Origin of the sequence: Burkholderia cepacia, assembly GCF_029962485.1 — a bacterium.
Classification (GTDB): domain Bacteria; phylum Pseudomonadota; class Gammaproteobacteria; order Burkholderiales; family Burkholderiaceae; genus Burkholderia.
Map to the genome: position 1 here is coordinate 342922 of NZ_CP073637.1, position 56708 is coordinate 399629.

General features: G+C 67.2%; 52 protein-coding genes, 1 pseudogene and 1 riboswitch (2 of these 54 only partly in view). Of the genes and pseudogenes, 46 read left to right on the top strand and 7 right to left on the bottom strand.

Annotation, left to right across the window (positions count from 1 at the left end):
- The 5 genes from KEC55_RS01575 to msrQ all read left to right on the top strand — a co-directional run.
- Positions 1–245, top strand: partial view of a c-type cytochrome gene (locus tag KEC55_RS01575; protein ID WP_176051134.1) — the 3' end only. The gene continues 409 nt to the left of window position 1, outside the view; the window shows 245 of its 654 coding nt (coding positions 410–654); its start codon lies beyond the left edge, outside the window; it ends in the stop codon at positions 243–245.
- A gap of 216 nt (positions 246–461) precedes the next feature.
- A complete protein-coding gene (locus tag KEC55_RS01580; RefSeq protein WP_282506438.1) occupies positions 462–2678 on the top strand; it encodes a cytochrome c biogenesis protein ResB in 2217 nt (738 codons plus the stop codon).
- 4 nt (positions 2679–2682) lie between these two features.
- A complete protein-coding gene (gene ccsB / locus KEC55_RS01585; RefSeq protein ID WP_282506439.1) occupies positions 2683–3873 on the top strand; it encodes a c-type cytochrome biogenesis protein CcsB in 1191 nt (396 codons plus the stop codon).
- A 159-nt stretch (positions 3874–4032) separates the two neighbouring features.
- On the top strand, positions 4033–5028 hold the full coding sequence (gene msrP, locus KEC55_RS01590; RefSeq protein ID WP_282506440.1) for a protein-methionine-sulfoxide reductase catalytic subunit MsrP: 996 nt from the start codon (positions 4033–4035) through the stop codon (positions 5026–5028).
- Positions 5029–5048: 20 nt separating this feature from the next.
- The gene (gene msrQ, locus KEC55_RS01595) at positions 5049–5735 is read left to right on the top strand and encodes a protein-methionine-sulfoxide reductase heme-binding subunit MsrQ (RefSeq protein ID WP_282506441.1); all 687 of its coding nucleotides are present in this window, start codon (positions 5049–5051) and stop codon (positions 5733–5735) included.
- Between the two features lie 81 nt (positions 5736–5816).
- On the opposite strand, the gene lptM is transcribed toward msrQ, so the two are convergent.
- Entirely contained in the window at positions 5817–6092 is a 276-nt protein-coding gene (lptM, locus tag KEC55_RS01600) for an LPS translocon maturation chaperone LptM (RefSeq protein WP_176051115.1), read from the bottom strand.
- Positions 6093–6128: 36 nt separating this feature from the next.
- Here lptM and cyaY point away from each other — a divergent pair, with 36 nt between their 5' ends.
- Positions 6129–6455, top strand: coding sequence for an iron donor protein CyaY (cyaY, locus tag KEC55_RS01605; RefSeq protein WP_176051114.1), 327 nt, complete (start codon positions 6129–6131; stop codon positions 6453–6455).
- 82 nt (positions 6456–6537) lie between these two features.
- On the opposite strand, the pseudogene KEC55_RS01610 reads toward cyaY, so the two are convergent.
- Positions 6538–8926: pseudogene (locus KEC55_RS01610) on the bottom strand (penicillin-binding protein 1A).
- A 226-nt stretch (positions 8927–9152) separates the two neighbouring features.
- Here KEC55_RS01610 and KEC55_RS01615 point away from each other — a divergent pair.
- From KEC55_RS01615 to ugpQ, 12 genes are all read left to right on the top strand, one after another.
- On the top strand, positions 9153–10076 hold the full coding sequence (locus KEC55_RS01615) for a competence protein ComA (RefSeq protein WP_282506443.1): 924 nt from the start codon (positions 9153–9155) through the stop codon (positions 10074–10076).
- Entirely contained in the window at positions 10073–10681 is a 609-nt protein-coding gene (locus tag KEC55_RS01620) for a fimbrial protein (protein ID WP_282506444.1), read from the top strand. The genes KEC55_RS01615 and KEC55_RS01620 overlap by 4 nt, the downstream gene beginning before the upstream one ends.
- Entirely contained in the window at positions 10678–11532 is an 855-nt protein-coding gene (locus KEC55_RS01625; RefSeq protein WP_282506446.1) for a pilus assembly protein, read from the top strand. Before KEC55_RS01620 ends, KEC55_RS01625 begins: the two co-directional genes overlap by 4 nt.
- A complete protein-coding gene (gene pilQ / locus KEC55_RS01630) occupies positions 11529–13160 on the top strand; it encodes a type IV pilus secretin PilQ (RefSeq protein WP_282506447.1) in 1632 nt (543 codons plus the stop codon). The genes KEC55_RS01625 and pilQ overlap by 4 nt, the downstream gene beginning before the upstream one ends.
- Positions 13161–13201: 41 nt before the next feature.
- Complete coding sequence (locus KEC55_RS01635; RefSeq protein ID WP_175847214.1) at positions 13202–13756, top strand: shikimate kinase; 555 nt, start codon at positions 13202–13204, stop codon at positions 13754–13756.
- Positions 13753–14832 (top strand): 3-dehydroquinate synthase, encoded by a 1080-nt coding sequence (aroB, locus tag KEC55_RS01640; protein ID WP_282506449.1) that lies wholly within the window; start codon positions 13753–13755, stop codon positions 14830–14832. Before KEC55_RS01635 ends, aroB begins: the two co-directional genes overlap by 4 nt.
- Before the next feature lie 41 nt (positions 14833–14873).
- Positions 14874–16082, top strand: coding sequence for a deoxyguanosinetriphosphate triphosphohydrolase (locus KEC55_RS01645; protein ID WP_432625962.1), 1209 nt, complete (start codon positions 14874–14876; stop codon positions 16080–16082).
- Between the two features lie 90 nt (positions 16083–16172).
- Positions 16173–17507, top strand: coding sequence for a sn-glycerol-3-phosphate ABC transporter substrate-binding protein UgpB (gene ugpB, locus KEC55_RS01650; protein ID WP_282506451.1), 1335 nt, complete (start codon positions 16173–16175; stop codon positions 17505–17507).
- 96 nt (positions 17508–17603) lie between these two features.
- Positions 17604–18488 (top strand): sn-glycerol-3-phosphate ABC transporter permease UgpA, encoded by an 885-nt coding sequence (ugpA, locus tag KEC55_RS01655; RefSeq protein ID WP_282506453.1) that lies wholly within the window; start codon positions 17604–17606, stop codon positions 18486–18488.
- The gene (gene ugpE / locus KEC55_RS01660) at positions 18485–19330 is read left to right on the top strand and encodes a sn-glycerol-3-phosphate ABC transporter permease UgpE (RefSeq protein WP_282506454.1); all 846 of its coding nucleotides are present in this window, start codon (positions 18485–18487) and stop codon (positions 19328–19330) included. Before ugpA ends, ugpE begins: the two co-directional genes overlap by 4 nt.
- A gap of 32 nt (positions 19331–19362) precedes the next feature.
- Positions 19363–20448 carry a sn-glycerol-3-phosphate import ATP-binding protein UgpC gene (locus KEC55_RS01665; RefSeq protein ID WP_282506455.1) on the top strand — a complete coding sequence of 362 codons (1086 nt, stop codon included), beginning with the start codon at positions 19363–19365 and terminating at the stop codon, positions 20446–20448.
- Positions 20449–20476: 28 nt separating this feature from the next.
- Positions 20477–21247: a glycerophosphodiester phosphodiesterase gene (gene ugpQ / locus KEC55_RS01670; RefSeq protein ID WP_282506456.1), complete on the top strand. Its 771-nt coding sequence runs from the start codon at positions 20477–20479 to the stop codon at positions 21245–21247.
- 169 nt (positions 21248–21416) lie between these two features.
- Here the strand turns inward: ugpQ and KEC55_RS01675 are convergent, their stop codons facing one another.
- Entirely contained in the window at positions 21417–22148 is a 732-nt protein-coding gene (locus tag KEC55_RS01675) for an OmpW/AlkL family protein (protein WP_282506457.1), read from the bottom strand.
- A gap of 193 nt (positions 22149–22341) precedes the next feature.
- On the opposite strand from KEC55_RS01675, the gene KEC55_RS01680 reads away from it, so the two are divergent.
- The 5 genes from KEC55_RS01680 (at position 22342) to thpR (ending at position 31983) form a co-directional block, all read left to right on the top strand.
- Positions 22342–23055 (top strand): transposase, encoded by a 714-nt coding sequence (locus KEC55_RS01680; RefSeq protein ID WP_282506459.1) that lies wholly within the window; start codon positions 22342–22344, stop codon positions 23053–23055.
- 288 nt (positions 23056–23343) lie between these two features.
- Positions 23344–28047: a glutamate synthase-related protein gene (locus KEC55_RS01685; protein WP_282506460.1), complete on the top strand. Its 4704-nt coding sequence runs from the start codon at positions 23344–23346 to the stop codon at positions 28045–28047.
- 85 nt (positions 28048–28132) lie between these two features.
- Complete coding sequence (locus KEC55_RS01690; RefSeq protein WP_282506462.1) at positions 28133–29599, top strand: glutamate synthase subunit beta; 1467 nt, start codon at positions 28133–28135, stop codon at positions 29597–29599.
- A 327-nt stretch (positions 29600–29926) separates the two neighbouring features.
- The gene (locus KEC55_RS01695; RefSeq protein ID WP_282506463.1) at positions 29927–31420 is read left to right on the top strand and encodes an alanine/glycine:cation symporter family protein; all 1494 of its coding nucleotides are present in this window, start codon (positions 29927–29929) and stop codon (positions 31418–31420) included.
- Positions 31417–31983 carry an RNA 2',3'-cyclic phosphodiesterase gene (gene thpR, locus KEC55_RS01700; RefSeq protein WP_282506464.1) on the top strand — a complete coding sequence of 189 codons (567 nt, stop codon included), beginning with the start codon at positions 31417–31419 and terminating at the stop codon, positions 31981–31983. The genes KEC55_RS01695 and thpR overlap by 4 nt, the downstream gene beginning before the upstream one ends.
- Before the next feature lie 132 nt (positions 31984–32115).
- Here the strand turns inward: thpR and KEC55_RS01705 are convergent, their stop codons facing one another.
- The 4 genes from KEC55_RS01705 to KEC55_RS01720 form a co-directional block, all read right to left on the bottom strand.
- Positions 32116–33486: a D-amino acid dehydrogenase gene (locus tag KEC55_RS01705; protein ID WP_282506465.1), complete on the bottom strand. Its 1371-nt coding sequence runs from the start codon at positions 33484–33486 to the stop codon at positions 32116–32118.
- A 25-nt stretch (positions 33487–33511) separates the two neighbouring features.
- A complete protein-coding gene (locus tag KEC55_RS01710; RefSeq protein WP_176051095.1) occupies positions 33512–34774 on the bottom strand; it encodes an MFS transporter in 1263 nt (420 codons plus the stop codon).
- A 129-nt stretch (positions 34775–34903) separates the two neighbouring features.
- Entirely contained in the window at positions 34904–35680 is a 777-nt protein-coding gene (locus KEC55_RS01715; RefSeq protein WP_282506466.1) for an SDR family NAD(P)-dependent oxidoreductase, read from the bottom strand.
- Positions 35677–37446 (bottom strand): ABC transporter ATP-binding protein/permease, encoded by a 1770-nt coding sequence (locus KEC55_RS01720; RefSeq protein ID WP_282506468.1) that lies wholly within the window; start codon positions 37444–37446, stop codon positions 35677–35679. The genes KEC55_RS01715 and KEC55_RS01720 overlap by 4 nt, the downstream gene beginning before the upstream one ends.
- A gap of 223 nt (positions 37447–37669) precedes the next feature.
- A riboswitch (TPP riboswitch) is annotated at positions 37670–37793 on the top strand.
- Positions 37794–38018: 225 nt separating this feature from the next.
- On the opposite strand from KEC55_RS01720, the gene KEC55_RS01725 reads away from it, so the two are divergent.
- The 23 genes from KEC55_RS01725 to hisI all read left to right on the top strand — a co-directional run.
- On the top strand, positions 38019–39155 hold the full coding sequence (locus KEC55_RS01725; RefSeq protein WP_282506470.1) for an FAD-dependent oxidoreductase: 1137 nt from the start codon (positions 38019–38021) through the stop codon (positions 39153–39155).
- A 32-nt stretch (positions 39156–39187) separates the two neighbouring features.
- Positions 39188–39385: a sulfur carrier protein ThiS gene (gene thiS, locus KEC55_RS01730; protein ID WP_014898319.1), complete on the top strand. Its 198-nt coding sequence runs from the start codon at positions 39188–39190 to the stop codon at positions 39383–39385.
- 37 nt (positions 39386–39422) lie between these two features.
- Entirely contained in the window at positions 39423–40238 is an 816-nt protein-coding gene (locus tag KEC55_RS01735; RefSeq protein ID WP_034183640.1) for a thiazole synthase, read from the top strand.
- Positions 40235–41359, top strand: a complete 1125-nt coding sequence (thiE, locus tag KEC55_RS01740; protein WP_282506473.1) for a thiamine phosphate synthase — start codon at positions 40235–40237, stop codon at positions 41357–41359. Before KEC55_RS01735 ends, thiE begins: the two co-directional genes overlap by 4 nt.
- An 84-nt stretch (positions 41360–41443) precedes the next feature.
- The gene (locus tag KEC55_RS01745; RefSeq protein WP_124453428.1) at positions 41444–42265 is read left to right on the top strand and encodes an ABC transporter ATP-binding protein; all 822 of its coding nucleotides are present in this window, start codon (positions 41444–41446) and stop codon (positions 42263–42265) included.
- Entirely contained in the window at positions 42262–43029 is a 768-nt protein-coding gene (gene mlaE / locus KEC55_RS01750; protein WP_176051090.1) for a lipid asymmetry maintenance ABC transporter permease subunit MlaE, read from the top strand. Before KEC55_RS01745 ends, mlaE begins: the two co-directional genes overlap by 4 nt.
- Positions 43030–43053: 24 nt before the next feature.
- Positions 43054–43605 (top strand): outer membrane lipid asymmetry maintenance protein MlaD, encoded by a 552-nt coding sequence (gene mlaD, locus KEC55_RS01755; protein WP_176051089.1) that lies wholly within the window; start codon positions 43054–43056, stop codon positions 43603–43605.
- Between the two features lie 31 nt (positions 43606–43636).
- The gene (locus KEC55_RS01760; RefSeq protein ID WP_282507470.1) at positions 43637–44596 is read left to right on the top strand and encodes an MlaA family lipoprotein; all 960 of its coding nucleotides are present in this window, start codon (positions 43637–43639) and stop codon (positions 44594–44596) included.
- 111 nt (positions 44597–44707) lie between these two features.
- The gene (locus tag KEC55_RS01765; RefSeq protein WP_096473120.1) at positions 44708–45337 is read left to right on the top strand and encodes an MlaC/ttg2D family ABC transporter substrate-binding protein; all 630 of its coding nucleotides are present in this window, start codon (positions 44708–44710) and stop codon (positions 45335–45337) included.
- Positions 45334–45609, top strand: a complete 276-nt coding sequence (locus KEC55_RS01770; protein ID WP_282506477.1) for an STAS domain-containing protein — start codon at positions 45334–45336, stop codon at positions 45607–45609. Before KEC55_RS01765 ends, KEC55_RS01770 begins: the two co-directional genes overlap by 4 nt.
- A gap of 192 nt (positions 45610–45801) precedes the next feature.
- Entirely contained in the window at positions 45802–46728 is a 927-nt protein-coding gene (locus KEC55_RS01775; RefSeq protein WP_282506479.1) for an ABC transporter ATP-binding protein, read from the top strand.
- Positions 46725–47480 (top strand): ABC transporter permease, encoded by a 756-nt coding sequence (locus tag KEC55_RS01780; RefSeq protein WP_011350723.1) that lies wholly within the window; start codon positions 46725–46727, stop codon positions 47478–47480. The genes KEC55_RS01775 and KEC55_RS01780 overlap by 4 nt, the downstream gene beginning before the upstream one ends.
- Before the next feature lie 57 nt (positions 47481–47537).
- Positions 47538–47777, top strand: a complete 240-nt coding sequence (locus KEC55_RS01785; RefSeq protein WP_006477131.1) for a BolA family protein — start codon at positions 47538–47540, stop codon at positions 47775–47777.
- A 14-nt stretch (positions 47778–47791) separates the two neighbouring features.
- The gene (gene murA, locus KEC55_RS01790; RefSeq protein ID WP_176051086.1) at positions 47792–49141 is read left to right on the top strand and encodes a UDP-N-acetylglucosamine 1-carboxyvinyltransferase; all 1350 of its coding nucleotides are present in this window, start codon (positions 47792–47794) and stop codon (positions 49139–49141) included.
- A complete protein-coding gene (gene hisG / locus KEC55_RS01795) occupies positions 49138–49791 on the top strand; it encodes an ATP phosphoribosyltransferase (protein WP_012327780.1) in 654 nt (217 codons plus the stop codon). The genes murA and hisG overlap by 4 nt, the downstream gene beginning before the upstream one ends.
- A gap of 24 nt (positions 49792–49815) precedes the next feature.
- Complete coding sequence (gene hisD, locus KEC55_RS01800) at positions 49816–51132, top strand: histidinol dehydrogenase (RefSeq protein WP_282506481.1); 1317 nt, start codon at positions 49816–49818, stop codon at positions 51130–51132.
- A gap of 100 nt (positions 51133–51232) precedes the next feature.
- Positions 51233–52309, top strand: a complete 1077-nt coding sequence (hisC, locus tag KEC55_RS01805; RefSeq protein WP_282506482.1) for a histidinol-phosphate transaminase — start codon at positions 51233–51235, stop codon at positions 52307–52309.
- Positions 52310–52374: 65 nt separating this feature from the next.
- Entirely contained in the window at positions 52375–52962 is a 588-nt protein-coding gene (hisB, locus tag KEC55_RS01810) for an imidazoleglycerol-phosphate dehydratase HisB (protein ID WP_059232569.1), read from the top strand.
- A 62-nt stretch (positions 52963–53024) separates the two neighbouring features.
- Positions 53025–53645, top strand: a complete 621-nt coding sequence (locus KEC55_RS01815; RefSeq protein WP_282506483.1) for a YchE family NAAT transporter — start codon at positions 53025–53027, stop codon at positions 53643–53645.
- Positions 53642–54283, top strand: coding sequence for an imidazole glycerol phosphate synthase subunit HisH (hisH, locus tag KEC55_RS01820; protein WP_124453409.1), 642 nt, complete (start codon positions 53642–53644; stop codon positions 54281–54283). The genes KEC55_RS01815 and hisH overlap by 4 nt, the downstream gene beginning before the upstream one ends.
- A 449-nt stretch (positions 54284–54732) precedes the next feature.
- Positions 54733–55488: a 1-(5-phosphoribosyl)-5-[(5-phosphoribosylamino)methylideneamino]imidazole-4-carboxamide isomerase gene (hisA, locus tag KEC55_RS01825; protein ID WP_282506485.1), complete on the top strand. Its 756-nt coding sequence runs from the start codon at positions 54733–54735 to the stop codon at positions 55486–55488.
- 105 nt (positions 55489–55593) lie between these two features.
- Positions 55594–56367, top strand: coding sequence for an imidazole glycerol phosphate synthase subunit HisF (gene hisF, locus KEC55_RS01830; protein WP_011350732.1), 774 nt, complete (start codon positions 55594–55596; stop codon positions 56365–56367).
- Positions 56367–56708: the 5' portion of a phosphoribosyl-AMP cyclohydrolase gene (hisI, locus tag KEC55_RS01835; protein ID WP_011350733.1), read on the top strand. It continues 75 nt past the right edge of the window; only the first 342 of its 417 coding nucleotides appear in the window; its start codon is at positions 56367–56369; its stop codon lies beyond the right edge, outside the window. Before hisF ends, hisI begins: the two co-directional genes overlap by 1 nt.

Genomic DNA, 56708 nt, shown 5'->3' on the forward strand with positions numbered 1-56708 from the left:
GCGGCGGTATCGCGGAGAAGGGCGTACCTGCCTGCGCGAGCTGCCACGGGCCGACGGGCCAGGGGATGCCGGTCCAGTATCCGCGTCTGTCGGGGCAGTGGGCCGATTACACGGTCGCGCAGTTGACCGCGTTCCAGCAGGGTGCCGGCGCGCGCAACAACAACGAGGCGATGCATCAGATCGCCACGCGCCTGTCGGACAACGAGATCAAGGCCGTCGCGGATTACATCGCGGGCCTGCGTTGACCGGCCGGTCGCGAAGGGAATGACCGGTCGCCCGAAGGGCGGCCGGAGTCAGAACAAGAAAAGGGTGGGGCGCCGCACCGTTGCGGCCGCCTTGCCCTTTTTTGTTGGCACTCGCCGGGCCAAGTCGGGCTGGAGAGGCTTGCAGGGCGATGGGGGCTGCGTCCCCCAAGCGAACATAGTGAGCGTAGGGGCTGTTTCCCCTTAGTCGGAGTTTGAATGAGCGTTACCACGTCGGGGTTGCAGTCGAAGTCGAGTCAGGGTGCGTCGAAGCGCGCGGTCGAGCTGTTGAGCTCGATGCGCTTCGCCATTGCGCTGCTGGTGGTGCTGTCGATCGCGAGCATCATCGGCACGGTCCTGACCCAGGACGATCCGTATCCGAACTACGTGAACCAGTTCGGGCCGTTCTGGGCGGACATCTTCCGCTCGCTCGGCCTGTACAACGTGTACAGCGCGTGGTGGTTCATGCTGATCCTGATCTTCCTCGTCACGTCGATCTCGCTGTGCGTGATCCGCAACGCGCCGAAGATGCTCGCCGATGCGAAGAGCTGGAAGGACAAGGTCCGCGAGGGCAGCTTGCGCGCGTTCCACCACAAGGCGGAGTACTCGGCTTCCGGCACGCGTGCGACCGTCGCGGCGACGCTCGCCACGTTCGTCACCAAGGCCGGCTACAAGCACGTCGTGCGTGAAAGCGACGGCGCGACGCTGATCTCCGCGAAGCGCGGCGCGATGACCAAGTGGGGCTACATTTCCGCCCACCTCGCGATCGTCGTGATCTGTATCGGCGGCCTGCTCGACAGCAACCTGCCGATCAAATTCCAGATGTGGATGTTCGGCAAGAGCCCGGTCAACACGAGCGCGACGATCAGCGAGATCTCGCCCGACCATCGACTGTCCGCGTCGAACCCGACGTTCCGCGGCTACGCGTGGGTGCCCGAGGGGCAGTTCGTGTCGACCGCGATCCTGAACCAGCCGAGCGGCTCGCTGATCCAGGACCTGCCGTTCTCGATCCAGCTCAACAAGTTCATCGTCGACTACTACACGACGGGCATGCCGAAGCTGTTCGCGAGCGACATCGTCGTGATCGATCGCGAGACCGGCCAGAAGATCCCGGCGCGCGTCGAGGTCAACAAGCCGTTCACGTACAAGGGCGTGTCGATCTACCAGTCGAGCTTCCAGGACGGCGGCTCGCAGATGCAGATGACGGCCTACCCGATGACGGGCGGCAACGCGACGACCGTCCCCGTGAAGGGCACGATCGGCAGTTCTGCGCCGCTGCAGGTGCCGGGCGCCGATGGCGACACGATCGAGTTCTCCGATTTCCGCGCGATCAACGTCGAGAACATGGCCGACGCGAACGGCAAGCCGGACGTGCGCGGCGTCGCGACGACGAGCTCGCTCAAGGAAGTGTTCGACGAGCGGCTCGGCTCGGGCGCGAAGTCGTCGAAGCCGACGCAGCTCCACAACATCGGACCGTCGGTGCAGTACAAGATCCGCGGCAAGGACGGTCAGGCGCGCGAATTCAACAACTACATGCTGCCCGTCGACATGAACGGCGAGCGTGTGTTCCTCGCCGGCGTGCGCGCGAGCCCGAACGATCCGTTCCGCTACATGCGGATCCCGGCCGACAGCCAGGATTCGATCGGCGAATGGATGCGCCTGCGCGCCGCGCTGGAGGATCCGGCCGTGCGCACCGAGGCCGCCGCGCGCTTCGCGCAGCGTTCGCTGCCGGGCACCGACGCGTCGCTGCGCGGCCGCCTGCAGGACAGTGCGTCGAAGGTGCTGACCCTTTTTGCTGCAAGCGACGACAGTGTCGGCCGCGGCGCCGACGGCCAGCCGGTCGGCGGCTTCCAGGCGGTGGCGACGTTCATCGACCGCTCGGTGCCGAAGGCCGAGCAGGAGAAGGCGGCGAGCCTGCTGCTGCGGATGCTCGAAGGCTCGATGTGGGAGGTCTGGCAGATCGCGCGCGAGCGCGCCGGCGAGCCGGCCGCCCAGAACGGCGCCGAGACGGTTCGCTTCGTGCAGAACGCGATCAATGCGCTATCCGACAGCTTTTTGTATGGATCGCCGGTCTATTTGCAGCTTGACTCATTCAAGCAGGTGCAAGCTTCGGTATTTCAGCTGACGCGCGCACCCGGCAAGAATCTGGTGTATCTTGGCAGCCTGCTGCTGGTCGCCGGCATCTTCTCGATGTTCTACGTGCGCGAGCGGCGCCTCTGGTTCTGGCTGAAGGACGCCGGTTCGGGCGTCGATGTGGTGATGGCAATGTCCACGGCCCGCAAGACCTTCGATTTCGAGAAAGAATTCGTGCAGACGCGCGACGCGGCCGGCGTCGCCTTGCGCGCCGCACCTCGCGACGCCGCGCCCACCGGTGCGGCTTCGACGGCCCGCCCGCCTGCCGGCAGCGGTTCCGATTCCGAGAATTCCACCCGGTAACATCATGGATCTCACGCAAGTTTCCTCTTCCCGTGCGGCGTCGGCCCAGGCGCCGGTTTCGTCGCCGCTGTTCGACGACCGTCCTTTCCTCGCGCGCCTGTCGCTGTTCGACTGGCTGTTCGCACTGGCGCTCGTGGTGGGCGCGGGCTATGCGCTCGTGCACTACAACGCGCACATGGATTACTACGACAAGGCGGTGATGATCGGCACCGTGCCGGCGCTCGTCACGCTCGGCTGGCGCTGGAAGCCCGCCCGGCTGATGATGGCGTCGATCGCCGTGCTGTCGCTGCTGTCGATCCAGATCTACCAGGGCGATCTCGCGCGCGCCGATTCGGCGTTCTTCCTCAAGTACTTCCTGTCGAGCCAGTCGGCGATCCTGTGGATGAGCGCGCTGTTCGTGCTCGCGACGATCTTCTACTGGATCGGCCTGCTCGCGCGCTCGGAAACGGGGGCGGCGATCGGCCAGAAGCTCACGTGGGTCGCCGTGCTGATGGGCTTCACGGGGCTGATGGTGCGCTGGTACGAGTCCTACCTGATCGGTGCGGACGTTGGCCACATCCCCGTGTCGAACCTCTATGAAGTGTTCGTCCTGTTCAGCCTGATCACCGCCCTGCTGTATCTGTATTACGAAGGCCACTACGGCACGCGTTCGCTCGGCGCGTTCGTGCTGCTGGTCATCAGCGCAGCCGTCGGCTTCCTGATGTGGTACTCGGTCGCGCGCGATGCGCAGCAGATCCAGCCGCTCGTGCCGGCGCTGCAAAGCTGGTGGATGAAGATCCACGTGCCGGCGAACTTCATCGGCTACGGAAGCTTCGCGCTGTCGGCGATGGTGTCGGTCGCGTACCTGATGAAGGAACGCGGCGTGCTTGCCGATCGCCTGCCGACGCTCGAAGTGCTCGATGACGTGATGTACAAGTCGATCGCGGTCGGTTTCGCGTTCTTCACGATTGCGACGATCCTCGGCGCATTGTGGGCAGCCGAGGCGTGGGGCGGCTACTGGAGCTGGGATCCGAAGGAAACCTGGGCGCTGATCGTGTGGCTGAACTACGCGGCGTGGCTGCACATGCGATTGATGAAGGGCCTGCGCGGCGCGGTCGCCGCCTGGTGGGCGCTCACGGGCCTGCTGGTCACGACGTTCGCGTTCCTCGGCGTCAACATGTTCCTGTCGGGGCTGCACAGCTACGGCAAGCTGTAAGATTTCCGCCGCTCGTCCGACTATCGAACCGCCGGTGCACTGCGTGCCCGGCGGTTTTGCTTTGTAACGGGCGGGCGAACCGGGCGTCGAACGGCGCATGATGGGCCGGGTCGAACGCTCATGAAGCATGCGCACCGCGCATGCAGGAGGAGCTGCACGATGTGGATCAAACGCCCTTTGCGGAACGTACTGACCGGCGGTGATATTTCGCCCGGCGAGATCACGCCGCGCACGGTATTCGAGAACCGGCGGCGCGTGTTGCAGGCGGCCGGCCTCGCGGCGGCAGGCGGCTTGTTTGGCACCAGCAACGCGGCATTCGCCGCGTATGCGTCGCCGGACGCGCGGGCGGCGAAGCTCGCGGCCAAGACGAACCCGAAATTCGTCGCCGCCGACAAGGTGACGCCGTTCAAGGACATCACCTCCTACAACAACTTCTACGAATTCGGCACCGACAAGAGCGACCCGGCGCAGAACGCCGGCACGCTGCGGCCGCGCCCGTGGCGCGTGAGCGTCGAGGGCGAGGTGCTGCACCCGAAGGTGTTCGATCTCGACGAACTGCTGAAGCTCGCACCGCTCGAGGAGCGCGTGTACCGGCTGCGCTGCGTCGAAGGGTGGTCGATGGTGATCCCGTGGATCGGCGTGCCGCTGTCCGAGCTGATCAAGCGCGTACAGCCGACCGGCAACGCGAAATACGTGCAGTTCGTCACGCTTGCCGACCCATCGCAGATGCCGGGCCTGTCGACGCCGGTGCTCGACTGGCCGTATTCGGAAGGGCTGCGGATGGACGAGGCGATGAACCCGCTGACGTTGCTGACGATGGGCGTCTACGGGCAAGTGCTGCCGAACCAGAACGGTGCGCCGGTGCGGATCGTCGTGCCGTGGAAGTATGGTTTCAAGAGCGCGAAGTCGCTCGTGAAGATCCGCTTCGTCGACAAAGAGCCGAAGACGAGCTGGAACACCTACGCATCGAACGAGTACGGCTTCTATTCGAACGTGAACCCGAACGTCGATCATCCACGCTGGAGCCAGGCGACTGAGCGGCGCATCGGCGAGGACGGTTTCTTCACGCCGAAGCGCAAGACACTGATGTTCAACGGCTACGGCGATCTCGTCGCGTCGATGTATCAGGGCATGGACCTGAAGAAGAACTTCTGAGCGCGACCGTGAGAAACGACATGCCTCCTTCGACGCTCACGCCCGCGCGTGCAGCCGGCGCCGGATCTGCCGCACGCACGACGCGGGCCGGTGCAGTCCGTCCCGCCGCGCCGCGCTGGCTCGTGCCGGCCAAGGTGCTGGTGTTCACGGCCGGTCTGTATCCGCTCGCGCGTCTCGTGCTGTTCGGGCTGACTGACCGGCTCGGCGCGAATCCGATCGAATTCATCACGCGTTCGACGGGCCTCTGGACGCTCGTCTTGTTGTGCATCACGCTCGCCGTCACGCCGTTGCGGCGCATGACGGGGTTCGCCGCGCTGCTGCGTTTTCGCAGGACGATCGGGCTGTTCGCGTTCTTTTACGCGACGCTGCACTTCACGACCTACCTGTGGTTCGACAAGTGGTTCGACGTCGTCGCGATCCTGAAGGACGTCGGCAAGCGCCCGTTCATCACGGTCGGCTTCGCCGCGTTCGTGCTGCTGATCCCGCTCGCCGCGACGTCGACGCGCGCGATGGTGCGCCGGCTCGGCCGCCACTGGGCGACGCTGCATCGCGCGATCTACGCGGTCGCACTGTTCGGTGTGCTGCACTTCTGGTGGATGCGGGCCGGCAAGCACAATCTCGCGCAGCCGAAGCTTTACGCGGCGGTCGTCGCCGTGCTGCTCGGTTGGCGGCTGATCGCGTGGGGATGGCGGCGCGTGCGCGCATGACGGCGCTGCCCGAAAAACAAAAGGCGATGACCGTGAAGCCATCGCCTTGTTTCGCCAGCCGCGCGCGCGGCGTTGCGTCCGTTACTTCGCGGCCGGGCTCGATGCCGGTGCGGGCACGGCCGATGCGCCGCTCGACAACTCGGGCGACAGCATCAGCGGCGAGCCCGACGTGTCGGGTGTGTCGTCGGACGATGCGTTTTCATCGGTCGGTTTCACGTCCGACGGCGGCGTATTCTGCTGCTGGAGTGGCTTGGGCATCGGAGGCACGGTGGGCAGATAGAGCGCGCCGCTTTGACCGCAGCCGGCAAGAATCGCCAAAGCCGCTACAATCGCGCTCATCCGGAAAACGACTCGCATGATCGTCCCTGAACAATTGAACCGATAGAGTTTAGCATGTCCGATACCGAATACCTGACCCGTGCCGAGGCCGTGCTGATGGCCGTCGAGCGTACCGTCGACACCGCGAACGATGGCGACCACGACATCGATCTGGAGCGTAACGGCAGCGTCCTGACGCTGACGTTCGAGAACGGCTCGAAGATCATCGTCAACCTGCAACCACCGATGAAGGAAGTGTGGATCGCCGCGAAGGCGGGCGGATTCCACTACCGTTTCATCGACGGAGAATGGCGCGACACGCGCACGGGCACCGAGTTCTTCTCGGCGCTCACCGAATACGCGACCCAGCAGGCCGGCCTGCCGATCACGTTCAGCATGTGACGCACCGGGGCGCCGGACCCCGAACGTCGCAGCCAAAGAAAAAGCGCCCCTCGGGGCGCTTTTTTGATGTCCGGGCCGGGTGTCAGTGGCCGCGGAACAGGTTCATGATGTCCTGCTTCTCCTGCTCGTCGACGTGTGGCACGGCTTCGTCGGCGTTCTGCGTTGCCGGCGCCGCCTGCGGTACGCCGACCGTCGACACGAAGCCGTGACCCGGCGTGAAATCGGTGAAGTACAGCTCGCTGCCGAGCGACTCGACACCTTCGGGTACCGTCGGCTTGAACTCGGGCACGCCCTTCAGCGCCGCGCCCATGTACTCGATCCAGACCGGCAGCGACAGGCCGCCGCCCGTTTCGCGATCGCCGAGGCTGCGCGGATTGTCGTAGCCGATCCACGCGATCGCGGCGAGCGTGTGCTGGTAGCCGGCGAACCACGCGTCGTGCGAGTCGTTCGTCGTGCCGGTCTTGCCGGCGAGGTCGGTGCGCTTCAGGATGTTGGTCCGCGCGCCCGTGCCGCGTTGCGCGACGCTCTGCAGCAGGCTGTTCATCACGTACGCATTGCGCGCGTCGATCGCGCGCGGCGCATTCTGTTCGGACGAGCGGCTGCGCGCGCGCGACGATCGCGCCGTTCGGATCGGTGACTTCTGCGATCAGGTACGGATTGACGCGGTAGCCGCCGTTCGCGAACACCGAGTACGCGCCGGCCATCTGCAGCGGCGTGACCTGGCCCGCGCCGAGCGCCATCGGCAGGTAGGCCGGATGGCGCTCGGCGTCGAAGCCGAAGCGCGTGATGTACTGCTGCGCGTACTTCGTGCCGATGTGGTTCAGGATCCGGATCGACACGAGGTTGCGCGAGCGCTGCAGCGCGGTGCGCATCGACATCGGGCCTTCGAAGCCGCCGCCGTAGTTCTTCGGCTCCCACGGCTGGCCACCCGTTTCGGCGGCGCTGAAGTACAGCGGGCCGTCGTTGATCACGGTTGCGGGCCCGAGGCCCTTGTCGAGCGACGCCGAGTAGATGAACGGCTTGAACGACGAACCCGGCTGCCGCCACGCCTGCGTGACGTGGTTGAACTTGTTCTTGTTGTAGTCGAAGCCGCCGACGAGCGAGCGGATCGCGCCGTCCTGCGGGACGATCGACAGGAATGCGCCTTCGACCTGCGGCAACTGCGTGATCGACCATTTGCCGGTGTCGTTCTTCACGACGCGGACGATCGCACCGGGGCGGATGCGGCGATTCGGCTGCGCGTTGGCCGACAGCGCGCCCGACGCGAAGCGCAGGTTGTCGCCCTCGACCGTCGCCGTGCTGCCGTCGATGAATGCCACCGTGATCTGGCGCGGGCTCGCGGCCGTGACGACCGCGGCAATCAGCTCGCCGTTGTCGGGGTGTTCGAGCAGCGCGTCGTCGATCGCCTGTTCGCGGTCGTCGGCACCGGCGGGCAGCTCGATGAAGCCTTCCGGCCCGCGATAGCCGTGGCGGCGCTCGTAATCCATGATGCCCTTGCGCAACGCGGTGTACGCGACCTGCTGGTCCGCGGAATCGATCGTCGTGACGACGTTGAAGCCGCGCGTGTAGGTTTCCTCGCGGTACTGCGCGTACATCATCTGTCTGACCATTTCCGCGACGTACTCGGCGTGCACGCTGAAATCGCGTCCCGGACCCTTGACCACGAGCGGTTGCGCGACGGCTTCGTCGTACTGCTCGCGCGTGATGAAGTTCAGCTCGAGCATCCGCTGCAGGATGTATTCCTGGCGCACCTTCGCGCGCTTGGGATTGACGACCGGGTTGTACGCGGACGGCGCCTTCGGCAGCCCCGCGAGCATCGCGGCTTCCGCGAGCGTGATGTCCTTCAGATCCTTGCCGAAATAGACCCGCGCGGCGCTCGCGAAGCCGTACGCGCGCTGGCCGAGATAGATCTGATTCATGTAGACCTCGAGAATCTGATCCTTCGTCAGCGCGCGCTCAATCCGGTACGCGAGCAGCATCTCGTAGATCTTGCGCGTGTAGGTCTTCTCGCTCGACAGGAAGAAGTTACGGGCGACCTGCATCGTGATCGTGCTCGCGCCCTGCGACGCGTGGCCGTTCGTCAGCGCAACGATGCCGGCGCGGACGATGCCGGTGAGGTCGACGCCGCCGTGATCGTAGAAGCGCGCGTCCTCGATCGCGAGGATCGCCTTCTTCAGCGAGTCGGGCACGTCCTTGAAATGGACGACGTCGCGGCGCTCCTCGCCGAATTCGCCGATCAGCACGTGATCGGACGTATAGATGCGCAGCGGCACCTTCGGGCGATAGTCGGTCAGTGCGTCGAGCGACGGCATGTTCGGCCAAGCGACGACGAGTGCGTAGCCGAGCACGAGGCCGCCGGCCACGACGAGGGCCACGCACATCGCGGCGAAGCCGAGCAGGACTTTTTGCCACCAGGGCCGCTTCTTCGGCGCCGGGGCAGGAGGCGGGGACGTAGGAGTCGTGGATTGCATAGGCATACCGGAAAACAGTCCCGCGATTATAGCTGCCCGGTAAGACCGGTCCTGACGCGGGAGCCGCCCGCCGGAAAGCGGCGGGTCGGCGTACCGCCAGTATGACCCGCGCGCGGCCGCCGTCAGCCGTTGCTGGCCGTTTGGCCGACTGTCGGCCACGCGCGCCGCTTTGCAGAATCAGGTCTCGGAAACGCGGCATGGGCCGCGACGATTTCGGGAGGCTGCGATGGCGGGACGATGGGTAGCGCGATTTGCGCAGGGCAGGCATCGGTCGACGGGAATCGATGTCGGCGCGGACGAGGTGAGGGTGGCCGTGCTGAGCCGGCGCGGCCGGGTCGCGGATGTGCGGGTCGAGGGGCTGGAGCGGGAGCCGGTCGGGTTGGCGGGCGGGCCGGAAGACGCGCGCTGGGCCGCAGTCGCGCGTGCGCTGGCGGCAGCCGTCGCGCGGCTGACGGCGGCCGACGTGCGGTGCGACGCGCGTGGCGTGATGGCGCTGCACGATGACGAGATTCGTACGGCGACGCTCGACCTCGCCGGACGTCATGACATCCCGGACGCCGCGCGGCAGGCGGCCGAGCGTATCTCGGGGCTGGCGCCGGGCAGTTTCGCGTTCGACTGGCGGCAGCACGGCGGCGCGCGTTCCGGCGAGATCGCGGTGACCGTGGCCCCGCTGGCGCTGCTGGAGCGGCGGATCGACGTGGCGGCGCAGGCCGGTATCGACCTGACGGCGGTCGACGGCGAGTCGGCCGCCATGCTGCGCGCGTTGCGCTATGCGGCGCAGTTCGAACTCGACGCGCAAGGCGCCTACGCCGCGCTCTGGTTCTGCGACTCGGGTGTGCGCGGCTGGCGAATCGATGGGTCGTTGGCGGTTCCGGTGTTCACGCTGTCCGGCACGCTGCCGGAGGCGCTCCCCGATGCACTGCGCCGGCGCGCGCTCGGGGCCGTGCGGTGTGTGTTCGTCGCCGGGGACGAACGGAACATCGCGCGCTTCGATACGTCCGTCGCCGAGATTGGCGACGTGCTCGGCTCGGCGGCGGTGCCGTTCGACTGCACGGGCTGGGACGGGCGGCCGTGTCCGCCCGCCGGCATGCCGGGCGGCCCGGCATTCGCCGTTGCGTTCGGGCTGGCGTTGCGCGGGGTGTGGGAATGACGGCCGATCAGGCGGCACTGGGCGGCTTCAACCTGCTGCCGCACCGTGAGCGACTGGCGCATGCGCTGAGGCGTCGCCGGGCTGCGCAGTGCGGGGCGGCGATCCTGCTCGGCGTGCTCGGCGCCGTGCTGTGGACGGGCGCGGCCACCTGGATGCGGTGGCGCACGGATGTCGCGCGCGCAAGCGTGGAGACGCGGCTGCGGCAGTTGCAGCCGCAGGTGAATGCCGCGATGCGCGCCGCCGATGCGGCGGCTGTCATCGCGCGGCGTGACGCGCAGGCAGCGGCGCTTGCCGCGCCGCACGGGCGCGTCGCAGGGCTGCTGGCGACACTGGCGCAAGTGCGCGACGACGGCGTCCGGCTCGACGCGCTGCGCACGACACCGGCCGGGGCCGTGCTCGATGTGCGGGCCACGAGCTACCGGGCGGCCGCGCGTTGGCTCGCCGGGATGGCGCGCGAGCAGCGTGACTGGCGGATCGACGTGGATGCGTTGGCGCCTGTGTCGAGTGCGGGGAGCCTGCTGGCCGGGATGCCGTTCCGGTTCTCGGTTCAGTTGCGCTGGCACGATGCGATGCCGTCGCGGACGGCGTCGGGAGGTGGCGCATGACGGCGATCACGCATTGGCTTGCGCCGCGTGGCGATGCGCGGCTGGTCGGCATGCCGCTCGTCTCGCCGGGGGGAATGCATGCCGCCGGCTGCGTACTGGCGTTCGTGGCCGTGCTGGCAGGCGGTATTCATCTGGCAAATGCGGCCGACTGGAGCGGGCTCGCGCATAGTCGCGCGTTGCTGGCTGCAGCGCAGGGGCGAGAGGCCGATGCGCGGCGTGTCCTTGAGTCTGCGGAACGCCGGCTCAGTGCACATCCTGCGCCGGCGCATGACGACCACGCGTCGCGTACGCCGGAATGGGCCGCGCTGATGTTGGGACTGGCCGATCTCGCCGCGTCGAGCGGGCTGAACAGGGTATCGATCGAGCCGCAGCGTATCGATAGCGCGGCACCGGAGGGCCGGCGCACCGTGCGCATCGTCGCGGACGGCGGCTTTCGCGCATTGTCGAAGATGGTCGGCGGGCTGGCGCGCTTTCCGGTGCTGGCGGTGCCGTCGGCGCTGCGTGTCGAGCGACGCATGCAGGCGACGCGGATGGACATGTCTGTCGACGTGTTTGCGGCGCTGCCGGCCGCATCGCCCGCAGGCGGTACGGCGCCGCTTCAGGCTGCTGCGCTCGCCGCCGATCCGTTCGGCGGTGGAGCCGATGGAATGGCGGCCCGCCTCGCCGGCACGATTCGCGACGCGCGTGCCGGTCTCGCGTTGTTCGATGACGGCGATGGCGCGTTCACGGCCGTGGCGCCCGGCGAAGCGCTCGGGCCGGCCCGCGTGATGCGCGTCGAGCCCGCGGCGGTGATGCTCGCGATGGCGGACGGGGCGCACCGGGTCGTCATGAACGACGGAGTGTGGCCATGACGAAGTACGGCCGTTGGATGCTCGCCGTCTGGGCCGGATTGACGGCGGCCAGTGCAGGCGCGTCGTTGCCGCCGCTGCCGGCAGTCTGGCCTGCCGCGTCGATGGAGGCGCCGGTGCCGAGTCTGCCGCTGCCGCACGGCAGGGTGGACGGTGTGGACATCGCGGTATCGGAGGAAGCCGGCCCGCCGCCGTTCGACCAGGCCGCTCGCGCGGCACTTCAGGCGGAACCCGCTGTACCGGCACCGCAGCTGGAGGGGCCGCCGATCCCGTTGGCGCCGCCGGCCCGGATGAGCGACGTCACTGCCCGGCAACCCGGCGATGCGGACGACGCGCGGCGGATCTCGCTGAATCTGCAGGACGCGGGGCTCGCGGCCGCGTTCGACGCGTTCGCGCGGTTCACGGGGCTCAATATCGTCGTCGGCGAGCAGGTGCGCGGCACGGTCACGTTACGTCTGAACAATGTCCGCTGGCGCGAGGCCTTCGACACGCTGCTCGACACGCACGGGCTCGCGATGTCCCGGCGCGGCAACGTGATCTGGGTCACGCCGGCGGCCGAACTGGCCGCCCGTGAGCGCGAGCGCTTCGAAATGCATGCGCGGGCCGCCGATCTGGAGCCGCTGGCGAGCCGCACGTTCGCGCTGCACTACCCACGCGCGCAGGACGTGCAACGGCTGCTGGCCGGCGCGACCGGCCAGCGCCTGCTGTCGAAACGCGGCGCTGCGGCGGCCGATCCGCGCACGAACCTGCTGTTCGTCACCGATCTCGCGCCGCGCATCGCGCAGATCGCGGGTCTGATCGACGCGATCGACCGGCCGTCACGGCAGGTCCGGATCGAGGCGCGCATCGTCGAGGGTGAGCAGGGCTTCTCGCGCAACCTCGGCGCACGCGTCGCGCTGCGGGCGCAGGGGCGGCCGTCGGCGGGCGAGAGTGCCACGTTCGCGGCCGACGCGCGCAACGCGCTCGACCTGGCCGCGCGGCCGCTCGGCGGCTTCGACGCGGCGACCGCCGGTTTTACGCTGTTCGCCGCGCCGCTGAGCCGCGTACTCGACGTCGAACTGAGTGCGCTCGAAGCGCAAGGGCGGGGTCAAATCGTTTCGCGGCCGCGCGTGGTGACGGCCGACCGCGTCAAGGCGATCGTCGAGCAGGGTTCCGAGCTGCCGTACCAGGCGAAGGTGGGCAACGGCATGAGCGGCGTGCAGTTCCGCCGCGCGACGCTCAAGCTCGAGGTCGAGCCGCAGATCACGCCCGACGGGCGCGTGGTGCTCGACCTGGACGTGACGAAGGACAGCGTCGGCGAGCCGACGGCGGCCGGCCCCGCCATCCATACGAAGCATGTACAGACGCGTGTCGAGGTCGAGAATGGCGGGACGGTCGCGATCGGTGGTATCTATGAACAACTGAACCGGAACGATGTGACGCGCGTGCCGCTCTTGGGCAAAATACCGTTTCTGGGCGCGCTTTTCCGGCACCGCGCGCAGCGCGACCAGCGCAACGAACTGGTCGTGTTCATCACGCCGACTGTCGTCGATGCGCGCTGCGATGCGCTCGGCGCGGGCGACGCGGATGCCGATAAAACGGGGCCGGAAGCCGCCGGCGCAGGCTCGACAAGGCAGCCGCTTTGCCAGTAAGCTGCGCCACACCACCAGCAAGATTGAAGCAGAGGAAGCCGTTGCAAGCGCGGGACCCACATGCAAACGTATTTTTCGTCGGCCTTATGGGAGCGGGTAAGACCACCGTGGGCCGTGCGGTCGCGCGTCGTCTCGACAGGACGTTCTTCGACTCCGACCACGAAATCGAGGCCCGCACGGGCGCGCGCATTCCGGTGATCTTCGAGATGGAAGGCGAGGCCGGGTTTCGCGATCGCGAAACGCAGGTGATCACCGATCTCACGCAGCGCGAGAACATCGTGCTCGCGACGGGCGGCGGCGCGGTGCTGCGCCCGGAAAATCGCGACTGCCTGAAAAGTAACGGCATCGTCATCTACCTGCGCGCCAATCCGCACGATCTGTGGCTGCGCACGCGCAAGGACAAGAACCGCCCGCTGCTGCAGACCGAAGACCCGAAGGGGCGTCTCGAAGCGCTGTACGAAGTGCGCGACCCGCTGTACCGCGAATGCGCGGATTTCGTCATCGAGACCGGCCGTCCGTCGGTCAACGGCCTCGTCAACATGGTGTTGATGCAACTCGAACTGGCGGGCGTCATCGCCAAGCCGCTACAAGCATGATTACTGTCAACGTCGATCTGGGCGACCGCGCCTATCCGATTCATATTGGTGCCGGCCTGATCGGCCGCACCGAGCTGTTCGCGCCTCACATCAAGGGCTCGTCCGTCACGATCGTCACGAACACGACGGTCGATCCGCTCTACGGCGACGCGCTGCGCGCGGCGCTCGCGCCGCTCGGCAAGCGCGTCTCGACGGTCGTGCTGCCGGACGGCGAGGCGTACAAGAACTGGGAAACACTGAACCTGATCTTCGACGGCCTGCTGACCGAACGCGCGGACCGCAAGACGACGCTCGTCGCGCTCGGCGGCGGCGTGATCGGCGACATGACGGGCTTTGCCGCCGCGTGCTACATGCGCGGGGTGCCGTTCATCCAGGTGCCGACGACGCTGCTGTCGCAGGTCGATTCGTCGGTCGGCGGCAAGACGGGCATCAACCACCCGCTCGGCAAGAACATGATCGGCGCGTTCTACCAGCCGCAGGCCGTGATCGCGGACATCGGCGCGTTGACGACGCTGCCCGATCGCGAACTGGCGGCCGGCGTCGCCGAAGTCATCAAGACCGGCGCGATTGCCGATGCGGCATTCTTCGACTGGATCGAGGCGAACGTCGACGCGCTGAACCGCCGCGACCCGGCTGCGCTCGCGCACGCGGTGAAGCGTTCGTGCGAGATCAAGGCAAGCGTCGTCGCGGCCGACGAGCGTGAAGGCGGCCTGCGCGCGATCCTGAATTTCGGCCACACGTTCGGCCACGCGATCGAGGCCGGGCTCGGCTACGGCGAGTGGCTGCACGGCGAGGCGGTCGGCTGCGGGATGGTGATGGCGGGCGATTTGTCGGCGCGGCTCGGCCTGCTCGACGAAACGTCGCGGCAGCGCCTCGACGCGGTGATCGCGGCCGCGCGCCTGCCGACCCGCGGGCCTGCGCTCGGCGACGCGCGCTACATGGACCTGATGCGCGTCGACAAGAAGGCCGAGGCCGGTGCGATCAAGTTCATCCTGCTGAAGCGATTCGGCGATACGCTGATCACGGAGGCGCCAGACGAAGCCGTGTTCGCTACACTGGCGCAGACAACCCGCTAACGGCGGCCCGGATGCCCCGGCGCCCCTGACATGGAGGAGACGTGAGCGAGACATCCAGCAGCACACTGCCCGAAGCCAGCCGCGCATCCGCCGCGCCGGTGGCCGAGCCGCCGACGCTGGCGGCGCTGGAAGCCCATCTCGCTCCGTATGCCGCACACGCGTCGCAGTCGCGCGGCCGCCGCCATCCGGAAACCCCGCCGGCGGCGCGCACCGAATTCCAGCGCGACCGCGACCGCATCGTCCACTCGACCGCGTTTCGCCGGCTCGAATACAAGACGCAGGTCTTCGTCAATCACGAAGGCGACCTGTTCCGTACGCGCCTCACGCACAGCCTCGAAGTCGCGCAGATCGCCCGCTCGGTCGCGCGCAACCTGCGCCTGAACGAGGATCTCGTCGAAGCGATCTCGCTCGCGCACGATCTCGGCCACACACCGTTTGGCCATGCCGGACAGGACGCGCTGAATGCGTGCATGCGTGACCACGGCGGCTTCGAGCACAACCTGCAGAGCCTGGCGGTCGTCGACGAGCTCGAGGAGCACTATGGCGCGTTCAACGGGCTGAACCTGTGCTTCGAGACGCGCGAAGGCATCCTGAAACATTGCTCGCGCGACAATGCGCGCAAGCTCGGCGCGCTAGGCGAGCGTTTCCTGCACGGCCGGCAGCCGTCGCTCGAAGCGCAGCTCGCCAACATCGCGGACGAAATCGCGTACAACAACCACGACGTCGACGACGGCCTGCGTTCCGGCCTGATCACGATCGAGCAGCTTGCCGAAGTCGAGCTGTGGCAGCGCCACTATGAAGCGGCACTCGCCGAATTCCCGCACCTCGAGGGCCGTCGTCTCGTGCACGAGACGGTGCGCCGCATCATCAACACGCTGATCGTCGACCTGATCGACGAGACGACGCGCAACCTCGTGCGCGTCGCGCCTGCGTCGCTCGACGACGTGCGCGCCGCGCCGCCGCTCGTGTCGCACAGCGTGACGGTCGCCGCGCAGGCTGCCGCGCTCAAGCGCTTCCTCTTCAAGAACCTGTATCGCCACTACAAGGTGATGCGCATGGCGAGCAAGGCGCAGCGCGTCGTCACGGGGCTGTTCGACGCATTCATCGACGATCCGCGCCTGCTGCCGCCGCCGTACCAGTCCGACGACGCGGCCCATCAGCCGCGCCTCGTCGCGCACTACATCGCCGGCATGACCGACCGCTTCGCGCTGAAGGAATATCAGCGCCTGTTCGTCATCAGCGACAACTGACTGTCACAAACGATCACTAGACTTCGCCGGTTCAATGGCGGCGGGAATGTTGCACACGCTGTTGGTAACGTTTTCATAGGAGAGAGGTCGATGAAGAAGAAGCCTGCGGGGACACTGGTTCGTTCGATCGCGCTCGGCGGCGCGCTGATGTTCGGGGTGCAGCACGTGGCGCTCGCCGCGACGGAAATTCAGTTCTGGCATGCGATGGAGGCCGCGCTCGGCGAGCGGGTCAATGCGATCGCCGACCAGTTCAACGCGTCGCAAAGCGACTACAAGATCGTGCCGGTGTTCAAGGGCACCTACGACCAGGCGCTCGCGGCCGGCATCGCCGCGTATCGCAGCGGCAACGCGCCGGCGATCCTCCAGGTCTACGAAGTCGGCACGGCCACGATGATGCAGGCGAAGAAGGCCGTCGTGCCGGTCTCCGACGTGTTCAAGCAGGCCGGCGTGCCGCTCGACGAAAAGGGGTTCGTGCCGACCATCGCGAGCTACTACAGCGATGCGAAGACGGGCCATCTCGTGTCGATGCCGTTCAACAGCTCGACGCCGGTGCTGTACTACAACAAGGACGCGTTCAAGAAGGCCGGGCTCGACCCGAACCAGCCGCCGAAGACGTGGGCCGACGTGAAGGCCGATGCCGAGAAACTGCGCAAGTCGGGGATGGCATGCGGCTTCACGACCGGCTGGCAGGGCTGGATCCAGCTCGAGAACTACAGCGCGTGGCACGGGCTGCCGTTCGCGAGCCGCAACAACGGCTTCGACGGCACCGACGCCGTCCTCGAATTCAACAAGCCGCAGCAGATCGCGCACGTCTCGTTCCTGCAGCAGATGGCGAAGGACGGCACGTTCACGTACGCGGGGCGCAAGGATGAGGCGTCGGCGAAGTTCTACAGCGGCGACTGCGGGATCATGACGACATCGTCGGGCGCGCTCGCGAACGTGCAGAAGTTCGCGAAGTTCAGCTACGGCACCGGCATGATGCCGTACGACGCGAACGTGAAGGGCGCACCGCAGAACGCGATCATCGGCGGCGCGAGCCTGTGGGTGCTGGCCGGCAAGGATCCGGCGACCTACAAGGGCGTCGCGAAATTCCTCGCGTACCTCGCTTCGCCGGCCGTCGCCGCGAAGTGGCACCAGGACACGGGCTACCTGCCGGTCACCAAGGCGGCGTACGACCTGACGCGCGAACAGGGCTTCTACGCGAAGAACCCGAGCGCCGAAACCGCGATCAAGCAGATGCTGAACAAGCCGCCGCTGCCGTACACGAAGGGGCTGCGCCTGGGCAACATGCCGCAGATCCGCACGGTCGTCGACGAGGAGTTCGAACAGGTCTGGGCGCAGAAGAAGTCGCCGAAGGACGCGCTCGATTCGGCCGCGTCACGTGGCGACGAACTGCTGCGTCGCTTCGAGAAGTCGGGCGGCTGAGCACGCATCGCTTCGTGCCGCCGGCGGTATCGCGCGCGAGCGCGTGCCGGCCGGCGGCGCGGCTTCCTTTCCGTTTCGCCTGACCGGATATCCGCGATGCAATCCCGTTCCCGTTTCGGTACGAGCCTGGTGCCGTACCTGCTGATCGCGCCGCAGCTCGCGATCACCGCCGTGTTCTTCCTGTGGCCGGCCGGCGTTGCGCTGTGGCAGTCGACGCAGATGCAGGACGCGTTCGGTACATCGAGCGAATTCGTCGGCTTCGCGAACTTCACGCACCTGTTCGCCGATCCGCTGTATCTCGATTCGTTTCGCACGACGCTCGTGTTCAGCGGGCTCGTCACGGTGAGCGGCCTCGTCGTGTCGCTGCTGCTGGCCGCGTGCGCCGATCGCGTGACCCGCGGCGCGCGCGCGTACCGCACGCTGCTGATCTGGCCGTACGCGGTCGCTCCGACGATCGCGGCCGTGCTGTGGGCGTTCCTGTTCAACCCGAGCATCGGCCTGATTACCTATGCGCTGGCGAAGGGCGGCATCGTGTGGAACCACGCGCTGAACGGCGGGCAGGCGATGTTCCTCGTCGTGCTGGCATCGGTGTGGAAGCAGGTGAGCTACAACTTCCTGTTCTTCTACGCGGGCCTGCAGGCGATCCCGCGCTCGTTGATCGAGGCGGCGGCGATCGACGGCGCCGGGCCGGTGCGGCGTTTCTTCAACATTGTGCTGCCGCTGCTGTCGCCGACGAGTTTCTTCCTGCTGGTCGTGAATCTCGTCTACGCGTTCTTCGACACGTTCCCGGTGATCGACGCGGCCACCGGCGGCGGCCCGGCGCAAAGCACGAAGACGCTGATCTACAAGATCTTCGCGGAAGGCTTCCAGGGGCTCGACATCGGCAGCTCGGGCGCGCAGTCGGTCGTGCTGATGATCATCGTCGTCGGGCTCACGGTGATCCAGTTCCGCTTCGTCGAACGCAGGGTGCAATACGCATGATCGAAAATCGCAAGGGCTTCGACCTGTTCTGCCACGCGGTGCTGATCGCGGGCGTCGTGCTGATCGTGTTCCCCGTCTACGTCGCGTTCTGCGCGGCGACGATGAATGCGCAGGAGGTGTTCACGGTGCCGCTGTCGCTCGTGCCGAGCACGCACCTGTTCGAGAACATCGCGTACATCTGGGGGCACGGCAGCGGCGGCACGACGGCGCCGTTCGGCCGGCTGCTCGTGAACAGCTTCGCGATGGCGCTCGGCATCGCGGTCGGCAAGATCGCGGTGTCGATCCTGTCCGCGTACGCGATCGTCTACTTTCGCTTTCCGTTCCGCAACACGGCGTTCTGGCTGATCTTCATCACGCTGATGCTGCCGGTGGAAGTGCGGATCTTTCCGACCGTGCAGGTCGTGTCGACACTGCACCTGACGAACGCGTACGCCGGGCTCACGATGCCGCTGATCGCGTCGGCGACCGCGACGTTCCTGTTCCGTCAGTTCTTCATGACGCTGCCCGACGAGCTGATGGATGCCGCGCGCATCGACGGCGCCGGGGCGCTGCGCTTCTTCTGGGACGTCGTGCTGCCGCTGTCGAAGACGAGTATCGCGGCGCTGTTCGTGATCACGTTCATCTACGGCTGGAACCAGTATCTGTGGCCGATCCTGATCACGACGGAAGCGTCGCTGTCGACGGCGGTGGTGGGCATCAAGACGATGATCGCGAGCGGCGACGCCGCGACCGAATGGCAATACGTGATGGCGGCGACGCTGCTGGCGATGATCCCGCCGCTCGTCGTCGTGCTGGCGATGCAGCGCTGGTTCGTGCGCGGCCTCGTCGATTCCGAGAAATGAAACATGGACGGTAACCGGGAGAAGGACCAGGTATGGCTGCGCTGAGCTTGAAGGGCGTCAGGAAATCCTACGACGGCAAGCAGCACGTGCTGCATGGCATCGACGTGGAGATCGCGGACGGCGAATTCATCGTGCTCGTCGGCCCGTCGGGCTGCGGCAAGTCGACGTTGCTGCGGATGATCGCGGGGCTGGAGTCCGTGTCGGACGGCGAGATCGCGATCGGCGAGCGTGTCGTCAACACGCTGGAGCCGAAGGATCGCGACATCGCGATGGTGTTCCAGAACTATGCGCTGTATCCGCACATGACGGTCGCGCAGAACATGGGCTACGGGCTGAAGATCCGCGGGATCGAGCGTGCGACGATCGATTCGCGAGTGGCCGCGGCCGCGAAGATCCTCGAGCTGGAGCCGCTGCTTGCGCGGCGGCCGCGCGAGCTGTCGGGCGGCCAGCGGCAGCGCGTCGCGATGGGGCGTGCGATCGTGCGCGAGCCGGCGGTGTTCCTGTTCGACGAACCGTTGTCGAACCTCGACGCGAAGCTGCGCGTGCAGATGCGGCTCGAGATCCAGCGGCTGCATGCGCGGCTGGCGACGACGAGCGTCTACGTGACGCACGACCAGATCGAGGCGATGACGCTCGCGCAACGCGTGATCGTGATGAACCGCGGCTACGCGGAGCAGATCGGCGCGCCGGTCGACGTGTACGAAAAGCCGGCGACGGTGTTCGTCGCGGGCTTCATCGGCTCGCCGGCGATGAACCTGATGCACGGCCGGCTGTCGGAAGACGGCGCGACCTTCACGGTCGCGGGCGGTGGCCCCGCGCTGCCGGTTGCCGGCGCACCGGGCATCGGCGCGGAGATCGTCACGGGGCGCGACTGGGTGCTCGGCGTGCGTCCGGAACACATGACGCCGCAGCCGGGCGTCGCGCAGGCGACGCTGCCGGTCGACTCGTGCGAGCTGCTCGGCGCGGACAATCTCGCACACGGCCGCTGGGGCAATCACGACGTCGCGGTGCGCCTGCCGCACGCGGACCGTCCCGCGCGCGGCACGGCGCTCGCGGCAGCGCTGCCCGCGCACCGGCTGCATTTCTTCGATCCCGAGACCGGCAAGCGTGCCGGTTGAACCTGCCGCACTTGCCGAGAGACCGACGATGACCCTTCGCACCGACTGGCCCTATCCGCGCGTCGTCGCCCATCGCGGTGGCGGCACGCTCGCGCCGGAGAACACGCTCGCCGCGCTGGACGAGGGCGCGCGCCGCGGGCACCGGATGGTCGAGTTCGACGCGAAGCTGTCGGCCGACGACGTGACGTTCCTGCTGCACGACGACACCGTCGACCGGACGTCGGACGGCCAGGGGGCGGCGGCCGGCATGCGTTATGCGGCGCTGGCCGCGCTCGACGCGGGCGCGTGGCTCGACGCGCGGTTCGCGGGCGAGCGGATGCCGACGCTCGAGGCGGCGGCGGCGCGCTGCATCGCGCACGGGCTGGCCGCGAATGTCGAGATCAAGCCGTGCCCGGGGCGCGAGCGCGAGACCGGGCAGCGCGTGGCGGCCGACGCGGCCGCGTACTGGCGCGATGCCGCGGTGCCGCCGCTCCTGTCGTCGTTCTCGTTCGAAGCGCTGCAGCAGGCGCGCGCGACCGTGCCGGCGCTGCCGCGCGGGATGCTCTACGAAGCCGTGCCGGACGACTGGCATGCGCAGGTCGTCGGCGCGCTCGGCTGCGTATCGTTGCATGCTGACCACAAACGGCTCGACGAACCGCTCGTGCGCGCGATCAAGGCGGCAGGGTTGCGCATCCTGGTTTACACGGTGAACGATCTCGAACGTGCGCGCGAACTCGCACGCTGGGGCGTCGATGCGGTCTGTACGGACCGGATCGACCTGATCGCCCCCGATGCGCTGGACGACATCGCCGTCGTCTAGCGGTCACGGCAACGCCCGGAGGGGCCCCTTCGGGAATGTCCCTGATGCGAAAAAACAACGCCCCGGCGGGATTTCCGCCGGGGCGTTTTGCATCGTGGAGACGTTACGTCTGGAAAAATCCGCTACAAATTGCAGCAGGATTAACCATTCCCCAAATATTCGACTACGCTTAGAAGCGGTAGCCGACGTTGAGGTACGTCACGATCGGGTTCAGCGAGATATGGGCCTTCGACGTTTCCGTCAGCGTCCCGACCGGCGTCCGGCGGGCCGTGGTGAAGGTCGCGGTCACGCTGACCGGGATGTACGACATCGAGAAGCCGGCGAACCAGTGCTTCGTGAAGTTGTACGTGAAGCCGGCGTTGAACACGGGCGCCCACTGGTTGCTGGTCTGCGCACTGGTCGGGCCGCCGAGCACGCCGTTCTCGAACGCGCTGTTCGTGATCTTCGCGCCGGTAAACCAGATATACGTTGCGCCGACGCCGACATACGGACGGAACTTCGCGTTGGCGTCGTTGAAGTAGTACTTGAGGAGGAGCGCGGGGCTCCACTGGTACGCGCGGCCGAGCGTACCGAAATTCGAGAACTGGCCCTTGCCGGTGATGTCGAACTTCGGCGGGATGCCGGCGATGAACTCGGTGGCGATGTGGTCGGTCACGAAGTAACCGGTCGCCAGCGCGAGCGTGTCGGCGTCGCTGATGCCGGCACCGGTGTTGGGAACCGACTGGTTGATGGGCGTGCCGCCTACGCCGTAGACGAACAGCGGGTCGCTGCTGTCCTGCGGTGCAAGGTGCAGCCAGCCGGTGCTGACGTAGAAATCACCTGCGGATTGTGCATGTGCCGTACCGCCCGCAAACGTGAATGCGAGCGCTGCGGCCCCCGTAATGGCCAGTTTTCGTTTCATTGTGTCTCCTCCGATCAAAGGCGTGCTCATTATGACGACTGCGTTTAAAACCAAACAAGCTCGTAAGTTAGAGTTTTCTCCCTAGGATTCGCACGACCGTACGCTTACGCGCCCCGCGAGGACAGGCATTCTACGCAGGTGCGCATTTTCGGACCTCCGGGTATTTCCTAACGCGTTCAAACGGACATTCAGCATGGCACGGTTAGCACGACTCTACGTTCCCGACCAGCCGCAGCACGTGATACTGCGCGGCCTGGATCAGCAACCCGCGTTCGTCGACGACCAGGACTACGAACTCTTCATCGATTGCCTGAAGGCCGCCGCCCGCGATCATCACCTGTCGGTGCATGCCTACGTGCTGCTGCCGCGCCAGGTGCAACTGCTCGTGACGCCGAGCGACGAAGCGAGCCTGCCGAAAGCGATGCAGGCTGTCGGCCGCCGCTACGTCGCGCATTTCAACCGGCGCTACTCGCGGCGCGGCACCCTGTGGGAAGGCCGCTACCGCGCGACCGTGATCGAAGGCGAGCGCTATTTCCTGCTCGCGAGCCGCGTGGTCGAGATGAGCCCCGTGCGTTCGCAGCTCGTCGCGACGCCCGAGGCGTATCGCTGGTCGAGCTACCGGCATCACGTCGGGCTCACCGTCGACAGCCTGATCACCGACCATCCGCTCTACTGGGCGCTCGGCAATACGCCGTTCGACCGCCAGCGCGCGTACAAGGAGCTGTGCGAGCAGCCGCTCGACGAGCGGCAGGCCGACCAGTTGCAGCAGGCGACGCTGAAGGGCTGGGTGCTCGGCGGCGAACATTACCGCGAGTGGGCGGCGCGTACCGCGAACCGGCGCGTGTCGCCGCTGCCGCGCGGACGCCCCAGAAAGGTGCGTGAGAGCACACCGCCGATCCAGCAGTAATGCCGGAAAGGCGGGTCAGGAGCGGCGCTGCGGGCGCCGCTTCTTTTTGCACCAAAACGATACGGCCCCAATAAAACGGCACCAGATCGATGCATCTATTTAATTGGGGTTCGATCATATGGTTTTTGTTGCTATTCCCTTGATTCGTCGCGTATATTCCGAATTCCGGTGGCCCGGGCGAAGCATGCCCGGCCACTGTCGGCCGCGCCGTCTCCCGTCGGGAGCGGGATCGACGGCAACAAGAAAACGGTTCAACGGCCTCCAGGCCCCCTTTACGACGGTGTCCCCATGAACGACCACCAGCAGCCGCTCGCCGCGGTGCCCGCCGCACAAGGTCTGTACGACCCGCAAAACGAACACGACGCCTGCGGCGTCGGCTTCGTCGCTCACATCAAGGGCAAGAAGAGCCACGAGATCATTCAGCAGGGTCTGAAGATTCTCGAGAACCTCGATCACCGCGGCGCGGTTGGCGCCGATCCGCTGATGGGCGACGGCGCGGGCATCCTGATCCAGATTCCGGACGCGTTCTATCGCGAGGAAATGGCGAAGCAGGGCGTGAACCTGCCGCCGGCCGGCGAATATGGGGTCGGCATGATCTTCCTGCCGAAGGAGAACGCATCGCGACTCGCGTGCGAGCAGGAGCTCGAGCGTACGGTGAAGGCCGAGGGGCAGGTCGTGCTCGGCTGGCGCGACGTGCCGGTCGATCATGCGATGCCGATTTCGCCGACCGTGAAGGCGAGCGAGCCGCTGATCCGCCAGATCTTCATCGGTCGCGGCAAGGACATCATGGTGACGGACGCGCTCGAGCGGAAGCTGTACGTGATCCGCAAGACGGCGAGCCACCGCATCCAGGCGCTGAAGCTCAAGCACGGCAAGGAATACTTCGTGCCGTCGATGTCGGCGCGCACGATCGTCTACAAGGGGCTGCTGCTGGCCGGCCAGGTCGGCGTGTACTACCGCGACCTGCAGGACCCGCGCGTCGTGTCGGCGCTCGCGCTCGTGCACCAGCGCTTCTCGACCAACACGTTCCCGGCGTGGGAACTCGCCCACCCGTACCGGATGATCGCGCACAACGGCGAGATCAACACCGTGAAGGGCAACGTGAACTGGCTGAACGCGCGTACCGGCGCGATCGCGTCGCACGTGCTCGCCGACGATCTGCCGAAGCTGTGGCCGCTGATCTACCCGGGCCAGTCCGATACCGCCTCGTTCGACAACTGTCTCGAGCTGCTGGTGATGGCCGGCTACCCGCTCGTGCACGCGGTGATGATGATGATCCCGGAAGCGTGGGAACAGCACACGCTGATGGACGAGAACCGCCGCGCGTTCTACGAATACCACGCCGCGATGATGGAGCCGTGGGACGGTCCGGCCGCGATCGCGTTCACCGACGGCCGCCAGATCGGCGCGACGCTCGACCGTAACGGCCTGCGTCCGGCGCGCTACATCGTCACCGACGACGACCTCGTCATCATGGCGTCGGAAGCCGGCACGCTGCCGATCCCCGAATCGAAGATCGTCAAGAAGTGGCGCCTGCAGCCGGGCAAGATGTTCCTGATCGACATGGAACACGGCCGCATCATCGACGACAAGGAACTGAAGGACAACCTCGCGAACGCGAAGCCGTACAAGAGCTGGATCGACGCCGTGCGCATCAAGCTCGACGAAATCGAGCCGAAGGCCGAGGATGTCGCGGCAGGCCGTACGCAGGGCGCCGCGCTGCTCGACCGCCAGCAGGCGTTCGGCTATACGCAGGAAGACCTGAAGTTCCTGATGGCGCCGATGGCGCAGCAGGGTGAGGAAGCCGTCGGTTCGATGGGCAACGACTCGCCGCTCGCGGTGATGTCGAACAAGAACAAGACGCTCTATCACTACTTCAAGCAGCTGTTCGCGCAGGTCACGAACCCGCCGATCGACCCGATCCGTGAAAACATGGTCATGTCGCTCGTGTCGTTCATCGGCCCGAAGCCGAACCTGCTCGATACGAACAACATCAACCCGCCGATGCGTCTCGAAGTGTCGCAGCCGGTGCTCGACTTCAAGGACATCGCGAAGATCCGCGCGATCGACCAGTACACCGGCGGCAAGTTCAGCGCATACGAACTGAACATCTGCTACCCGGTCGCCTGGGGCAAGGAAGGCATCGAGGCGCGCCTCGCGTCGCTGTGCGCGGAAGCCGTCGACGCGGTGAAGTCGGGCTACAACATGCTGATCGTGTCGGACCGCAAGACGGACGCCGAGCACGTCGCGATTCCCGCGCTGCTCGCCACGTCGGCGATCCACACGCACCTCGTCCAGCAAGGGCTGCGCACGAGCACGGGCCTCGTCGTCGAGACGGGCTCCGCGCGTGAGACGCACCACTTCGCGCTGCTCGCGGGCTACGGCGCGGAAGCCGTGCACCCGTACCTCGCGATGGAAACGCTCGCGAAGATGGCCGAAGGCCTGCCGGGCGACCTGTCGCCGGAGAAGGCCGTCTACAACTTCACGAAGGCGGTCGGCAAGGGCCTGCAGAAGGTGATGTCGAAGATGGGCATCTCGACGTACATGTCGTACACGGGCGCGCAGATCTTCGAAGCGCTCGGCCTGTCGAGCGACCTCGTCGAGAAGTACTTCAAGGGCACGGCATCGAAGGTCGGCGGCATCGGCCTGTTCGAAGTCGCGGAAGAGGCGATCCGCCTGCACCGCGACGCGTTCGGCGACAACCCGGTGCTGCGCGACATGCTCGACGCGGGCGGCGAGTACGCTTACCGCGTGCGCGGCGAAGACCACATGTGGACGCCGGATTCGATCGCGAAGCTGCAGCACGCGACGCGCAGCAACTCGTACCAGACGTACAAGGAATACGCGCACCTGATCAACGACCAGACCAAGCGTCACATGACGTTCCGCGGCCTGTTCGAGTTCAAGGTCGAGCCGACCAAGGCGATCCCGATCGACGACGTCGAATCGGCGAAGGACATCGTCAAGCGCTTCGCGACGGGCGCGATGTCGCTCGGTTCGATCAGCACCGAAGCGCACGCGACGCTCGCGATCGCGATGAACCGCATCGGAGGCAAGTCGAACACCGGCGAAGGCGGCGAGGACCAGAAGCGCTACCGCAACGAACTGCGCGGCATTCCGATCAAGGCCGGCGAGACGCTGAAGTCGGTGATCGGCGACGAAATCGTCAGCGACATCGCGCTGAAGGACGGCGATTCGCTGCGCTCGAAGATCAAGCAGGTCGCGTCGGGCCGCTTCGGCGTCACCGCCGAGTACCTCGCATCGGCCGACCAGATCCAGATCAAGATGGCGCAGGGCGCGAAGCCGGGCGAAGGCGGCCAGCTGCCGGGCCACAAGGTGTCCGAATACATCGGCAAGCTGCGTTACTCGGTGCCGGGCGTCGGCCTGATCTCGCCGCCGCCGCACCACGACATCTACTCGATCGAGGATCTGGCGCAGCTGATCCACGACCTGAAGAACGTGAACCCGAGCTCGAGCATCTCCGTGAAGCTGGTGTCGGAAGTGGGCGTCGGCACGGTTGCGGCCGGTGTCGCGAAGGCGAAGGCCGATCACGTCGTGATCGCCGGCCATGACGGCGGCACGGGCGCATCGCCGCTGTCGTCGGTCAAGCACGCCGGCACGCCGTGGGAACTCGGCCTCGCCGAAACGCAGCAGACGCTGGTGCTGAACCGCCTGCGCGGCCGGATCCGCGTGCAGGCCGACGGCCAGATGAAGACGGGCCGCGACGTCGTGATCGGCGCGCTGCTCGGTGCGGACGAATTCGGCTTCGCGACGGCGCCGCTCGTCGTCGAAGGCTGCATCATGATGCGCAAGTGCCACCTGAACACGTGCCCGGTCGGCGTCGCGACGCAGGATCCGGTGCTGCGTGCGAAGTTCAAGGGCCAGCCCGAGCACGTCGTGAACTACTTCTTCTTCGTCGCCGAGGAAGTGCGCGAGATCATGGCGCAGCTCGGCATCGCGAAGTTCGACGACCTGATCGGCCGCGCCGACCTGCTCGATACGCGCAAGGGCGTCGAGCACTGGAAGGCGAAGGGCCTCGACTTCTCGCGCGTGTTCTACCAGCCGGAAGAGTGCGAGGACGTCGCGCCGCGTCACGTCGACGTGCAGGATCACGGCCTCGAGCGCGCGCTCGACCACGTGCTGATCGAGAAGGCGAAGGCCGCGATCGAGAACGGCGAGCATGTGTCGTTCATCCAGCCGGTGCGCAACGTCAACCGTACGGTCGGCGCGATGCTGTCGGGCGTGATCGCGAAGAAGCACGGCCACGACGGCCTGGCCGACGACGCGGTGCACATCCAGCTGAAGGGCACGGCCGGCCAGAGCTTCGGCGCGTTCCTCGCGAAGGGCGTGACGCTCGACCTCGTCGGCGACGGCAACGACTACGTCGGCAAGGGCCTGTCGGGCGGCCGGATCATCATCCGTCCGACCAACGACTTCCGCGGCAAGTCCGAGGAAAACATCATCTGCGGCAACACGGTGATGTACGGCGCGATCGAAGGCGAATCGTTCTTCCGCGGCGTCGCGGGCGAGCGCTTCTGCGTGCGCAACTCGGGCGCGACGGCGGTCGTCGAGGGCACGGGCGACCACGGCTGCGAATACATGACGGGCGGCACGGTCGTCGTGCTCGGCGAGACGGGGCGCAACTTCGCGGCCGGCATGTCGGGCGGCCTCGCGTACATCTACGATCCGGAAGGCACGTTCGCGGCGAAGTGCAACAAGTCGATGGTCGCGCTCGAGCCGGTGCTGCAGCAGGCCGAGCAGGAGCGCACGGTCGACCGCGCACTCTGGCACGCAGGCACGACGGACGAAGCGCTGCTCAAGGGGCTCGTCGAGCGTCATTTCCAGTTCACGGGTTCGCCGCGCGCGAAGTCGCTGCTGGAAAACTGGGACGCGGCGCGCCGCCAGTTCGTGAAGGTGTTCCCGCACGAATACAAGCGCGCGCTCGGCGAGATCGGTGCGAAGAAGGCGGCGAAGGAAGAGCTGGCCGCCTGAGCGACGAACGACATAGCGAATGCCGCGCGCGCATGACTGCCGCGCGCGGCTCCCCCACCCGATACACCGAACAGAAGAGCACCTTATGGGCAAGGCAACCGGTTTTCTGGAGTTCGAACGCCGCCACGAGGCGTACGAAGCACCGCTCACGCGCGTGAAGCACTACAAGGAATTCGTCGCGGCACTGACCGACGCGGACGCGAAGGTCCAGGGCGCGCGCTGCATGGATTGCGGCATCCCGTTCTGCAACAACGGCTGCCCGGTCAACAACATCATTCCGGACTTCAACGATCTCGTTTACCGCCAGGACTGGCAGCAGGCGATCGAAGTCCTGCATTCGACCAACAACTTCCCGGAATTCACGGGCCGCATCTGCCCGGCGCCGTGTGAAGCGGCGTGCACGCTCGGGATCAACGAAGACCCGGTCGGCATCAAGTCGATCGAGCACGCGATCATCGACAAGGCCTGGGCGGAAGGCTGGGTGAAGCCGCTGCCGGCCGAGCACAAGACGGGCAAGAAGGTCGCCGTCGTCGGCTCGGGCCCCGCGGGCCTCGCCGCCGCGCAGCAGCTCGCGCGCGCGGGTCACGACGTGACGGTGTTCGAGAAGAACGACCGTGTCGGCGGCCTGCTGCGTTACGGGATTCCCGACTTCAAGCTCGAGAAGTGGCTGATCGACCGCCGCATGCGCCAGATGGAAGCGGAAGGCGTGACGTTCCGCACCAGCGTGTTCATCGGCAAGGATCCGCTGCCCGAGTCGATCGGCAGCCTCGCGAAGGAAACCATCTCGCCGGACACGCTGAAGGAAGAATTCGACGCGGTCGTGATCGCCGGCGGTTCGGAAACGCCGCGCGACCTGCCGGTGCCGGGCCGTGAGCTCGCGGGCGTGCATTACGCGATGGACTTCCTGCCGCAGCAGAACCGCGTGAACGCGGGCGACAAGCTCGTCGACCAGCTGCTCGCGAAGGGCAAGCACGTGATCGTGATCGGCGGCGGCGACACGGGTTCGGACTGCGTCGGCACGTCGAACCGTCACGGCGCGAAGCAGGTCACGCAGTTCGAGCTGCTGCCGCAGCCGCCGGAAGAGGAAAACAAGCCGCTCGTGTGGCCGTACTGGCCGATCAAGCTGCGCACATCGTCGTCGCACGAGGAAGGTTGCGAGCGCGACTGGGCGGTCGCGACGAAGCGTCTCGAAGGCAAGAACGGCAAGGTCGAGAAGCTGATCGCCGCGCGCGTCGAGTGGAAGGACGGCAAGATGCAGGAAGTGCCGGGCTCCGAGTTCGAACTGAAGGCCGATCTTGTCCTGCTCGCGATGGGCTTCACGCAGCCGGCCGCGCCGGTGCTTGAAGCGTTCGGCGTCGCGAAGGACGCGCGCGGCAACGCGCGTGCGGCGACCGAAGGCGATCGCTCGTACTACACGTCGGTCGACAAGGTGTTCGCGGCAGGCGACATGCGTCGCGGCCAGTCGCTCGTGGTGTGGGCGATCCGCGAAGGCCGCCAGTGTGCGCGCTCGGTCGATGCGTACCTGATGGGGCATACGGAACTGCCGCGCTGAGCTGAAGCGCGCAAGCAGGTTTCGACGAAAACCGGGCGTCCGACAGGGCGCCCGGTTTTTTTTTTATGGGCGGCGCACCGGTGCGCCGATGGCACTTCGAGTGTCCGGCCGCATGTGTCTCGCACGGCACGCCAGGCCAGTCGTCACCGTGCGGGTGTCCGCCATTTTCGTGAAGCGTCGCCTAATCTGATGACATCCAGCTGCGATTTCTCGTTATCTCAATTTCTTTCGTTTTGTAATAATCCTTGAAAACTGTCATATCATGTCGCCCCTCGGGCCGCATTTGCGGTGGCTGCATGTGACTGACCCTATTTACAAGGACTCTGGATGGAAGCATTCGTGCAAGGGCTGATCGAAGCCGTCAATGGCGTGCTGTGGAACTACGTGCTGATTGCGCTGCTGCTCGGCGCCGGCGCATGGTTCACGTTGCGGTTCCGGATGATCCAGCTGAAGGCGCTGTTCCTCAGCATGAAACTGGTCGGCAGCAAGGGCGAGCCGGGCAGCATCTCGTCGTTTCAGGCGTTCGCGACCGGGCTCGCGAGCCGTGTCGGCACCGGCAATATCGCCGGCGTCGCGGTCGCGCTGACGGTCGGCGGGCCGGGCGCGATCTTCTGGATGTGGATGACGGCGCTGGTCGGCATGTCGTCCGCGTTCGTCGAGGCGACGCTCGCGCAGATCTTCAAGGTGTCGCACCCGGACGGCAGCTTCCGCGGCGGCCCCGCGTACTACATCCAGACGGGCCTGCGCTCGCGCGGCTTCGGCGTGCTGTTCTCGCTGTCGCTGATCCTGGCGTTCGGCTTCGTGTTCAACGCGGTGCAGGCCAACGCGATCGCCGACGCGTTCCATACGTCGTTCGGCTTGAGCCGCGAAACGGTCGGCCTCGGCCTCGTGCTGCTTTCCGCCCCGATCATCTTCGGCGGGATCCGCCGCATCGCGACGGTCGCACAGGTGATCGTGCCGCTGATGGCGATCGGCTACCTCGCGCTCGCGGTCTACGCGGTCGCGACGCACATCGCGCTGGTGCCGGACGTGATTGCCCTGATCGTGAAGAGCGCGTTCGGCCTCGAGCAGGCGGCAGGTGGCCTGACCGGCTATGCCGTTAGCCAGGCGATCGCGATCGGCGTGAAGCGCGGGCTGTTCTCGAACGAAGCCGGGATGGGTAGCGCGCCGAATGCGGCCGCGACCGCGAGCACGCGGCACCCCGTCACGCAGGGGCTGATCCAGATGCTCGGCGTGTTCGTCGACACGATCGTGATCTGCAGCGCGACCGCGTTCGTGATCCTGCTGTCGGGCCAGTACGAGGTCGGCACCGGGATGGAAGGCGCGGCGCTCACGCAGCGCGCGATCTCGAGCCACGTCGGCGATTGGGGCGGCATCTACATGGCCGTCGCGATCTTCTTCCTCGCGTTCTCGTCGGTGATCGGCAACTACGCGTATGCGGAAGGCAACGTCGAATTCATCACGAAGCGGCGCGGCGTGCTGCCGCTGTTCCGCGTCGCGGTGCTCGCGATGGTGATGTTCGGCAGCGTCGGGCAACTGCCGCTCGTGTGGGCGATGGCCGATACGAGCATGGGGCTGATGGCGATCATCAACCTGATCGCGATCCTCGCGCTCGGCAAGTATGCGCACGCCGCGTGGGCCGACTATCGCCGCCAGCGCGCGGCCGGTGTCGCCGATCCGGTGTTCACGCGCAACACGATCCCCGAGCTCGCGCGCGTGCTGCCGGCCGACGTGTGGGGCGAACACGGGCCGCTGCCGCAGCGTCCGGCAGCGTCGGCCGACGCTGCCAGCGCGCCGCGCGGCGCGGTGCGCGAGTCATGAACGGCGACCGGCTCCGTGCGTTCGTCGCGCTGATGCCCGATGCGGCGTCGCGCGACGCGCTGCACGCGTTGCCGGTCACCCGTGGCGCGCGGCGCACGCTGCCCGCGCAGCTGCACATGACGCTCGCGTTCATCGGCGCGATCGAACGCGAGCGGTGCGACGCGCTGGCTGCGCACCTGCCCGCGCTCGCGGCAGCGCATGCGCTGCCGTTGCTGCCGGTCGAGCGGATCGCGTGGTGGCCGAGCCTGCCGCGTGCGAGGCTGATCGTTGCGGAGCTGGCGGCCGATCCCGCCTGCGTCGCGCTGAATTCGGGGTTGTCGGCACTGCTGCGCGATCTGGGCGTGCCGGCCGACCGTCGGCCGTTCCGGCCGCACGTGACGCTCGCGCGACTGCCGCACGACGCGGTCGGCCAGCCCGCGCACGGCGGCGCGCCGGGGCGGCCGGTCGTGCTGCGCGTCGAAGCGCTGACGCTGTTCGAGAGCCGGCTGTCGCACGAAGGCGTGTCGCATCGGCCGATCGTCTCCGCGCCGATCGCATGGGCGGACGGTCAGGCGGCGCAGTGAACGGCGTGCGCGCCGCGTTGTGATTACCTGGCGCCATGCAGATCGCGTCGGCATATCGCGTTGACGATATCGTCCCGCCTACCGGGCCTACCGGGCCTACCGGGCCTACCGGGCCTACCGGGCCTGCCAAGCCTACCGGCCGTAGCGCGTCAGCGTCAGGCCCGACAGGTCGATCTCCGGTTCTCGCCCCGTGACGAGATCCGCCACCACCTTCCCCGACCCCATCGACATCGCCCAGCCCGTCGAGCCGTGGCCGACGTTGAGCCAGAGCCCGTCGATCCCGCTTGCGCCGAGCAGCGGCGGCCCGTCGGGCGTCATCGGCCGGCGGCCGACCCAGAAGCGCGCCGATGCGCGATCGGCTGCGTGCGGGAACCAGTCGTCGAGCACTTTCATCAGCGTATCGAGCGCCTGCTGGCGCAGCGCTGCGTGCCGGTTACCGAGTTCCGCGGTACCCGCGACGCGCAACGTCGGGCCGAATCGCGTGATCGCCGTCTTCAGGGATTCGTCCATCAGCGCGGCGTGCGGTGCTTTTTCGTCGTCGACGACGGCGAGGGTCGCCGAGTAGCCCTTCACCGGATACAACGGCACGTCGATGCCGTGCGGCCGTAGCAGGTCGGCGCTGTCGACGCCGAGCGCGACGACGATCGCGTCGGCGGCGAGCCGCGTGTCGCGGTGCGTGCCGCCGGCGTTCGATGCGTGCGGATTCGGTCGTGCCCGATCATGCGTATCGCCATCGCCATCGCCATCGCCATCGCCATCGCCATCGCCATCGCCATCTCCGTTACCAGCGATCCACACGCCGCGCACCTGGCCCGCCGCAACGTCGAGCGCCTGCACTTGCGTGCGAAAGCGGAACGTCACGCCGTTCGCTTCGCTTAGCGCCCGCAGTTCACGCGTAAAGCGTGCGCAGTCGCCCGCTTCGTCGTCGGGCAGGTAGATGCCGCCGACGGGTGCCTGCCGCGCCCAGCGCAGGCCCGGCTCGATTGCCGCGCAGCCCGCCGCGTCGAGTTCGCGAAACGCGATGCCGGCATCGCGCAGCACCTTCAGCGCGGGCTGGACCATCTCGACGTCGAACGCGCCGCGCAACAGTTGCAGGTAGCCGCGGCTCGCGCCGTAGTCGAACGGATGGCGCTCGCGAAACGCATGCAGGCATGCGCGGCTGTAATACGCGATGCGCTGCATCCGCTGCTTGTTCACGCGGAACCGTTCGAACTCGCATTCGCGGAGCCAGCGCGCGATCCAGCGCCACTGTGCGGCATCGAGCGTCGGCCGGAAGATCAGCGGCGACGCGGGCTTGAACAGGTACTTGAGGATCTTGCCGGGCATCCCGGGCGCGGCCCACGGCGTCACGTAGCCGGGCGCGATCACGCCCGCGTTGCCGAGGCTCGTCGCCAGCGCGACATCGGCCTCGCGTTCGATCACGGTGACCTCGCAGCCTGCTTCGCGCAGGTGCCAGGCGGTGGTGACGCCGATCACGCCGGCGCCGAGGACGATCACGTGCATGCGGTTTCCGGAACGAAGCGGTGGCTCACGACGCGACGGCCGGATCGTCGACGAGCGACTTGCCGCGCGTTTCGGGCAGCACGAGCGCGGCGACGATCACGAGCAGGTAGCCGCCCCCCGCGACGAGGCCGATCGCCTTCACGAGCGACATCGACTGCGACAGCGAGCCGACGAGGATCGGGAAGAACGAGCCGAGCCCGCGGCCGAGGTTGTAGCAGAAGCCCTGGCCCGAGCCGCGGATCGCGCCCGGATACAGTTCCGACAGATACGCGCCGACGCCCGCGAAGATCCCCTGCACGACGATGCCGAGCGGGAAGCCGAGCAGCAGCATCGCGGTATCGGTGATCGGCAGCATCGTGTACGCCATCCCGAGCGAGAACGAGCCGATCGCGAACAGGATGAACGACGCGCGGCGGCCGAGCCGGTCGGACAGGATCGCGCCGACCACGTAGCCGACGAACGAGCCGACGATCAGCACGACGAGATAGCCGCTCGTGTTGAACACCGACAGGTGGCGGACGGTTTTCAGGTAGGTGGGCAGCCACGTCGTGATCGCGTAGTAGCCGCCGAGCATGCCGGTGCACAGCGCGCTGCCGAACAGCGTCGCGCGCAGGTGCGGCGGCGAGAAGATCTCGAGGAAGTGGCCCGACACGCGGCCTTCGTCGCGCGCACGGCGCGTGGCCGTGTAGATGTCGGGATCGCTGACGTTGCGGCGGATGTACAGGATCCACAGCGCGGGTGCGATGCCGATCCAGAAGCACGCGCGCCACGCGACCTGCTCGGGCAGCAGCGCGAAGAACGCCCAGTAGAGGATCGCGGCCGCGCCCCAGCCGAACGACCAGCTGCTCTGCACGGTGCCGACGGCCTTTGCGCGATGCTCGGGCGAGCGGATCGTCTCGGCCATCATGATCGTCACGACCGACCATTCGCCGCCGAAACCGAAGCCCTGCAGCGTGCGCGTGGCGAGCAACTGCCAGAACGAATGTGTGAAACCGGACAGGCACGTGAACAGCGCGAACGTCGCGATCGTCCACTGCAGCACGCGCACGCGGCCGTAGCGGTCGGCGAGGATGCCGGCGACCCAGCCGCCGATCGCCGACGAGATCAGCGAACTCGTCGCGATCATCCCGGCCTCGCTCTTCGACATGCCCCACGTGGCGATCAGCGTCGGAATCAGGAACGAATAGATCATGAAGTCGAACGCATCGACCGCGTAGCCGCCGAAGCCGGCGTACAGCGTCCGGCGCTCGCGCGTCGACAGTTCGTTGAACCACTGGAATGCCTGCATGCTTGCCGCCCCCTCTCGTCTTGTCTCGTTCTCGCGCTGCCGCGTGGCGATCATTTTACGGTCGCGATCCCGTGCGCCAAAAAGGCGGCCGCAGGTTCGTTCGGGCAGGCAGGGGGAGGGGAAGACGCTTCAGAGCGTCAGGCCGCCGTCGACGTGAATGACCTGGCCGGTGATCTGCCGCGCCGCATCGGACAGCAGGAACGCGATCAGCGCGGCGACGTCGTCGGGTTCGGCGATCCGGCCGAGCGGCGTCGCCTGTTCGGCCTGCGCCCACGCGCCGGCGTTGCCGGCGCTCGGGCCGTGGTCCTTGCGCGTGAAGCCCGGCGCGACCGCGTTCACGGTGATGCCGTGCGCGGCGAATTCGGCGGCGGCGGTGCGCACGAGCGATTCGAGCGCGGCCTTCGCGGCGGCGGTCGCCGCGAACGGCGCATCGGCGCGGTAGCGGTGTGCGACGAACGAACTGACCGCGACGATTCGCGGTGTGGCCGACGCTTCGAGCAGCGGCCGCGCGCGGCCTGCGAGCGCGGAGAACGCGCCGGGCATCGCCGCGAAGGCGGCGGCGAGCGCGTTCGTGGAAAGATCGGAAAAGGATTGCCGCGCGGCGAAGCCGGCATTCGCGACGAGCTGATCGAGCCCGCCGAAACGTGTAGCGGTGCTCTCGACCAGCGCGGCGGCGACACCCGGTTCGCCAAGATCGCCGGTCAGCGTGATGCACTCGGCGCCGGCCGTCGTGCACGCGTGGGCGACTTCGGCAAGGCGTGCCCGCGCTGAATCGTCCGCGCCGCGCGCATGCAGCGCCAGCGCGATGCCGGGCGCCGCGAGCCGCCGTGCGAGCGCCGCGCCGATCCCCGAGCCTGCGCCGGTGATCAGCGCGATGCGTTCGAGGGGCGCGGCGCGTGCACTCACGCGGCGACCTTGTCGCCGGCGTTCACGCGTTCGACGTTGATCGTGCCGACGTGGAACGCGGCCAGCGACTCGCGGTGCGCGATGCTGACGATCGCGGCCTTCGGCAGCCGTTCGGCGAACAGATGATAGAGGCGTGCCTCGTTATCGGCGTCGAGCGCGCTGGTGGCTTCGTCGAGGAACAGGAAGTCGGGCTTGTGCAGCAGCACGCGTGCGCCGGCAAGACGCTGCTGCTCGCCCGGCGACAGCACGCGCGTCCAGTGCGCGGTCTCGTCGAGGCGGTCGACGTAATCCTCGAGGCGGCACGCGCGCAGCGCGTCGCGGCACGCTTCGTCGCTGAACGCGTCGGGTGTCGCCGGATAGGTGAGCGCGGCCTTCAGCGTGCCGATCGGCAGATAGCTCGTCTGCGGCACGAACATCATCCGCGCGCCGACGGGCGCGTCGATCGCGCCGTCCCCGAACGGCCACAGGCCCGCGAGCGCACGCATGAACGTGCTCTTGCCGGAACCCGACTTGCCGATCACGAGCCAGCGCGAGCCCGGCTCGATCGTGACGTTGCCGATGTTCGCGAGCGCGTTGCCGTTCGGCAGCGCGAGCTTCAGCGACGACGTCGACAGCTTCGCATCGTCGATGTAATGCAGGTTGATGCCGCCGTGCTCGGTCGCGGGCGACAGGCTTTCCTTCAGGTGCGACGTGCCCATCACGCGCTTGAATTCGCGCAGACGGTTGACGGTGGCGCGCCATTCGACAAGGGTCGAGTAGCTGTTGATGAACCACGAGAACGAATCGCTGACGGTGCCGAACGCCGACGAGATCTGCATCAGCACGCCGAACGAGAACGCACCCGCGAAATAGCGCGGCGCGGCGACGACGAGCGGGAAGATGATCGCGATCTGCCCGTAGAAGCTCAGCACGAACGTGAGCCGCTTCGTGTACTTCATCACGCGCCACCAGTTGTCGCGGATGCGCATGAAGAGGGTCTGCGCGTTGCCGGTCTCGGTCTTCTCGCCGTCGTAGAACGCGATCTGCTCGGCGTTCTCGCGCACGCGGATCAGCCCGAAGCGGAAATCGGCCTCGACGCGCTGCTGCTGGTAGTTGATCGACACGAGCGGGTGGCCGACCTTCTGGATGATCAGCGAGCCGATCACCGCGTACAGCGCGGCCGCCCACACCATGTAGCCGGGAATCGAGATCGGCGTCGCGCCGAGCGTGAACGTCAGCGCGCCGGCGAGCGACCACAGGATCGTGATGAACGACACGAGCGTGACGACCGTCGACAGCAGGTCGAGCGACAGCGCGAGCGTCGTGGTCGCGAACGACTGGAGGTCGTCGGTGATCCGCTGGTCGGGGTTGTCGGCGAGACGATCACGTTCGATCCGGTAGAACGCGCGATCGCCGAGCCACTGGCCGAGGAAGCGGTCGGTGAGCCACTGGCGCCAGCGGAAGCCGAGCATCTGCCGCAGGTAGCGGCCGTACACGGCGAGGATGATGAAGGCGAACGCGAGCGCGGAAAACTGCATCAGCAGGTTCGGGAAGTCGTGGACGTCCTTCGACTGCAGCGCGTTGTAGAACTCGGCGTTCCACTTGTTCAGCCGGACGTTGATCCAGACCACGCAGAGGTTGATCGCGATGATCGTGACCAGCAGGCCCCACGCGAATTTCCATTCGGACGATACCCAGTAGGGCTTGATGAGGCTCCATGCGGATACCGGGCGCTCGTCCTGCGGCGCGTCGGAGGCGGAGCGGACGGGATCGATCGATTGGGTCATGTGCTTCCTGATGAGTAGCCGGCGCGCGGCGCCGACTGACGGCGGGCGCACGGATGGTCGCCCGCGCGTCTTAAACGGCACTTAAGGGCCGGCGGTGACGCGGCAACCGGCCGCTTGCCGCGGCCGGCCTGCGGGCATTGTGCCAGAGCGGCGCAGGCCGACGGCGAATTTGCACCATGGGGGACAGTTTGCGGCGCTTTCCGCTTTTATGGTCTAATGGCCGACGACGAAACAGGGGTGCTTCGTGGCGCGGCCGGCGGATGTTCCAGGTGGCGCAGCGAGGCTGAGAAAAACCCTTTGCACCCGATCCGGGTAATACCGGCGAGGGAAGTTTCTGATCCCGCCGGGCCGCGCTGGCCGCCATCCCACATGGTCAGCGCCCGAGTCCCGCCCGGCCGGCCTTTGCTGCCGGTTTCGTCCTTTTGGGTACGCGCATTGCGCGTTACGGAAGGAATGATGACCGCACAATCTTCAGTCTTTTGCTTGATTCCCGGCCCGATGCCGCGTGCGTTCGCACGGGGCGGCGCGCGCGCGTCGACGTTCGTCGTGCACGCTTGCGTGGAGGGCGCGCGATGAACGTCCAGGATGCACGGCCCGATTTCGCGGTGCTCGGCGGCGGCCTCGTCGGCCGCCTGATCGCATGGCGGCTCGCGGGCGACGGGCACCGCGTCGCGCTCTACGAGCGCGGCGGCCCGGACGGCGAGCAGTCGGCCGCGTGGATCGCCGCCGCGATGCTCGCGCCGCTCGCGGAAGCGGCGAGCGCGGAGCTGCTGATCACCGAGCTCGGCGCCGCGTCGCTCGAACGCTGGCCGCAGTGTCTCGCGGAATTGCCCGAACCCGTCTTCTTCCAGCATCACGGCACCCTCGTCGTCTGGCACCATGCGGACCGCGCGGAGGCGCCGCTGTTCGAGCGGCGTGTGCGCGCGAACGCGCCGGCCGACCTGTTCGACGGCGGCTTCGTGACGCTCGCCGGCGCGCAGGTCGATGCGGCCGAGCCGGTGCTCGCGGGCCGCTTCGCGCGCGGCCTGCTGCTGCCGAACGAAGGCCAGCTCGACAATCGCCAGGCGCTGCGCGCGCTGGCTGCGGGCCTCGCCGAACGCGGCGTCGACCTGCACTGGCACGTCACGATCGACGATGCGAACCTGCCCGCCGCGCATTTCACGATCGATTGCCGCGGGCTCGGCGCGAAATCCGCGCTGCCCGCGCTGCGCGGCATCCGTGGCGAAGTCGCGCGCGTGCATGCGCCGGGCATCGGGCTCACCCGGCCCGTGCGGCTGCTGCATCCGCGGTATCCGCTGTACATCGCGCCGAAGCAGGACGATCTCTATGTGATCGGCGCGACCGAAGTGGAGGGCGAGGACATGTCGCCCGTCAGCGTGCGCTCCGCGCTAGAACTGCTGAGCGCGGCGTTCTCCGTGCACCCGGCGTTCGGCGAGGCGCGCATCCTCGAACTCAATGCGCAGTGCCGGCCGACGCTGCCCGATCACCGCCCGGCGGTGATCTGGGACGGCGCGTCGACGCTCGCCGTCAACGGCCTGTACCGGCACGGCTTCATGATCGCGCCGGAAGTCGCGCAGGCGGCCGTCGCGTTCGCGCAAGCCGCGCTCGGCGGCGCGTTCGGCGACGCCGCCGCGTTCGCCGCGTGGCGCGACGCCGCGCGCTGGCCGACGCTCCTTCATCACCGCAGCGACGCGCGCCAGCCGGCCTGACGCGCGCCGCCGACCGAATCCGACCGAGCCTCATGGATATCCAGATCAACCAACAGACCCTGACGCTGCCCGACGGCGCGACGGTGGCCGACGCGCTCGCCGCGTACGGCGCGCGTCCGCCGTACGCGGTTGCGCTGAACGGCAATTTCGTCGCGCGCACGCAGCATGCGGCGCGCGCGCTCGCGACGGGCGACAAGCTCGACGTCGTGCACCCCGTCGCGGGCGGCTGACGCCGCCGGTTCGCCCCCGCTCTTCCAGGAAAACGACATGACGTCCCTCACATCCGCCGACGCGCTGACGCTGTACGGCGAAACCTTCGCAAGCCGCGTGCTGCTCGGCACGTCGCGCTATCCGTCGCTGCAGTCGCTGTCCGATTCGATCGCCGCGTCGCGTCCCGGTATGGTGACGGTCGCGCTGCGCCGCCAGATGACGGGCGGCACGGCCGAAGCCGGCTTCTTCGACCTGCTCAAGCGCCACGCGGTGCCGCTGCTGCCGAACACGGCCGGCTGCCAGACCGTCGCCGAGGCCGTGACGACCGCGCACATGGCGCGCGAGGTGTTCGGCACCGACTGGATCAAGCTCGAGCTGATCGGCGACGACTACACGCTGCAGCCCGATCCGGTCGGGCTGATCGAGGCCGCCGCGCAACTGGTCAAGGACGGTTTCAAGGTGCTGCCGTACTGCACCGAGGATCTCGTGATCGGCCGGCGCCTGCTCGATGTCGGCTGCGAGGCGCTGATGCCGTGGGGTGCGCCGATCGGCACGGGCAAGGGCGTTGTGAACCCGTACGGCCTGCGCGTGCTGCGCGAGCGGCTGCCCGACGTGCCGCTGATCGTCGACGCGGGGCTCGGCGTGCCGTCGCATGCTTGCCAGGTGATGGAGTGGGGCTTCGACGGCGTGCTGCTGAACACGGCCGTGTCGCAGGCCACGCACCCGGAGATCATGGCGCGCGCCTTTGCGCAGGGCGTCGAAGCGGGGCGTGCCGCGTATCTGGCGGGGCCGATGGACGCGCGCGAAACCGCGCACGCCAGCACGCCGGTCGTCGGCATGCCGTTCTGGCACCAGGACGGGGGCGGCGCATGAGCGCGCGCTTCGCTGATGCATTCTGGCCGCCGGCCGACGAGCTGGCCGAAGCGGCCGAACGGATTCGCGCCCGCCTGGGCGACTGGCCGGACGGCGCGGCGCCGTGGCGGCTCTGCGTGGCGGTGCCCGACGCGCCGGCTGACGGCGACGTGCTGATCGTGTCGGCCGGCGACCGCACCGCGCAGGCGCGCGCGTCGGCCGCATCGCGGCCGGCCTCGCCGGACGCGGTCGCGATCGAATTCGACGAGCAGGGTGCGGTGCTACATGCGGCGGGCGCGCGCTACGCGCTCGAAGCCGCGCATCCGCTAGCGGACGACTGGATCGCGGCGCTTGCGGCATTCCTCGATTGCGGCTTCGCGCCGGTTGATGCACTGGTGCTCGCGCTGGCCTGGCGCGACGGCGACGAGACCCGCGCCGACGATGCGTGGCCGGTCGACGCCGCGCGGTTCCCCAGGGTCGCCGGGCTGCCGCCCGCGCCGGAGCCGGCGTTCGCGCCGTGCCCCGCGCAACTCGGCCTCTATCCGGTCGTCCCGGATGCGGACTGGGTCGAACGCGTGCTCGATGGCGGCGCGCGGACCGTGCAACTGCGCATGAAAGGCGCGACGCCGGATGCGCTGCGCCGGGAAATCGCGCGCGCGGTCGCGGCGGGGCGCCGCTATCCCGATGCGCGCGTGTTCATCAACGATCACTGGCAGATCGCAGCAGATGAGGGTGCGTACGGCGTTCATCTGGGTCAGGAAGACCTCGAGACGGCCGATCTGGCCGCAATTGCGCGCGCGGGCCTGCGGCTCGGACTTTCGAGCCATGGTTATTACGAGATGTTGCGGGCGTTGCACGAGCGCCCGAGCTACCTCGCGCTCGGCCCCGTCTACGCGACCGCCACGAAGGCCGTTGCCGCGCCGCCGCAGGGCCTCGCGCGGATTGCCCGCTATGCGCGCTTCGCGGGCGCGCGGGCGCCGCTCGTTGCGATCGGCGGGGTCGGGCTCGACGCGCTGCCGGCCGTGCTGGCGACGGGCGTCGGCAGCGTGGCGGTGGTCAGTGCGGTCACGGGCGCAGCCGACTATCGGACGGCGCTTATTGCACTGCAGCAGTGCTTTCCCGGACAATTTGACAATCATTGACCGCAGGGCCCGGAACGGCGTCACGACATCATTCCAATGCAGGCCCTATAATTCGGCGTTCTGCGTATAAGGACTGTCAGCTCCGTGAGCCCCACTCCTACCGAGACCCTGCTGGAACTTCGCGACGTCGACTTTGGCTACGGCGACCGCCTCGTCCTGTCCAACCTGAACCTGCGCTTCGGGCGTGGGCAGGTCGTCGCGGTCATGGGCGGCTCGGGTTGCGGCAAGACCACCGTGCTGCGCCTGGTCGGCGGCCTCGTGCGTGCGCGTCGCGGCCAGGTGCTGTTCGACGGCGCCGATGTCGGCGCGCAAACGCGTGACGGCCTGTATGCGCTGCGCCGCAAGATGGGCATGCTGTTCCAGTTCGGCGCGTTGTTCACCGACATGTCGGTATTCGAGAACGTCGCGTTCGCGCTGCGCGAACATACCGACCTGCCCGAAGACCTGATCCGCGACCTCGTGCTGATGAAGCTCAACGCGGTCGGCCTGCGCGGCGCGCGCGACCTGATGCCGTCCGAGGTATCGGGCGGGATGGCGCGCCGGATCGCGCTCGCCCGCGCGATCGCGCTCGATCCGCAGCTCATCATGTACGACGAGCCGTTCGCGGGCCTCGACCCGATCTCGCTCGGCATCACCGCGAACCTGATCCGCACGCTGAACCAGGCACTCGGCGCGACGTCGATCCTCGTCACGCACGACGTGCCGGAATCGTTCGCGATCGCCGACTACGTGTACTTTCTGGCCAACGGCGGCGTGCTCGCGCAGGGTACGCCCGACGAGCTGCGCGCGTCGACCGATCCGAGCGTGCGGCAGTTCATCGACGGCGCACCGGACGGCCCGTTCAAATTTCATTACACGAGCCCGCCGCTCGCAGCGGATTTCGGGCTCGGCGGAGGGCGCGCATGATCAGCGCGATCGGACGTTACGTCATCGGCGGCCTCGAGCGCGCGGGCTACGGCACGCGGCTGTTCGTGCGCCTCGTGCTGGAATTCTTCCCGCTGCTGCGCCGGCCGCGGCTGGTCACGAAGCAGATCCACTTCCTCGGCAACTATTCGTTCGTGATCATTGCCGTGTCGGGGCTGTTCGTCGGCTTCGTGCTCGGCCTGCAGGGGTATTACACGCTGAACCGCTACGGTTCCGAGCAGGCGCTCGGCCTGCTGGTCGCGCTGTCGCTCGTGCGCGAGCTCGGGCCGGTCGTCACCGCGCTGCTGTTCGCGGGCCGCGCGGGCACGTCGCTCACGGCCGAGATCGGTCTGATGAAAGCCGGCGAACAGCTCACCGCGCTCGAGATGATGGCGGTCGACCCGATCAAGACGGTGATCGCGCCGCGCCTGTGGGCGGGCATCATCGCGATGCCGCTGCTCGCCGCGATCTTCAACGCGGTCGGCGTGCTTGGCGGGTACTTCGTCGGCGTCGTGCTGATCGGCGTCGATCCGGGCGCGTTCTGGTCGCAGATGCAGGGCGGGGTCCAGGTCTGGGCCGACGTCGGCAACGGTGTGATCAAGAGCATCGTGTTCGGGTTCGCCGTGACCTTCATTGCGCTGTATCAGGGGTATGAAGCGAAGCCCACGCCCGAAGGCGTGTCGCGCGCGACCACCAAGACGGTCGTGTTCGCGTCGCTCGCCGTACTCGGCCTCGATTTCCTGCTGACCGCGCTGATGTTCAGCTAAGCCTCAGCCAAGCCAAATTTTGGGATGACGATGAAAAAGACTGCTCTCGACTTCTGGGTCGGCCTGTTCGTGGTGGTGGGCTTCCTTGCGGTGCTGTTCCTGGCGCTGAAGGTCGGCAACATGAGCTCGCTGTCGTTTCAGCCGACCTATGCAGTGAAGATGAAATTCGACAATATCGGCGGGTTGAAGCCGCGCGCGGCCGTGAAGAGTGCCGGCGTCGTGGTCGGCCGCGTGAAGTCGATCGGCTTCGACACGAACACGTACCAGGCGCTCGTGACGATCGATGTCGACGGCCAGTATCAATTCCCGAAGGATTCGTCGGCGAAGATCCTGACGTCGGGCCTGCTTGGCGAGCAATATATTGGTCTCGACCCGGGCGGTGACACCGAAATGCTGAAGACGGGCGATACGATCACGATGACGCAGTCGGCGATCGTGCTCGAGAACCTGATCGGCCAGTTCCTTTACAGCAAGGCCGCCGATGCGGGCGGTGCGAAGCCGGCAGCCGGTGCACCGGCTGCGCCGGCACCGGTGGCGGTTCCGGCGTCGGCAGTGTCCGGCGCGGCGGCCCAATAACCACACGAGAGAAAAGAAGAGGGTAATGACCATGCAGACGATCCGCATCAGGCACGCCGCGCTGGCGGTAGCGGCAGTCGCCGCGTTGAGCGGCTGCGCGACCGTGCAGACGCCGACCAAGGGCGATCCGCTCGAAGGCTTCAACCGGACGATGTACACGTTCAACGACACGGTCGACACGTACGCGCTGAAGCCGGTCGCGAAGGGCTATCAGTACGTGGTGCCGCAGCCGGTGCGCGACAGCGTGACGAACTTCTTCTCGAACATCGGCGACGTCTACATCGCGGCGAACAACATCGTGCAGTTGCGGATCGCGGACGGCGTCGGCGACATCATGCGCGTGGTGATCAACACGGTGTTCGGCGTCGGCGGCCTGTTCGACGTCGCGACGATCGCGAAGCTGCCGAAGCACACGGCCGACTTCGGGATCACGATGGGCCGCTACGGCATGCCGTCGGGCCCGTACCTCGTGCTGCCGCTGCTCGGCCCGAGCACGCTGCGCGATACGGCCGGCCTCGGCGTCGACTACGTCGGCAACCCGCTCACCTACGTGAAGCCGGACGGCCTGAGCTGGGGCCTGTTCGGCGTCAACCTCGTCAACACGCGTTCGAACCTGCTCGGCGCGGGCGACGTGCTGGATGCCGCGGCGCTCGACAAGTATTCGTTCGTGCGCAACGCGTACCTGCAGCGCCGCCAGATGCTGATCAGCAACGCGCGCGGCGAGGCAGCCGCGACGTCGAGCAACGACGCGCTGCCGAAGTACGACCTGCCGGAAGACGGCGCGGCACCGGCGGCAGCCGGCGCGGCCGGTACGGCGGGTGCAGCAGCGGTGGGCGGGGCGCCGGCGGGCGCATCGGGCGCGGCGGTTGCCGCGCCGGCCTCGGGCACGGCCGAATCGCCGAATCCGGCCAGCGAAACGAACGTGCCGGCGATGCAGGTGGCGCCGCCGTCGCCGGGCGGGTTCCGCTTCCCGAGCATCCGGCTGCACTGACGGATTTACATTCGTTACAGCCGGAAACGATTCAGTCGGTAGCGTGCGCGAACTTGCGCGTAAGCTACCTGCTCCAACCTCCGCATCGACTCAATCATGCAGGTCACTATGATGAAAAAACTGTTCCTGATCCCCGTTTTCGCGGCGCTGTTCTCGTTCGGCAGCGCAGCTCACGCGCAAGTCGACCAGTCGAACCCGCAGGCGCTGATCAAGACGGCGACGCAGCAGGTGCTCGACGAAGTCAAGGCGCAGACGATCAAGCAGGGTGATACCAACCGCATCATCACGATCGTCAACAAGGACATCCTGCCGTACACCGATTTCCGCCGCACCACGCAGCTCGCGATGGGCCGCAACTGGCGCACGGCAACGGCCGAGCAGCAGCAGCAGGTTCAGGAGCAGTTCAAGCTGCTGCTGATCCGCACGTACTCGGGCGCGCTGGCGCAGCTGAAGCCGGACCAGCAGATCCAGTACCCGCCGTTCCGTGCCGATCCGGCCGACACCGATGTCGTGGTCAAGACGGTCGCGATGAACAACGGCCAGCCGGTCCAGATCGATTACCGCCTGTACAAGTCGGCAAGCGGCTGGAAGGTGTATGACCTGAACGTGCTCGGCGCGTGGCTGATCCAGACGTACCAGCAGCAGTTCAACGAGAAGATCCAGCAAAGCGGCGTGGACGGCCTGATCCAGTTCCTCACGCAGCGCAACCAGCAACTTGCCGCTGGCAAGCAAGCGTCGTGAGCGGTTTCGAAGCCGGCTCCTCGCTGACCGTCGCGAGCGCGAAGTCCGCGCTCGCGGACGGTCTTGCGCGCATCGGCGCGGGCGCCACCGCCGTCGATTGCGCGGCGCTGACGCAGTTCGACTCGTCCGCGCTCGCCGTGCTGCTCGCATGGCAACGTGCCGCCAAGTCGCGCGGCGCGACCCTCGACATCCGCAATCTCCCTCCGAAGCTCGCCAGCCTCGCGCGCGCCTACGGCGTCGACGCGCTCATCGAAGGCACCGGGCGACATTGACCCTGTCCGACCGGAGCCTGCCGCGCCAGCCGGCGTGCGCACGCTTCAGGCCGCGTGCCTCCGGCACCGGCTCCACCAGCCGGTTTGCCCTATAATCAAGCGTTTTGCGGGGCAGCCAATCGGCGTCCGGCCCCCATTTTCATTCGCAGCAAGCACAGAATAGGCGTCGCGGCCCTTGCGTCGCGCACAGTCATGTCAGCCATAGAAATCCGTCACGTCAAGAAGCGCTACAAGTCGCTTCAGGCGCTCAAGGGCGTCAGCCTGTCGGTCGAGGAAGGCGAGTTTTTCGGTCTGCTCGGCCCCAACGGCGCAGGCAAGACCACGCTCATCAGTATCCTCGCCGGGCTCGCCCGGGCCGACGAAGGCAGTATCTCGGTGCGCGGCCACGATGTCGTCAAGGACTTCCGTGGTGCGCGCCGCGCGCTCGGCGTCGTGCCGCAGGAACTCGTCTTCGACCCGTTCTTCACCGTTCGCGAGACGCTGCGGATCCAGTCCGGCTATTTCGGGCTGCGCCGCAACGACGACTGGATCGATGAAGTGATGGCCAATCTCGACCTCACCGAGAAGGCCGACGCGAACATGCGCGCGCTGTCGGGCGGGATGAAGCGCCGCGTGCTCGTCGCGCAGGCGCTCGTGCACCGGCCGCCCGTGATCGTGCTCGACGAGCCGACCGCCGGCGTCGACGTGGAACTGCGCCAGACGCTGTGGAAATTCATCTCGCGCCTGAACCGCGAGGGTCACACGATCGTGCTGACCACCCACTACCTCGAGGAAGCCGAGTCGCTGTGCGACCGCATCGCGATGCTGCGCCGTGGCGAAGTGGTCGCGCTCGACCGCACCGACGCGCTGCTGCGCCGCTTCGCGGGGCTGCAGCTGTACCTGCGGCTCGCGACCGGCGCGCTGCCGTCCGAGCTGCGCGGGCTGGAGTCCGATCCGGCCGCGCGCGCACCGGGCGAGCACCTGCTGCGCCTCGCGAGCTACGACGATGTCGAACGCATCCTCGCGCAATGCCGCGCGGCGGGCTGCACGTTCGACGAGATCGAGGTCCGCAAGGCCGACCTCGAAGATGTGTTCGTCCAGGTGATGAACGGGGCAGACGTCATCGAGGGATTGGCATGAGCGGGTTTCAAACGCTGTTCTACAAGGAACTGCTGCGCTTCTGGAAGGTGTCGTTCCAGACGGTGTGCGCACCGATCGTCACGGCGCTGCTGTACCTGACGATCTTCGGCCACGCACTGTCGGGCCGCGTCGAGGTGTATCCGGGCGTCGAGTACGTGAGTTTTCTCGTGCCGGGCCTCGTGATGATGAGCGTGTTGCAGAACGCGTTCGCGAACAGCTCGTCGTCGCTGATCCAGTCGAAGATCACCGGTAACCTCGTGTTCATGCTGCTGCCGCCGCTGTCGTACCGCGACATCTTCGGTGCGTACGTGCTCGCGTCGGTCGTGCGCGGCCTCGCGGTCGGCACGGGCGTGTTCGTCGTGACGATCTGGTTTATCCCGATGCACTTCGCGGCGCCGCTGTTCATCATTGCGTTCGCGCTGCTCGGTTCGGCGATCCTCGGCACGCTCGGCCTGATCGCCGGGATCTGGGCCGAGAAGTTCGACCAGCTCGCCGCGTTCCAGAACTTCCTGATCATGCCGCTGACGTTCCTGTCCGGCGTGTTCTATTCGACGCACTCGCTGCCGCCCGTGTGGCGCGAGATCTCGCGTCTCAATCCGTTTTTCTACATGATCGACGGCTTCCGTTTCGGGTTCTTCGGCGCGTCCGACATCAACCCGTTCGCGAGCCTCGCGATCGTCACCGGTTTCTTCGTGCTGCTCGCGCTGATCGCGATGCGGCTGCTCGCGACCGGCTACAAACTGCGTCATTGATATCGACAGGCTGCGGCCGCCCTCCAGGGCGGCGCGCGCCGACAGGAGCCTTACACCATGTTGCCGACTCCCGAACAGGTCAAGCAATACATCGCCGGCGGTCTCGCCTGCACGCATCTGGAAGTCGAAGGCGACGGCCAGCATTTCTTCGCGACGATCGTGTCGGCGGCCTTCGAAGGCAAGCGTCCGATCCAGCGGCACCAGCTCGTCTATGCGGCGCTCGGCGATCGCATGAAGCAGGAAATTCACGCACTCAGCATGAAGACGCTGACGCCCGCCGAATGGCAGAACGCATAACCGGAAATCACTGAGTGCAAGTCACCGTCAACGAGCGCGACGCCGTCCAGAGCGTCGCCACGGCACACCCGGCCGCCAACGGGGAATCGCAGGGACAGGGGATGGACAAGCTCGTGATCGAAGGCGGCAAGCGCCTGTCCGGCGAGATCGTCGTGTCGGGCGCGAAGAACGCCGCGCTGCCGATCCTGTGCGCGGGGCTGCTCACCGCCGACCCGGTCGACCTCGACAACGTGCCGAACCTGAAGGACGTGCGCACCACGCTGAAGGTGCTGAACCAGATGGGCGTGAAGAGCGAGACCGACGGCTGCCGCGTGCAGCTCGACGCGTCGCGCGTCGACAACCTCGTCGCGCCGTACGAGCTCGTGAAGACGATGCGTGCGTCGATCCTCGTGCTCGGGCCGCTGCTCGCGCGCTTCGGCGAGGCGAAGGTGTCGCTGCCGGGCGGCTGCGCGATCGGCGCGCGTCCGGTCGACCAGCACATCAAGGGCCTGCAGGCGATGGGCGCCGAGATCAGCATCGAGCACGGCTTCATCGAAGCACGCGCGAAGCGCCTGAAGGGCGCGCGCATCGTGACCGACATGATCACGGTGACGGGCACGGAAAACCTGCTGATGGCCGCGACGCTCGCGGACGGCGAGACGGTGATCGAAAACGCGGCACGTGAACCGGAAGTGAGCGATCTCGCACACTTGCTGGTCGCGATGGGCGCGAAAATCGACGGCATCGGCACCGATCGCCTCGTGATCCAGGGCGTCGAGCGGCTGCACGGTGCACGCCATTCGGTGATCCCCGACCGCATCGAGGCCGGCACGTTCCTGTGCGCGGTCGCGGCGGCCGGCGGCGACGTGATGCTGACGGGCGTGCGCCCGCACATCCTCGACGCGGTGATCGACAAGCTGCGCGAAGCCGGCGTGTCGATCGAGGAAGGCGACAGCTGGCTGCGCGTGAAGATGGATCGCCGGCCGTCCGCGGTCACGATCCGCACGTCGGAATACCCGGCGTTCCCGACCGACATGCAGGCGCAGTTCATGGCCCTCAATACGGTCGCGACGGGCACCGCGCAAGTCGTCGAAACCATTTTCGAGAACCGCTTCATGCACGTGCAGGAGCTGAACCGGCTCGGCGCGCACATTACGATCGACGGCAATACCGCGCTCGTGACGGGTGTCGAGAAGCTGTCGGGCGCGAACGTGATGGCGACCGATCTGCGTGCCTCGGCGAGCCTCGTGATCGCCGGGCTGCGCGCCGAAGGCGAAACGCTCGTTGACCGCATCTATCACCTGGACCGCGGCTACGACCGCATGGAAGCCAAACTGACCGCCGTCGGCGCGAACGTGCGCCGCCTTTCCGGGAGCCAAGCATGACCGCGCCGCTGACCCTCGCCCTGTCGAAGGGCCGGATTTTCGAGGAAACCCTGCCGCTGCTGGCCGCCGCCGGCGTGCAGGTGACCGAGGATCCGGAAACGTCGCGCAAGCTGATCCTGCCGACGACGAACCCGGACCTGCGCGTGATCATCGTGCGCGCGAGCGACGTGCCGACCTATGTCGAATACGGCGCGGCCGATTTCGGCGTGGCCGGCAAGGACGTGCTGGTCGAGCACGGCGGCTCGGGCCTGTACCAGCCAATCGATCTGAACATTGCACGCTGCCGGATGTCGGTGGCCGTGTCGGCCGGCTTCGACTATGCGAGCGCCGTGCGCCAGGGCGCGCGGCTGCGCGTCGCGACGAAGTACGTCGAAACGGCGCGCGAACACTTTGCCGCGAAGGGCGTGCACGTCGACCTGATCAAGCTGTACGGCTCGATGGAGCTGGCGCCGCTGGTCGGGCTGGCCGATGCGATTGTCGACCTCGTCAGCTCGGGCGGCACGCTGAAGGCGAACAATCTGGTCGAGGTCGAGGAGATCATGGCGATCTCGTCGCGCCTCGTCGTGAACCAGGCTGCGCTGAAGTTGAAGCGCGCGGCGCTCAAGCCGATCCTCGACGCGTTCGAACGCGCGTCGCAGAATGGCGGTTGAGCGCATCACCGTAACGGAACTCCCATGTCCATCACCATCCGCAAGCTCGATTCGACAAGCGAAGGCTTCGGCGCCGCACTGCGTGCGTTGCTCGCGTTCGAGGCGAGCGAAGACGAGGCGATCGAGCAATCGGTCGCGCAGATCCTCGCCGACGTGAAGTCGCGCGGCGACGCCGCGGTGCTCGAGTACACGAACCGCTTCGACCGGCTGAGCGCGAACAGCGTCGCCGCGCTCGAACTGCCGCAGGACGCGCTGCAGACGGCGCTCGACGGTCTCGCACCGAAGGCGCGCGCGGCGCTGGAAGCGGCCGCGGCGCGTGTGCGCGCATACCACGAGAAGCAGAAGATCGAGTGCGGCACGCATAGCTGGCAGTACACGGAAGCGGACGGCACGGTGCTCGGCCAGAAGGTCACGCCGCTCGACCGCGTCGGCCTGTACGTGCCGGGCGGCAAGGCCGCGTATCCGTCGTCGGTGCTGATGAACGCGATTCCCGCGCGCGTCGCGGGGGTCGGCGAGATCGTGATGGTCGTGCCGACGCCGGACGGGGTGAAGAACGACCTCGTGCTGGCCGCGGCACTGCTCGGCGGCGTCGATCGCGTGTTCACGATCGGCGGCGCGCAGGCGGTGGGCGCGCTCGCATACGGCACGGCGACGGTGCCGGCCGTCGACAAGATCTGCGGCCCGGGCAATGCATACGTCGCGTCGGCGAAGCGCCGCGTGTTCGGCACGGTCGGCATCGACATGATCGCGGGGCCGTCGGAAATCCTCGTGCTGTGCGACGGCACGACCGATCCGAACTGGGTCGCGATGGACCTGTTCTCGCAGGCCGAGCACGACGAGCTCGCGCAGTCGATCCTGCTGTGCCCGGACGGCGCGTTCCTCGACCGCGTCGAGAAGGCGATCGCCGAGCTGCTGCCGTCGATGCCGCGCCGGGACGTGATCCGCGCATCGCTCGAAGGGCGCGGCGCGCTGATCAAGGTGCGCGACATGGCCGAAGCGTGCCGGATCGCGAACGACATCGCGCCGGAACACCTGGAAATCTCGGCGCTGGAGCCGCAGCAATGGGGCCAGCAGATCCGCCACGCGGGTGCGATCTTCCTCGGCCGCTACACGAGCGAAAGCCTCGGCGACTACTGTGCGGGCCCGAACCACGTGCTGCCGACGTCGCGCACCGCGCGCTTCTCGTCGCCGCTCGGCGTGTACGACTTCATCAAGCGTTCGAGCCTGATCGAAGTCAGCGCGGAAGGCGCACAGACGCTCGGCGAGATCGCTTCCGAACTCGCGTACGGCGAAGGGCTGCAGGCGCACGCGAAGAGCGCCGAGTTCCGGATGAAGGGCTGACCACGCACTGTGCGGGGCCGGGGCGGGAGACGAGTGCAGGGCGGCAGCCGCCGCCTTGCCGACCATTTGATGCCGGCGCGACGCACGCCGGCTTGAGACCATGACGACGCCACAAGACATCATCCGCCGCGACGTGCTCGCGATGACGAGCTACCCGGTGCCCGACGCGAGCGGGTTCGTGAAGCTCGACGCGATGGAGAACCCGTATCCGCTGCCCGAACCGCTCGCCGCGGCGCTCGGCGAGCGTCTCGCGCAGGTCGCGCTGAACCGCTATCCGGCGCCGCGCCCGGCCGCGCTGCTCGACAAGCTGCGCCACGCGATGGGCGTGCCGGCCGGTTGCGAAGTGCTGCTCGGCAACGGTTCCGACGAAATCATCAGCATGATCTCGGTCGCGTGCGCGCAGCCGGGCGCGAAGGTGCTTGCGCCGGTACCGGGCTTCGTGATGTACGAGCTGTCGGCGAAGCTGGCGCAGCTCGAATTCGTCGGCGTGCCGCTGAAGGCCGACCTGACGCTCGACGTCGACGCGATGCTCGCGGCGATCGCCGAGCACCGGCCCGCGATCGTCTATCTCGCGTACCCGAACAACCCGACCGGCACGCTGTACGACGATGCCGACGTCGAGCGGATCATCGCCGCCGCGCGGCACAGCCTGATCGTGATCGACGAGGCGTACCAGCCGTTCGCCGAGCGTTCGTGGCTGCCGCGCGCCGCCGAGTTCGACAACATCGTGGTGATGCGCACGGTGTCGAAGCTCGGCCTCGCGGGCATCCGCCTCGGCTATCTCGTCGGGCGGCACGCGTGGCTGACCGAATTCGACAAGGTGCGCCCGCCGTACAACATCAACGTGCTGCTGACCCAGGCGACCGCCGATTTCCTGCTCGACCACCTCGACGTGCTCGATGCGCAGGCGGCCGAGCTGCGGGCGGAACGCACGCGTCTCGCGCAGGCCGTGGCCGCGCTGCCGGGCGCGACGGTGTTCCCGAGCGCCGGCAATTTCCTGCTGGTGCGCGTGCCGGATGCGGCTGCCGTGTTCGATGCGCTGCTCACCGAGCGGGTGCTGGTCAAAAACGTGAGTAAAATGCATCCATTGCTGGCCGAATGCGTGCGGCTGACCGTCGGTTCTCCCGACGAAAACGCCCGCCTGCTGGCCGCCTTGAAACTCGCGCTGCCCGGTTGAGCCCAGGGCGCGGCGGCGCGCGACGATCAATCCCCATTTACTTCAGACTCAATCAAGGAATTGCCATGCGTGTGGCGGAAGTCGTTCGCAATACCAGCGAAACGCAGATCCGTGTGAAGCTCGATCTCGACGGCACCGGCCAGCAGAAGCTGGCCACCGGCGTGCCGTTTCTCGACCATATGCTCGACCAGATCGCGCGACACGGTCTGTTCGATCTCGAGGTCGAAGCGCATGGCGACACGCATATCGACGACCACCACACGGTCGAGGATGTCGGCATCACGCTCGGTCAGGCGGTCGCGAAGGCGATTGGTGACCGCAAGGGCATCCGCCGCTACGGCCATTCGTACGTGCCGCTCGACGAGGCGCTGTCGCGCGTCGTGATCGACTTCTCGGGCCGTCCGGGCCTCGAATTCCACGTGCCGTTCACGCGTGCGCGGATCGGCACGTTCGACGTCGACCTGTCGATCGAGTTCTTCCGCGGTTTCGTGAACCACGCCGGTGTCACGCTGCACATCGACAACCTGCGCGGGATCAATGCGCACCATCAGCTCGAGACGGTGTTCAAGGCCTTCGGCCGTGCGCTGCGCGCGGCGGTGGAGCTCGACGAGCGTGCGGCGGGGCAGATTCCGTCGACGAAAGGCAGCCTCTGATCGTCCGGATGGACGGACGCTAAGGACAACCTCACGGCTTCGGCGCGCGGCGCCGGCTTGCGATGGATCTGCTCAAATCGTTCATTTCGTTGCTGGCGCTGATCAATCCGGTCGGCGCGGTGCCGTTCTTCCTGAGCCTGACGGCGCAGCAGACGGACGACGAGCGGCGCCGCACGATCCGGATCGCCTCGGTGTCGGTGTTCTGCGTGATGACGGTGACCGCGCTGCTCGGGCAGCAGATCATCAACTTCTTCGGCATTTCGGTCGGGTCGCTCGAAGTGGGCGGCGGGATCATCATGCTGCTGATGGCGATCAACATGCTGAACGCGCAGATCGGCAACACGCGATCGACGCCGGAGGAGCGCGACGAGGCCGAGCTGAAAAACAACATCGCGGTCGTGCCGCTGGCGATTCCGCTGCTCACGGGCCCCGGCTCGATCAGCACGGTGATCATCTATGCGGCGAACGCGCGTCACTGGTATGACCGGGTCGGGCTGGTTGCGATCGGCGCGGTCCTGGCTTTTCTGTGTTTCGTCGCGATGCGGCTCGCCGAGCCGATCGCGAACTGGATCGGCCGCACGGGCATCAACATCGCCACGCGGCTGATGGGTCTGATGCTGTCGGCGCTGGCGGTGGAATTCATCGTCAATGGACTGAGGGCGCTACTGCCTGCACTGAGATGAAAACTTCGATTGCGATTGTGGATTATGGGATGGGCAACCTGCGCTCGGTCGCGCAGGCGCTCAAGAAGGCCGAACCGGCCGCCGACGTGGCGATCGTCGACACGCCGGCCGCGATTCGCGCGGCCGACCGCGTCGTGCTGCCCGGCCAGGGCGCGATGCCCGACTGCATGCGCTGCCTCGGCGAATCGGGCCTGCAGGAGGCCGTGATCGAGGCGTCGCGCACAAAGCCGCTGCTCGGCGTGTGCGTCGGCGAGCAGATGCTGTTCGACTGGAGCGCGGAAGGCGACACGAAGGGCCTCGGCCTGTTGCCCGGCAAGGTCGTGCGTTTCGAGCTCGGCGGTCGCGTGCAGGACGACGGCTCGCGCTTCAAGGTGCCGCAGATGGGCTGGAACCGCGTGCGCCAGTCGCAGCCGCACCCGCTGTGGGACGGCGTGCCCGACGACGCGTATTTCTACTTCGTACACAGCTATTACGTGACGCCGGACAACCCGGCGCATACGGTCGGCGAAACGGCATACGGCGCGCCGTTTACGTCCGCGGTCGCGCGGGATAACCTCTTCGCGACCCAATTCCACCCCGAGAAAAGCGCGGAGGTCGGTTTGCGTCTGTATCGCAACTTCGTACACTGGAAACCGTGAACGTCGCGTGCGTGCCACAGTCTGCGGGCCGGAGAGGCCCGTCTTACGGGGCTTGCGCGAGGGCCTGTTCCCGCCAATAACGGGCTTGCGCTGGCCGCCAGAAGGGCCGAGCGCAAGGATTGCGACGAAGCGAATACTCGACGTATTCGCGAGGAGTATGACGCGGCGATCGGCCCTTCTGGCGGCCAGCCCCAAGAAGGATTTTGTTGAATTACGGGAACGTGCCTTGCCGGCCGTATTGCGGCGTCGATCGTCGCTTGTTTGGCTCGGCCAAACGGCGCTCCTCACTCCTTGCACTACGACCGGCAAGGCACGTTCGCAAGCCCGTTATTGGCGGGAACAGGCCCTAAGCGCCGAAAGAGTTGTACTAAACTAGCGAGACGGCGCGGTACCGGATTGGCCGGTACGCGCCGGATTCTTTTCATTTTCCACGACGATACCCGATTGCTATGTTGCTGATTCCGGCCATCGATCTCAAAGACGGTCAGTGTGTGCGCCTCAAACAGGGCGATATGGACCAGGCCACGATTTTTTCCGAGGACCCGGCGGCGATGGCCCGCAAGTGGGTCGATCTCGGCGCCCGGCGGCTCCATCTGGTCGACCTGAACGGCGCATTCGCCGGCAAGCCGAAGAATCTCGAGGCGATCGAAGCGATCCTCGACGAAGTCGGCGATGAAATCCCCGTACAGCTCGGCGGCGGCATCCGCAGCCTCGAGACGATCGAGAAGTATCTCGATGCGGGCCTGTCCTACGTGATCATCGGCACGGCGGCCGTGAAGGATCCGGGCTTCCTGCAGGACGCGTGCACCGCGTTCGCCGGCAGCATCATCGTCGGGCTGGACGCGAAGGACGGCAAGGTCGCGACCGACGGCTGGAGCAAGCTGACCGGCCACGAAGTGATCGATCTCGCGAAGAAGTTCGAGGACTACGGCGTCGAATCGATCGTCTACACGGACATCGGCCGCGACGGGATGCTGCAGGGCATCAACATCGAGGCGACCGTGAAGCTCGCGCAGGCAGTCGGCATCCCGGTGATCGCCAGCGGCGGCCTGTCGAACCTCATGGACATCGAGAACCTGTGCGAAGTGGAAGAGCACGGCGTCGAAGGCGTGATCTGCGGCCGTGCGATCTACTCCGGCGATCTCGATTTCGCGGCCGCGCAAAAGCGCGCGGACGAACTGAACGGCGAACTCGACAACGCGTAACGCGGTTGTCCCGTTCGCCGGGGCTGCCTGCGGGCGGCCCCGACCGGAGGCCTCGCGCGAGGCTTCCGCAACCGGCCGTCCCATCGCGGCCTCTGGCGCACCATCATGGCTCTAGCTAAACGCATCATCCCCTGCCTGGACGTGACTGCCGGGCGTGTCGTCAAGGGCGTCAACTTCGTCGAGCTGCGCGACGCCGGCGACCCCGTCGAAATCGCCCGCCGCTACGACGACCAGGGCGCCGACGAACTGACCTTCCTCGACATCACCGCGACGTCCGACCAGCGCGACCTGATCCTGCCGATCATCGAAGCCGTTGCGTCGCAGGTCTTCATTCCGCTGACCGTCGGCGGCGGCGTGCGGGCCGTCGAGGACGTGCGGCGCCTGCTGAACGCGGGCGCGGACAAGGTCAGCATGAATTCGTCGGCGGTCGCGAACCCGCAGCTCGTGCGCGACGCGGCCGACAAGTACGGCTCGCAGTGCATCGTCGTCGCGATCGACGCGAAGCGCGTGTCGGCCGACGGCGAGACGCCGCGCTGGGAAGTCTTCACGCACGGCGGCCGCAAGAACACGGGCCTCGACGCGATCGAATGGGCACGCAAGATGGCCGAGCTCGGCGCGGGCGAGATCCTGCTCACGAGCATGGACCGCGACGGCACGAAGTCGGGCTTCGACCTCGCGCTCACGCGCGGCGTGTCGGACGCGGTGCCGGTGCCGGTGATTGCATCGGGCGGCGTCGGTTCGCTGCAGCATCTGGCCGACGGCATCAAGGACGGCCGCGCCGACGCGGTGCTGGCCGCGAGCATTTTCCACTACGGCGAGCACACGGTCGGCGAGGCGAAACGCTTCATGGCCGACCAGGGCATCCCGGTGAGGCTGTGATGAATACCGAAACGAATGCATTGCCCGCGTGGCTCGACAAGGTCCGCTGGGACGACAACGGCCTCGTGCCGGTGATCGCGCAGGAAGCGTCGACGAACGACGTGCTGATGTTTGCGTGGATGAACCGCGAGGCGCTGGCGAAGACGATCGAGACCCAGCGCGCGGTCTATTATTCGCGCTCGCGCAAGCGCCTGTGGTTCAAGGGCGAGGAGTCGGGCCACGTGCAGCACGTGCACGAGGTGCGGCTCGACTGCGACGAGGACGTCGTGCTGCTGAAGGTCGAGCAGGTGTCGGGCATCGCGTGCCACACCGGCCGGCATTCGTGCTTCTTCCAGAAATTC

Excerpts from the sequence above, each read along its gene's own strand:
- KEC55_RS01815 (WP_282506483.1), top strand. The coding sequence starts at position 53,025 with ATGGATCTGCTCAAATCGTTCATTTCGTTGCTGGCGCTGATCAATCCG.
- hisC (WP_282506482.1), top strand. The coding sequence starts at position 51,233 with ATGACGACGCCACAAGACATCATCCGCCGCGACGTGCTCGCGATGACG.
- ugpQ (WP_282506456.1), top strand. The coding sequence starts at position 20,477 with ATGACCCTTCGCACCGACTGGCCCTATCCGCGCGTCGTCGCCCATCGC.
- cyaY (WP_176051114.1), top strand. The coding sequence starts at position 6,129 with ATGTCCGATACCGAATACCTGACCCGTGCCGAGGCCGTGCTGATGGCC.
- ugpB (WP_282506451.1), top strand. The coding sequence starts at position 16,173 with ATGAAGAAGAAGCCTGCGGGGACACTGGTTCGTTCGATCGCGCTCGGC.
- ugpE (WP_282506454.1), top strand. The coding sequence starts at position 18,485 with ATGATCGAAAATCGCAAGGGCTTCGACCTGTTCTGCCACGCGGTGCTG.
- KEC55_RS01675 (WP_282506457.1), bottom strand. The coding sequence starts at position 22,148 with ATGAAACGAAAACTGGCCATTACGGGGGCCGCAGCGCTCGCATTCACG.
- KEC55_RS01625 (WP_282506446.1), top strand. The coding sequence starts at position 10,678 with ATGACGGCGATCACGCATTGGCTTGCGCCGCGTGGCGATGCGCGGCTG.
- thiS (WP_014898319.1), top strand. The coding sequence starts at position 39,188 with ATGGATATCCAGATCAACCAACAGACCCTGACGCTGCCCGACGGCGCG.
- KEC55_RS01580 (WP_282506438.1), top strand. The coding sequence starts at position 462 with ATGAGCGTTACCACGTCGGGGTTGCAGTCGAAGTCGAGTCAGGGTGCG.
- ugpA (WP_282506453.1), top strand. The coding sequence starts at position 17,604 with ATGCAATCCCGTTCCCGTTTCGGTACGAGCCTGGTGCCGTACCTGCTG.
- KEC55_RS01685 (WP_282506460.1), top strand. The coding sequence starts at position 23,344 with ATGAACGACCACCAGCAGCCGCTCGCCGCGGTGCCCGCCGCACAAGGT.
- hisG (WP_012327780.1), top strand. The coding sequence starts at position 49,138 with ATGACCGCGCCGCTGACCCTCGCCCTGTCGAAGGGCCGGATTTTCGAG.
- lptM (WP_176051115.1), bottom strand. The coding sequence starts at position 6,092 with ATGCGAGTCGTTTTCCGGATGAGCGCGATTGTAGCGGCTTTGGCGATT.
- KEC55_RS01705 (WP_282506465.1), bottom strand. The coding sequence starts at position 33,486 with ATGCACGTGATCGTCCTCGGCGCCGGCGTGATCGGCGTCACCACCGCC.
- mlaE (WP_176051090.1), top strand. The coding sequence starts at position 42,262 with ATGATCAGCGCGATCGGACGTTACGTCATCGGCGGCCTCGAGCGCGCG.
- KEC55_RS01735 (WP_034183640.1), top strand. The coding sequence starts at position 39,423 with ATGACGTCCCTCACATCCGCCGACGCGCTGACGCTGTACGGCGAAACC.
- KEC55_RS01690 (WP_282506462.1), top strand. The coding sequence starts at position 28,133 with ATGGGCAAGGCAACCGGTTTTCTGGAGTTCGAACGCCGCCACGAGGCG.
- KEC55_RS01775 (WP_282506479.1), top strand. The coding sequence starts at position 45,802 with ATGTCAGCCATAGAAATCCGTCACGTCAAGAAGCGCTACAAGTCGCTT.
- thiE (WP_282506473.1), top strand. The coding sequence starts at position 40,235 with ATGAGCGCGCGCTTCGCTGATGCATTCTGGCCGCCGGCCGACGAGCTG.
- hisF (WP_011350732.1), top strand. The coding sequence starts at position 55,594 with ATGGCTCTAGCTAAACGCATCATCCCCTGCCTGGACGTGACTGCCGGG.
- hisH (WP_124453409.1), top strand. The coding sequence starts at position 53,642 with ATGAAAACTTCGATTGCGATTGTGGATTATGGGATGGGCAACCTGCGC.
- aroB (WP_282506449.1), top strand. The coding sequence starts at position 13,753 with ATGATTACTGTCAACGTCGATCTGGGCGACCGCGCCTATCCGATTCAT.
- KEC55_RS01720 (WP_282506468.1), bottom strand. The coding sequence starts at position 37,446 with ATGACCCAATCGATCGATCCCGTCCGCTCCGCCTCCGACGCGCCGCAG.
- thpR (WP_282506464.1), top strand. The coding sequence starts at position 31,417 with ATGAACGGCGACCGGCTCCGTGCGTTCGTCGCGCTGATGCCCGATGCG.
- KEC55_RS01780 (WP_011350723.1), top strand. The coding sequence starts at position 46,725 with ATGAGCGGGTTTCAAACGCTGTTCTACAAGGAACTGCTGCGCTTCTGG.
- KEC55_RS01765 (WP_096473120.1), top strand. The coding sequence starts at position 44,708 with ATGAAAAAACTGTTCCTGATCCCCGTTTTCGCGGCGCTGTTCTCGTTC.
- KEC55_RS01760 (WP_282507470.1), top strand. The coding sequence starts at position 43,637 with ATGCAGACGATCCGCATCAGGCACGCCGCGCTGGCGGTAGCGGCAGTC.
- KEC55_RS01725 (WP_282506470.1), top strand. The coding sequence starts at position 38,019 with ATGAACGTCCAGGATGCACGGCCCGATTTCGCGGTGCTCGGCGGCGGC.
- KEC55_RS01615 (WP_282506443.1), top strand. The coding sequence starts at position 9,153 with ATGGCGGGACGATGGGTAGCGCGATTTGCGCAGGGCAGGCATCGGTCG.
- msrQ (WP_282506441.1), top strand. The coding sequence starts at position 5,049 with ATGCCTCCTTCGACGCTCACGCCCGCGCGTGCAGCCGGCGCCGGATCT.
- ccsB (WP_282506439.1), top strand. The coding sequence starts at position 2,683 with ATGGATCTCACGCAAGTTTCCTCTTCCCGTGCGGCGTCGGCCCAGGCG.
- KEC55_RS01695 (WP_282506463.1), top strand. The coding sequence starts at position 29,927 with ATGGAAGCATTCGTGCAAGGGCTGATCGAAGCCGTCAATGGCGTGCTG.
- KEC55_RS01785 (WP_006477131.1), top strand. The coding sequence starts at position 47,538 with ATGTTGCCGACTCCCGAACAGGTCAAGCAATACATCGCCGGCGGTCTC.
- msrP (WP_282506440.1), top strand. The coding sequence starts at position 4,033 with ATGTGGATCAAACGCCCTTTGCGGAACGTACTGACCGGCGGTGATATT.
- hisD (WP_282506481.1), top strand. The coding sequence starts at position 49,816 with ATGTCCATCACCATCCGCAAGCTCGATTCGACAAGCGAAGGCTTCGGC.
- pilQ (WP_282506447.1), top strand. The coding sequence starts at position 11,529 with ATGACGAAGTACGGCCGTTGGATGCTCGCCGTCTGGGCCGGATTGACG.
- hisA (WP_282506485.1), top strand. The coding sequence starts at position 54,733 with ATGTTGCTGATTCCGGCCATCGATCTCAAAGACGGTCAGTGTGTGCGC.
- KEC55_RS01710 (WP_176051095.1), bottom strand. The coding sequence starts at position 34,774 with ATGCAGGCATTCCAGTGGTTCAACGAACTGTCGACGCGCGAGCGCCGG.
- mlaD (WP_176051089.1), top strand. The coding sequence starts at position 43,054 with ATGACGATGAAAAAGACTGCTCTCGACTTCTGGGTCGGCCTGTTCGTG.
- hisB (WP_059232569.1), top strand. The coding sequence starts at position 52,375 with ATGCGTGTGGCGGAAGTCGTTCGCAATACCAGCGAAACGCAGATCCGT.
- KEC55_RS01665 (WP_282506455.1), top strand. The coding sequence starts at position 19,363 with ATGGCTGCGCTGAGCTTGAAGGGCGTCAGGAAATCCTACGACGGCAAG.
- KEC55_RS01620 (WP_282506444.1), top strand. The coding sequence starts at position 10,073 with ATGACGGCCGATCAGGCGGCACTGGGCGGCTTCAACCTGCTGCCGCAC.
- KEC55_RS01680 (WP_282506459.1), top strand. The coding sequence starts at position 22,342 with ATGGCACGGTTAGCACGACTCTACGTTCCCGACCAGCCGCAGCACGTG.